The organism is Lysinibacillus sp. TE18511 (assembly GCF_054062295.1).
The window spans coordinates 1-51,096 of sequence record NZ_JBSSFD010000034.1 but is presented as its reverse complement, the minus strand read 5'-3'; the positions used below and the strand labels follow the sequence as shown (position 1 = coordinate 51,096).

48 protein-coding genes and 2 pseudogenes are annotated in these 51,096 nt (G+C 35.6%); 46 read left to right on the top strand and 4 right to left on the bottom strand.

The annotated features are described in order from the left end of the window. Window positions 1-98: 98 nt before the first annotated feature. Window positions 99-467: a hypothetical protein gene (locus ACVWXS_RS19730; RefSeq protein ID WP_456959807.1), complete on the bottom strand. Its 369-nt coding sequence runs from the start codon at window positions 465-467 to the stop codon at window positions 99-101. A 27-nt stretch (window positions 468-494) separates the two neighbouring features. Here ACVWXS_RS19730 and ACVWXS_RS19725 point away from each other — a divergent pair, with 27 nt between their 5' ends. The 28 genes from ACVWXS_RS19725 to pseC all read left to right on the top strand — a co-directional run bounded on the left by ACVWXS_RS19725 (window position 495) and on the right by pseC (window position 24,553). Continuing rightward, window positions 495-1,862 (top strand): DEAD/DEAH box helicase, encoded by a 1,368-nt coding sequence (locus tag ACVWXS_RS19725; RefSeq protein WP_456959805.1) that lies wholly within the window; start codon window positions 495-497, stop codon window positions 1,860-1,862. Next, window positions 1,859-2,449 (top strand): ComF family protein, encoded by a 591-nt coding sequence (locus ACVWXS_RS19720; RefSeq protein WP_456959803.1) that lies wholly within the window; start codon window positions 1,859-1,861, stop codon window positions 2,447-2,449. Before ACVWXS_RS19725 ends, ACVWXS_RS19720 begins: the two co-directional genes overlap by 4 nt. Before the next feature lie 81 nt (window positions 2,450-2,530). Further along, window positions 2,531-2,944: a TIGR03826 family flagellar region protein gene (locus ACVWXS_RS19715; protein WP_456959802.1), complete on the top strand. Its 414-nt coding sequence runs from the start codon at window positions 2,531-2,533 to the stop codon at window positions 2,942-2,944. A gap of 120 nt (window positions 2,945-3,064) precedes the next feature. Further along, window positions 3,065-3,325, top strand: a complete 261-nt coding sequence (gene flgM, locus ACVWXS_RS19710) for a flagellar biosynthesis anti-sigma factor FlgM (protein WP_368636263.1) — start codon at window positions 3,065-3,067, stop codon at window positions 3,323-3,325. A gap of 27 nt (window positions 3,326-3,352) precedes the next feature. After that, complete coding sequence (locus tag ACVWXS_RS19705) at window positions 3,353-3,853, top strand: flagellar protein FlgN (RefSeq protein ID WP_456959800.1); 501 nt, start codon at window positions 3,353-3,355, stop codon at window positions 3,851-3,853. A gap of 64 nt (window positions 3,854-3,917) precedes the next feature. Beyond that, a complete protein-coding gene (gene flgK, locus ACVWXS_RS19700) occupies window positions 3,918-5,465 on the top strand; it encodes a flagellar hook-associated protein FlgK (protein WP_456959799.1) in 1,548 nt (515 codons plus the stop codon). A gap of 28 nt (window positions 5,466-5,493) precedes the next feature. Beyond that, complete coding sequence (gene flgL, locus ACVWXS_RS19695) at window positions 5,494-6,408, top strand: flagellar hook-associated protein FlgL (RefSeq protein ID WP_456959797.1); 915 nt, start codon at window positions 5,494-5,496, stop codon at window positions 6,406-6,408. A 191-nt stretch (window positions 6,409-6,599) separates the two neighbouring features. Further along, window positions 6,600-7,163, top strand: a complete 564-nt coding sequence (locus ACVWXS_RS19690) for a DUF6470 family protein (RefSeq protein ID WP_456959795.1) — start codon at window positions 6,600-6,602, stop codon at window positions 7,161-7,163. A 17-nt stretch (window positions 7,164-7,180) separates the two neighbouring features. Further along, window positions 7,181-7,624 (top strand): flagellar assembly protein FliW, encoded by a 444-nt coding sequence (gene fliW / locus ACVWXS_RS19685; protein WP_456959793.1) that lies wholly within the window; start codon window positions 7,181-7,183, stop codon window positions 7,622-7,624. Continuing rightward, window positions 7,624-7,842 carry a carbon storage regulator CsrA gene (gene csrA / locus ACVWXS_RS19680; protein ID WP_223552949.1) on the top strand — a complete coding sequence of 73 codons (219 nt, stop codon included), beginning with the start codon at window positions 7,624-7,626 and terminating at the stop codon, window positions 7,840-7,842. Before fliW ends, csrA begins: the two co-directional genes overlap by 1 nt. 207 nt (window positions 7,843-8,049) lie before the next feature. After that, window positions 8,050-8,883 carry a flagellin Hag gene (gene hag, locus ACVWXS_RS19675; protein WP_456959791.1) on the top strand — a complete coding sequence of 278 codons (834 nt, stop codon included), beginning with the start codon at window positions 8,050-8,052 and terminating at the stop codon, window positions 8,881-8,883. Window positions 8,884-8,994: 111 nt separating this feature from the next. After that, window positions 8,995-10,671, top strand: coding sequence for a motility associated factor glycosyltransferase family protein (locus ACVWXS_RS19670; protein ID WP_456959789.1), 1,677 nt, complete (start codon window positions 8,995-8,997; stop codon window positions 10,669-10,671). A gap of 2 nt (window positions 10,672-10,673) precedes the next feature. After that, window positions 10,674-11,021 carry a hypothetical protein gene (locus ACVWXS_RS19665; protein WP_456959787.1) on the top strand — a complete coding sequence of 116 codons (348 nt, stop codon included), beginning with the start codon at window positions 10,674-10,676 and terminating at the stop codon, window positions 11,019-11,021. Between the two features lie 29 nt (window positions 11,022-11,050). Next, on the top strand, window positions 11,051-12,019 hold the full coding sequence (gene pseB / locus ACVWXS_RS19660; protein WP_456959785.1) for a UDP-N-acetylglucosamine 4,6-dehydratase (inverting): 969 nt from the start codon (window positions 11,051-11,053) through the stop codon (window positions 12,017-12,019). A gap of 10 nt (window positions 12,020-12,029) precedes the next feature. Continuing rightward, window positions 12,030-12,905 (top strand): LicD family protein, encoded by an 876-nt coding sequence (locus ACVWXS_RS19655; protein WP_456959783.1) that lies wholly within the window; start codon window positions 12,030-12,032, stop codon window positions 12,903-12,905. A 74-nt stretch (window positions 12,906-12,979) separates the two neighbouring features. Beyond that, window positions 12,980-13,723 (top strand): methyltransferase domain-containing protein, encoded by a 744-nt coding sequence (locus tag ACVWXS_RS19650; RefSeq protein WP_456959781.1) that lies wholly within the window; start codon window positions 12,980-12,982, stop codon window positions 13,721-13,723. Further along, a complete protein-coding gene (locus tag ACVWXS_RS19645) occupies window positions 13,720-14,334 on the top strand; it encodes an HAD-IB family phosphatase (RefSeq protein WP_456959779.1) in 615 nt (204 codons plus the stop codon). Before ACVWXS_RS19650 ends, ACVWXS_RS19645 begins: the two co-directional genes overlap by 4 nt. After that, window positions 14,310-14,963 carry a phosphocholine cytidylyltransferase family protein gene (locus tag ACVWXS_RS19640; RefSeq protein ID WP_456959778.1) on the top strand — a complete coding sequence of 218 codons (654 nt, stop codon included), beginning with the start codon at window positions 14,310-14,312 and terminating at the stop codon, window positions 14,961-14,963. The genes ACVWXS_RS19645 and ACVWXS_RS19640 overlap by 25 nt, the downstream gene beginning before the upstream one ends. Before the next feature lie 149 nt (window positions 14,964-15,112). After that, a complete protein-coding gene (locus ACVWXS_RS19635; RefSeq protein WP_456959777.1) occupies window positions 15,113-15,853 on the top strand; it encodes an SDR family NAD(P)-dependent oxidoreductase in 741 nt (246 codons plus the stop codon). Between the two features lie 421 nt (window positions 15,854-16,274). Continuing rightward, on the top strand, window positions 16,275-16,514 hold the full coding sequence (locus ACVWXS_RS19630) for an acyl carrier protein (RefSeq protein WP_456959776.1): 240 nt from the start codon (window positions 16,275-16,277) through the stop codon (window positions 16,512-16,514). A gap of 57 nt (window positions 16,515-16,571) precedes the next feature. After that, a complete protein-coding gene (locus ACVWXS_RS19625; RefSeq protein WP_456959775.1) occupies window positions 16,572-17,903 on the top strand; it encodes an AMP-binding protein in 1,332 nt (443 codons plus the stop codon). After that, window positions 17,900-18,958, top strand: coding sequence for a LuxE/PaaK family acyltransferase (locus ACVWXS_RS19620; protein WP_456959774.1), 1,059 nt, complete (start codon window positions 17,900-17,902; stop codon window positions 18,956-18,958). The genes ACVWXS_RS19625 and ACVWXS_RS19620 overlap by 4 nt, the downstream gene beginning before the upstream one ends. Next, window positions 18,955-20,151, top strand: coding sequence for an acyl-CoA reductase (locus ACVWXS_RS19615; RefSeq protein ID WP_456959772.1), 1,197 nt, complete (start codon window positions 18,955-18,957; stop codon window positions 20,149-20,151). Before ACVWXS_RS19620 ends, ACVWXS_RS19615 begins: the two co-directional genes overlap by 4 nt. Then, window positions 20,148-20,684: a UDP-4-amino-4,6-dideoxy-N-acetyl-beta-L-altrosamine N-acetyltransferase gene (gene pseH / locus ACVWXS_RS19610; protein ID WP_456959771.1), complete on the top strand. Its 537-nt coding sequence runs from the start codon at window positions 20,148-20,150 to the stop codon at window positions 20,682-20,684. The genes ACVWXS_RS19615 and pseH overlap by 4 nt, the downstream gene beginning before the upstream one ends. Further along, window positions 20,681-21,403, top strand: a complete 723-nt coding sequence (locus tag ACVWXS_RS19605) for a cytidylyltransferase domain-containing protein (protein ID WP_456959769.1) — start codon at window positions 20,681-20,683, stop codon at window positions 21,401-21,403. The genes pseH and ACVWXS_RS19605 overlap by 4 nt, the downstream gene beginning before the upstream one ends. Beyond that, window positions 21,403-22,371: a UDP-2,4-diacetamido-2,4,6-trideoxy-beta-L-altropyranose hydrolase gene (gene pseG / locus ACVWXS_RS19600; RefSeq protein ID WP_456959768.1), complete on the top strand. Its 969-nt coding sequence runs from the start codon at window positions 21,403-21,405 to the stop codon at window positions 22,369-22,371. Before ACVWXS_RS19605 ends, pseG begins: the two co-directional genes overlap by 1 nt. Further along, window positions 22,368-23,414: a pseudaminic acid synthase gene (gene pseI / locus ACVWXS_RS19595; protein ID WP_456959767.1), complete on the top strand. Its 1,047-nt coding sequence runs from the start codon at window positions 22,368-22,370 to the stop codon at window positions 23,412-23,414. Before pseG ends, pseI begins: the two co-directional genes overlap by 4 nt. After that, the gene (gene pseC, locus ACVWXS_RS19590) at window positions 23,411-24,553 is read left to right on the top strand and encodes a UDP-4-amino-4,6-dideoxy-N-acetyl-beta-L-altrosamine transaminase (protein WP_456959766.1); all 1,143 of its coding nucleotides are present in this window, start codon (window positions 23,411-23,413) and stop codon (window positions 24,551-24,553) included. The genes pseI and pseC overlap by 4 nt, the downstream gene beginning before the upstream one ends. A 307-nt stretch (window positions 24,554-24,860) precedes the next feature. Here the strand turns inward: pseC and ACVWXS_RS19585 are convergent. After that, window positions 24,861-25,916, bottom strand: a pseudogene (locus ACVWXS_RS19585) (IS4 family transposase). 475 nt (window positions 25,917-26,391) lie between these two features. On the opposite strand from ACVWXS_RS19585, the gene ACVWXS_RS19580 reads away from it, so the two are divergent. The 3 genes and pseudogenes from ACVWXS_RS19580 (at window position 26,392) to ACVWXS_RS19570 (ending at window position 27,856) form a co-directional block, all read left to right on the top strand. Then, the gene (locus tag ACVWXS_RS19580) at window positions 26,392-27,057 is read left to right on the top strand and encodes a class I SAM-dependent methyltransferase (RefSeq protein WP_456959765.1); all 666 of its coding nucleotides are present in this window, start codon (window positions 26,392-26,394) and stop codon (window positions 27,055-27,057) included. Window positions 27,058-27,095: 38 nt separating this feature from the next. Next, a pseudogene (locus ACVWXS_RS19575) lies at window positions 27,096-27,301 on the top strand (IS66 family transposase); the annotation flags it as partial. A gap of 99 nt (window positions 27,302-27,400) precedes the next feature. Next, window positions 27,401-27,856, top strand: a complete 456-nt coding sequence (locus tag ACVWXS_RS19570) for a hypothetical protein (protein WP_456959764.1) — start codon at window positions 27,401-27,403, stop codon at window positions 27,854-27,856. Between the two features lie 240 nt (window positions 27,857-28,096). Here ACVWXS_RS19570 and ACVWXS_RS19565 read toward each other — a convergent pair whose 3' ends face one another. After that, entirely contained in the window at window positions 28,097-30,118 is a 2,022-nt protein-coding gene (locus ACVWXS_RS19565; protein ID WP_456959762.1) for a sulfatase-like hydrolase/transferase, read from the bottom strand. A 96-nt stretch (window positions 30,119-30,214) separates the two neighbouring features. Here ACVWXS_RS19565 and ACVWXS_RS19560 point away from each other — a divergent pair, with 96 nt between their 5' ends. From ACVWXS_RS19560 to prfB, 12 genes are all read left to right on the top strand, one after another. After that, window positions 30,215-31,852, top strand: a complete 1,638-nt coding sequence (locus ACVWXS_RS19560) for a phosphotransferase (RefSeq protein WP_456959760.1) — start codon at window positions 30,215-30,217, stop codon at window positions 31,850-31,852. 2 nt (window positions 31,853-31,854) lie between these two features. Continuing rightward, a complete protein-coding gene (locus ACVWXS_RS19555) occupies window positions 31,855-32,814 on the top strand; it encodes a DMT family transporter (protein WP_456959810.1) in 960 nt (319 codons plus the stop codon). Further along, complete coding sequence (locus tag ACVWXS_RS19550) at window positions 32,811-33,503, top strand: NTP transferase domain-containing protein (protein WP_456959758.1); 693 nt, start codon at window positions 32,811-32,813, stop codon at window positions 33,501-33,503. Before ACVWXS_RS19555 ends, ACVWXS_RS19550 begins: the two co-directional genes overlap by 4 nt. Before the next feature lie 495 nt (window positions 33,504-33,998). Then, on the top strand, window positions 33,999-34,277 hold the full coding sequence (locus ACVWXS_RS19545) for a flagellar protein FlaG (RefSeq protein WP_456959809.1): 279 nt from the start codon (window positions 33,999-34,001) through the stop codon (window positions 34,275-34,277). A gap of 20 nt (window positions 34,278-34,297) precedes the next feature. Next, on the top strand, window positions 34,298-36,667 hold the full coding sequence (gene fliD, locus ACVWXS_RS19540; RefSeq protein ID WP_456959757.1) for a flagellar filament capping protein FliD: 2,370 nt from the start codon (window positions 34,298-34,300) through the stop codon (window positions 36,665-36,667). 53 nt (window positions 36,668-36,720) lie between these two features. After that, window positions 36,721-37,125, top strand: a complete 405-nt coding sequence (fliS, locus tag ACVWXS_RS19535; protein ID WP_068986486.1) for a flagellar export chaperone FliS — start codon at window positions 36,721-36,723, stop codon at window positions 37,123-37,125. Next, window positions 37,125-37,481 carry a flagellar protein FliT gene (locus ACVWXS_RS19530; protein ID WP_456959756.1) on the top strand — a complete coding sequence of 119 codons (357 nt, stop codon included), beginning with the start codon at window positions 37,125-37,127 and terminating at the stop codon, window positions 37,479-37,481. The genes fliS and ACVWXS_RS19530 overlap by 1 nt, the downstream gene beginning before the upstream one ends. Before the next feature lie 387 nt (window positions 37,482-37,868). Then, window positions 37,869-38,252 (top strand): PilZ domain-containing protein, encoded by a 384-nt coding sequence (locus ACVWXS_RS19525; RefSeq protein WP_068986484.1) that lies wholly within the window; start codon window positions 37,869-37,871, stop codon window positions 38,250-38,252. A 240-nt stretch (window positions 38,253-38,492) separates the two neighbouring features. After that, on the top strand, window positions 38,493-39,044 hold the full coding sequence (hpf, locus tag ACVWXS_RS19520; RefSeq protein WP_456959755.1) for a ribosome hibernation-promoting factor, HPF/YfiA family: 552 nt from the start codon (window positions 38,493-38,495) through the stop codon (window positions 39,042-39,044). A 138-nt stretch (window positions 39,045-39,182) separates the two neighbouring features. After that, entirely contained in the window at window positions 39,183-41,693 is a 2,511-nt protein-coding gene (gene secA / locus ACVWXS_RS19515; RefSeq protein WP_456959754.1) for a preprotein translocase subunit SecA, read from the top strand. A 472-nt stretch (window positions 41,694-42,165) separates the two neighbouring features. Next, window positions 42,166-42,705 (top strand): competence protein ComK, encoded by a 540-nt coding sequence (locus tag ACVWXS_RS19510; RefSeq protein WP_374963794.1) that lies wholly within the window; start codon window positions 42,166-42,168, stop codon window positions 42,703-42,705. A 263-nt stretch (window positions 42,706-42,968) separates the two neighbouring features. After that, a protein-coding gene (prfB, locus tag ACVWXS_RS19505) for a peptide chain release factor 2 (protein WP_374963793.1) occupies window positions 42,969-44,073 on the top strand; the annotation gives its coding sequence in 2 pieces (ribosomal slippage) (window positions 42,969-43,043 and window positions 43,045-44,073; 1,104 coding nt in all). A gap of 84 nt (window positions 44,074-44,157) precedes the next feature. Here prfB and ACVWXS_RS19500 read toward each other — a convergent pair. Beyond that, window positions 44,158-44,667 (bottom strand): competence protein ComK, encoded by a 510-nt coding sequence (locus tag ACVWXS_RS19500; protein WP_368636297.1) that lies wholly within the window; start codon window positions 44,665-44,667, stop codon window positions 44,158-44,160. Between the two features lie 225 nt (window positions 44,668-44,892). Here ACVWXS_RS19500 and ACVWXS_RS19495 point away from each other — a divergent pair, with 225 nt between their 5' ends. The 3 genes from ACVWXS_RS19495 (at window position 44,893) to uvrA (ending at window position 50,626) form a co-directional block, all read left to right on the top strand. Continuing rightward, a complete protein-coding gene (locus ACVWXS_RS19495) occupies window positions 44,893-45,135 on the top strand; it encodes an IDEAL domain-containing protein (RefSeq protein WP_068986479.1) in 243 nt (80 codons plus the stop codon). Between the two features lie 639 nt (window positions 45,136-45,774). Further along, window positions 45,775-47,754: an excinuclease ABC subunit UvrB gene (uvrB, locus tag ACVWXS_RS19490; RefSeq protein WP_456959753.1), complete on the top strand. Its 1,980-nt coding sequence runs from the start codon at window positions 45,775-45,777 to the stop codon at window positions 47,752-47,754. Between the two features lie 7 nt (window positions 47,755-47,761). Further along, a complete protein-coding gene (gene uvrA / locus ACVWXS_RS19485; protein ID WP_456959752.1) occupies window positions 47,762-50,626 on the top strand; it encodes an excinuclease ABC subunit UvrA in 2,865 nt (954 codons plus the stop codon). Window positions 50,627-51,096 lie beyond the last annotated feature (470 nt).

Below are 51,096 nucleotides of genomic sequence, written 5' to 3'. Positions count from 1 at the left end.
CTTTGCGTTATTCATCTTAATTGAACCGCCGTATACGGAACCGTACGTACGGTGGTGTGAGAGGTCGGGAGTTAATCACTCCCTCCTACTCGATTATTTTAGGAGGTATCCGGTTTCGCCAGAAGAAACGAGAGAATCGCTGATAAACGTGTGGATATCGCTGATAAAAAATCTAGAATCGCTGATAAACGAGTGGATATCGCTGATAAAAGATCTAGAATCGCTGATAAACGTGTGGATATCGCTGATAAAAGATCTAGAATCGCTGATAAATCTGTGAAAATCGCTGATAAAAGATCTAGAATCGCTGATAAACGTGTGGATATCGCTGATGAAAGATCTAGAATCGCTGATAAACGTGTGGATATCGCTGATAAAAGATCTAGAATCGCTGATAAATCTGTGAAAATCGCTGATAAAGTCCGAGAATCGCCGGTAAACCCATGGACATCGCTGAAAGTAAGCACAAAAAATCACCTGAAAGGAGCACAGCAATGAAATATAAAGGTTGGTTGTTGCCACCTGCATTACGAGATTTTCATGAAGGACGTATTTGGTTAAAGGAGTATTCCCCGTTTTCAAAGGAAGATATCGAGAAAGCGATCCATCATAAATACTTCCGTATAATAGAAGGAATTCAAAAAGTGCCACATCTAAAATGCAACCGTTGCCATAATATTGATCCGCGGCACTTTACAACGTTTGATTGTTCGAAGTGCCAGCAGCAATGTATCTATTGTAGACATTGTCTGAATATGGGCAGAGTGAGTAGCTGTACGCAATTGATGATCTGGACGGGCCCAACTGCAATTAGAACAAAAAAGCATCCACTCGAATGGGCAGGACAATTTACCATGCTTCAACAGCAGGCGGCAAATGAATTGCTAGAAAGTGTGAAGGTAAAACGTTCCCACTTGTTACATGCGGTATGTGGGGCGGGTAAAACAGAGCTGCTTTTCCCAACTGTTCATTATGCTTTAGAGCAGGGCTTACGAGTGTGTATTGCTACGCCTCGTACAGATGTAATATTAGAGTTATTTCCACGCTTTCAAAAGGTCTTCCCGCAAACGATCATCCATGCTTTATATGGTGGATCACCGAAGCAGGAGGGCTATGCGCAACTAGTGTTAGCTACAACTCATCAGCTCTATCGCTTTGAACGAGCGTTTGATGTCATGATTGTTGATGAGGCGGATGCATTTCCGTATACATTTGACGAAACGTTACAAAGAGCTGTACAAAAAGCAAAAACGGAAAACGCACCAATATTGTTTGTCACGGCAACACCTTCACAAAAATTACTTACTGCGTATCAAAATAAAAGTTATTCATTCATCCCGAAACGTTACCATAATCGTTCATTACCAGTCCCTCGATTTGATGCCCTATGGAGCTATGAAAAGAGCTTGAAACGAGGGAAAATCCCGCGAAAGCTAAAACAATGGACGGAGGATCGTCTTGCACATAAAGAACCATTTCTATTATTTTTCCCGAAAGTAGAGTTAATGAAAATAGCTACGCCTCTTTTTCAGTTATTAGATGCAAGCATTTTGGCAGTCCATGCCGAAGATCCTAATCGTAAAGAAAAAGTGCTTAAACTACGTCACGAAGAAGTTCCGGGTTTACTCACAACAACCATTTTAGAACGAGGTATTACGATAAAGAATGTGCAGGTTGCAGTTATTGGGGCGGAATCGACTATTTTTACTTCCAGTGCACTTATCCAAATTGCTGGGCGAGTTGGTCGAAATGCTAATTTTGCAGATGGAGACGTTGTATTTTTTCATCATGGCATTACAACTGAAATGGATGATGCGCGTACGAAAATTCTTTATTACAATAAGAAAGGATTTTTGCAATGAATAAAATTGAAACACTGTGCTTATTATGCTCACAGCCTCTGCAACCAGTTATTTCTTGGAAAATACTTTTAACAAACCACTTTCAACCAACTATCTGTGATAAGTGTTCAGCTCGATTTGAACATTCGCCGGCAGCAACAGCACTCTACCAATACAACGACGCTATGAAGGATTACTTGCATCAATATAAATTTCTTCAGGATGTAGCACTCGCAAAAGTATTTCGGCAAGAGCTATATGCACGGTTCAAAAATGAAAAATCTATTATTATACCGATTCCTATGCATCCCCTCAAACAAAGGGAACGTACCTTCTCGCATATGGAGGAGTTATTAAAGGCTGCCAATATTCCTTTTATACAACTTTTAGAAAAGACGACAACAGAAACGCAAAGCTCCAAAAATAGAGTGGAGCGAATACAAGTAGCCCCTCTTTTTCGTCTGATGGTTGGTGCACATGTAGAGCATAAACAATATCTCCTTTTTGACGATATAAAAACTACAGGAACTACGCTGCGGCATGCCAGCGAGATTTTATTACATGCAGGTGCCCGAAATGTTCAAAGCTTCACATTAATTAATGGATGAAAATGCTAATGCGTCATGTATAATAGATACGAATATATATGATTCGTATTTTACTGTTATTATGCGAGAGGAGGAAGAGTAATGGCAGAGGTTCGCAATTGTCCGAAATGTAATGAGTTTTTTAATTATATAGGGGTTAGAGAAGTATGTCATAAATGCGCTCAATCAGAAGAAGAATTATATCAAATCGTTTATCGTTTTTTACGTAAACGTGAAAACCGTGCCGCGACAGTAGAACGTATTGTTGAAGCAACAGGAGCTGAAGAGGAACTATTGTATAAATGGGTTCGTAAGGGTCGTTTACAGACGGCAATGTTTCCTAATCTTGGCTATCCATGTGACAACTGTGGTCATCTAACGACAACAGGCAAACTTTGTACAAAATGCCAAAATGAATTGAAGGCGGATTTACGTACATTTGAAGCGGCGAAGGAGTTCCGTGAAAATGTAGTACAACATGATCGTGCAACATATCACTCAGAACGAAAACGCTAAACGCTTAAAGTGTGTTAATTTTAAACAAAATTAGCACATTTTTTTATGTTTGAAAACTTAACATTATGTGAGACAATCCGAAATAATAGTAAGATAGCGTATTAGATAGGAGGGGAAAAAATGAAAATTACATCTTATGGGGTTAATGCAGTAAACGCCTATAAAAATCAGGTGCGCAATGTAAAATCAGGCACAAATAAGGCATCTTTCGCCGATAAAATCGAAATTTCAAAGGCTGCACAGGAGATGCAAGGAGTTTCAACATATAGCGCCGAGCGTGCAGAACGCGTACAACAATTAAAAGAAGGAATTGCTTCTGGTGAATATAAAGTCAACGCTCGGAAAGTTGCAGAAGATATGCTGAAATATTATCGTTTCTAAGGGATATCAGAAAGGGTGTTTAGCAATATGTCTGTAGAAGCGATTTGTTCCACACTAACAATGCTAGAAAGAATGCATAAAAGCTTACTTGAACTAGCCATGAAAAAAACGGAAATCATTACAGTTGGCAATATTGAAGCACTGGACCAATTGCTCAAGGATGAGCAGGCACATGTAGCGGCCATCGACAAGCTCGAGCAACAGCGTCAGAAACAGGTAACGGAATACCTTGGAGCAAAAGGATTTGCTTCAACTGACAAAACGACTGTCGCTAATGTCATCGAGGCTGCTGAACAACAAACTGATAAAGACACACTATCAGCAGTTCGCAATCGATTATTGCAAATCATTAATGACTTAAAAAAACAAAATGATTTAAACCAAAAACTAGTGTACCAATCACTACAAATTGTCAATTTAACATTAGATAATCTACGACCTCAACCTGAACAAATCAATTACTCAGGCAATGAGGTACGCGGCACAAATTCAATGGCCAAAAAATCATATTTCGATTCGCAAGCATAGTTTCTTGCGTCCATGCAAGAAACTATGCTTGAACTTATAAACGGTACTAAAAGGAGGAAAAACAATGCGCTCAACATTTATGGGCTTAGAAACTAGTAAACGTGGTTTGTTTACACAACAAACAGCTTTATATACTACTGGACATAATATTTCCAATGCAAATACATTAGGTTACTCTCGCCAACGAGTAAATCTGCAAGCGACTCCTGGCTTTCCAACTGCAGGCTTAAATCAACCTATTTATCCAGGTCATCTTGGAACTGGGGTTGAAGCAGGGTCAATTCAACGTATTCGCGATGAATTTATCGATCGTCAATATCGCCAAGAAACGAATAAATTAGGATATTGGGATTCAACAGCAAAATCAATTGCGCAAATGGAAGATATCATGTCAGAGCCTTCTGAGTTTGGTATTAATCAATCATTTACAGATTTTTGGAAGTCGATGGAGGATGTTATTGACAATCCGAAAGACGCAGCTGCGCGTCAAGTATTAATTGCTAAAGGAAAGTCTATTGCGGAGTCCTTTAATACTATGGATAGACAGCAAAAACTTATCCAAGGTAATATCGGGAATGAAATTAAAGTATCGACAGATAAAGTGAATTCGATTCTCAAACAAATTGCAGCCATTAATAAACAAATTCAAGAAGTTGAGCCGAGTGGTTATGTGCCGAACGATTTATATGATGCACGTGATTTGTTAGTAGATGAGTTAAATGAAAATATTCCTGTATCGATTTCAATGCAAAAATCAGGTGGGTTAGCAAAAGATGTAGCAGAAGGTTCTATGACGATTACATATGTACCAGCCGATGGCAGTGCACCTATTAAATTAGTGGACGGTAAAGAATATGCTGCGCTTGCAACGATGGACACAAACAATCAGCGCGTCGACGGTGAGGTAGATGAGCAAGCGACAGGGGGCTATTTTGAATTTAAGGAAATTAAAATCTCTGCTGTTGGCGAGCCACCAGCAGATCCAGTAACAGGGCCTTACAAAGTTGATTACAGTCAAATGGACCCTGGTAAAGGATCAATACGTGCATTAATTGATGCGTATGGACATAGCGGTGGACAAGGTACTTATCCTGAAATGCTTGCAAACTTAGATAATCTCGCAAATGAATTTATTACAAAATTTAATGATATTCATAAAACAGGTGTCGGTCTAGACAATAGTACAGGTATTGACTTTTTCGCAGGAACAACTGCAAGAGATTTTAAAGTGGTGATTACTGATCCGAAGCAGGTAGCTGTATCTGATACGGCGGGTGAGGAAGGTAATAACCAAAACATGCGTAAGTTAGCGGAGCTTCAAAAACAGGCACAAGCAAACTTAAAGCAAGGTACATTCCAAAGCTATTATAAATCATTAGTAGGGGATTTAGCAGTAAAGGGACAGGAAGCAGAGCGTAGTGCTTTCAACTCTAAAACATTGCACTTACAAATTTCTAATAACCGTGATTCAATGAGCTCGGTTTCGTTAGATGAAGAGATGACTAATATGATTACATTCCAGCAAGCATACAATGCCAATGCACGTATGATTACAGTTGTAGATGAAACTTTAGATAAAATCATCAATGGTATGGGAAGAGTAGGGCTATAATAGTCACTTGACTGAGAGGAGATAAATTATGCGCGTCACACAATCAATGCTATCAAGTAATATGCTACGCAATTTAAATACAAGCTACAACAAAATGTCTAAATATCAAAATATGTTGGACTCTGGTAAAAAAATTACGAGACCATCAGAAGATCCAGTTGTAGCGGTCAAGGGAATGGGCTATCGTATAGACCTTGATAAAAACGAACAGTACCAACGTAATATTCGTGAAGCACATACATGGCTAGATACAACAGACGAAGCACTTGATCAGACAGGCTCTGCATTAAAACGTGTAAAAGAACTGATTGTACAAGCAGCAAACGATACAAATACTACTGACGACCGTCAAAAAATAAATGCAGAAATGCAACAACTTAAGGAACAATTGCGTGATGTTGCCAATACAAGAGTTGGTGAAAACTATATCTTTTCAGGTACGCATACAAACCAACCGCTTTATATTGATAAAACAGGACCACAAAACCCAGCAATTACTACTGGAGGACAGAAGGCGATTGAAATCAACGTATTTGATGGCATCCCAATGAATATTAATACTCCAGGTGCTGATTTATTTAAGGATATCGATGATTTTATGGGACAAGTTACAACACTTTTACAAAGCGGTGCTACAGGTAAGGAGATTGGAGATACACTTGGTTTAACAAGTGGTGGTGGCACAATTCCTGGTTTAGATGCTGTTTATGAAAGTACATTGACTGTAAGAGCAGATGTTGGAGCTCGTCAAAATCGTGTAGAGATGATGGAGAATCGACTAAGTCTTCAAGAAATCAATGTAACAAAGCAACTGTCTGTCAATGAAGACACAGACTATGCTAAGACAATTACAGACATGATCACACAAGAATCAATTCACCAAGCCTCACTATCCGTAGGAGCAAAAATCATTCAGCAAACTCTAGTAGATTTTATCCGATAAAATCTACTAGGGTTCTGCCCCGAAAGCGAAGCGGCAGGGGTAAACGCGAAGCGAAAAGTTCTGCCCCGAAAGCGAAGCGGCAGGGGCAAACGCGAAGCGAAAAGTTCTGCCCCGAAAGCGAAGCGGAAGGGGGCAATACCAAAGCGTTTGGACAATATGTTCAGACGCTTTTCTTGAAAGGAGAGATGTAGATGAGACTCCCACAAATTCAAATTCGTACAACAGATGCTCAAATAGACCTTAATATATCAAAGCCACAACAATATATTAAACAACCTAATGCAACACAGCATATTGAGCAGCCAGCCGCAATTTTGGAAATTAATACAACAAGAGGCGTTTTAAAAATCGATTCTTCACAGGCAAGACGTGATTTAGGTTTAATCGGTCCTATTGAATCAAGTGCAAACTACGCAGAAAAAGGTAAACAAGAGGCTCTGAAAGGAATGGCACGAAGAGCCAGAGAGGGACGTCAAATGATGGAGAACGCTGGTAAAGATCAGGGACGTGCGACAATCCAAAACATCGCGAAACAAAACCATGGTCCACACCGTGTACAATTCAACGTGAAATTTGTCCCATCTATAGGATCAGTTAAAATCGACTATACGCCTGGGACAACGGACGTCAATATCGAACGGAGAGATCCAATAATTGACGCAAAAGTGAACAAACCAATCCATGAATACACACCAGGAAAAGTAACTGGTACAATGGTACAAAGACCAGATGTCGACATCGATGTCAATATTTAAAGGAGCGCAAGGAATAGATGAAAATTACAACAAAATTTTTAGGTGAAGTCGAAATTGTTGAAAAAGACATACTTACGTTTGAACAAGGACTACTTGGATTAGAAAGTCATAAAAGATTCGTACTACTTCCTATCTCTGAAGAACATCCATTGGCATTGTTACAATCAGTTGAACAAGTTGAAATAGGCTTTGTAGTTGCTTATCCATTCGCCTTCAAAAAAGACTATAGTTTTGATTTAAGTGAAGAGGATCTAGAACAACTACAAATTGAAAATGCAGAAGATGTTCTAACATACACCGTTGTCACAATGAAGGAAACACTTCAGGACTCTACTATTAATTTACTTGCACCATTAGTAATTAACGTGGATAAAAAATGTGGTAAGCAAATTGTTCTTCAAGATAATAAATCCTATCCATTACGTTACCCAATGGAAGCATTGGAAGGAAGTGCGAAATAATGCTAGTTTTATCACGTAAGAAAGATGAATCTATTATGATTGGCGACCAAATCGAAATTAAAATATTAGCAGTAGAAGGTGAACAAATTAAGTTAGGTATAGTCGCACCTAAAACAGTCAAAGTACATCGTTCGGAAGTTTTTGAAGCTATTCAAGCACAGAATAGAGAAGCGTTATCAGCATCATCAAGCTTTTTAGAACAACTAAAGAAAAAATAAAGACTAAATAATTTGGTCGTTTATTTTATAAGAAATATAAAATCGGAATCTATTACATAAAAAATAAAAAAAGTTTTAAAAAACTATTAAACATTTCCAACTAATTACGATATATAGATTGTAAGGTGCAGGAAGTACATACTACCTAATCCGAAATTCCACACGGATGTGGAATAACAAAAACAAACATTCAAGGAGGAATTCCAAATGAGAATTCAACACAACATTTCAGCTTTAAACACACACCGTAACCTAGCTTTCAACAACACTCAATCTTCTAAAAACCTTGAGAAATTATCTTCAGGTTACAAAATCAATCGTGCTGGTGACGATGCTGCTGGTTTAGCAATCTCTGAAAAAATGCGCGCTCAAATCAAAGGTCTTGACATGGCAACTAAAAACTCTCAAGACTCAATCTCTTTAATCCAAACTGCTGAGGGTGCTCTTAACGAAACTCACGCTATCCTACAACGTATGCGTGAATTATCAGTACAATCTCGTAACGATACAAACGAAAATGTTGACCGTGGTTTCTTACAAGATGAAATTACACAACTTACTGCTGAAATCGATCGTATTGCTAATACTACAGAATTCAACGAAAAAACTCTTTTAAATGGTAATCTTGCTGCATCAGGTACTGCACTAACATTCCAAATTGGTGCTAATGAAGGCCAAACAATGAAACTTGCTATTAAAGATATGCGTACAACTGCGTTAGCATCAGGTGGTGCATTAACGGTAAACATCGCAACAGGTGGTGGTGCTAGTGCTGCTATCGTTGAAATTGACAAAGCGATTAAAACAGTTTCAACACAACGCTCTGCATTAGGTGCTGTTCAAAACCGTTTAGAACACACTATCAACAACTTAGGTGCTGCTTCTGAAAACTTAACAGCTGCTGAATCACGTATCCGTGATACAGATATGGCTGCTGAGATGATGGCGTTTACTAAAAACAACATTCTTACTCAAGCTGCTCAATCTATGTTAGCTCAAGCTAATCAACAACCACAAGGTGTACTTCAATTATTACAATAATTGGAATGATATTTTGGGGACTCGTCTTTCTTATGAAAGGCGAGTTTTTTCTTATAAATGAATATGTACGAATACATAAAATAGCCGATAATATATAGGAGGTGACACCAATTGACAATTTATAATATAGAAGAATTTCAAAGTAAAATCAGTTTACCAATTTTAAAAATAAATAATTATTTTTTACACAGTAAATACGATCCAATTAAGGAAGCACAGCAATTTGCAGATAAGCATTTTAAGCCAGGGCATATTCATTTTGTTTTTGGCTATGGTAAGGGATATTTTATCGAGCAGTTACTTATAAAATGCACGAATAATGAACTGATTGTTGTAGTTGACCCCATTATACGCAACATAAAAATAAAACATCCTCAACTAAAAATTATAGAAGGCAATGAAGAATCTTTTGTAAAAAGTGAAATAGCAAAACTAAATACTGTTATTAGTCATAAAACAGTTATATGTTCACCTAACTATGATAAATTATGTATACAGGATTATAAAATATTTTTAGAAATCATTAATAATAAATTTAAACTAGATATTGTAAATGAATTAACAGTAAGAAGGTTCTCTTTTGAGTGGCAAAGAAATTATCTATTTAATTTAAATAACAGTAGAAATGATGCGCCACTAAGTGAATTATATAATAGCTTTGAATTTCCAATAGTTATCGCGTCAGGAGGTCCATCACTAACAAAGCAACTACCTTTATTAAAAAAAATTCGGAAAAATGTAATATTAATTGCCGCAGGTTCAACAGTAAATACTTTGCGAGCCAATAATATAAAACCAGATTTTGTTGTCTCAATTGATGGTGGAGATCCTAATTATCAGCACTTTAAAGAGGTATATTATCATGATGTATCGCTAATCTATAGTATGCTTCATAACTATAAAATAAATGATAGCTTTCAAAGTTTAAACTATTATTTTCTACCTGAACATTTATCTAAACTTAAAATGCACTTTGATAATATATCTGATTCTGCTATAACAACATGCTTTTTAGGAATGTCAGTTGCAAATACTGCATTTGAAATTGCATTAAATTTAACAAGCGGACCAATAGCTCTTATTGGACAAGATTTAGCATTTACAGATGGTAAGACGCATGCTGAAGGAAACAGAAATTTTAAAACTATTACTGAAGATTTTAAAATTAAACAGGGTTTATTTCCTGTTAAAGGATATTATAATGATGTTGTACTAACAAATAACTCATTTTTCAGTATGAAAGATTCTTTTGAGCAAATTAAAATGAAATATAGTGCAGATAGAACTATATACAATTGTACTGAGGGTGGTATCAATATTGATGGATTCACTAATATACCCTTTTTATCTTTTATAGAACGATGTGTTAAAGAAGACGTAGCTTTTAAAATTTTCTCAAAACAAAAGAATAATAGTGAAAATACTAGTTTAATGGATGACTTACAAAATGAAATTAAGATTTATGCAAAAGCTAAGCGTCTTATTCTCGAGAATATATCATTATTAATTACAAATAAATCCAAAATATCTTTTTCAAGTTCTATTTTAAAAAAAATGGAGAGAAATGATGATGAAGTTGAGAAACTTCTAAACAAAACATCTTTTTCCACGATTGCTGATCCAATACGTTTAGATGTTTTGAAAAATTATCAACCCAGAATAAATGAAAATGCTGAAGTAGCTTATTCTCGAGTATTTAATCAAAACAAAGAATTATATAATAGAATGTTACAAGCAATAGAAATAACTAATGATTTTACTTTACAAGTAATTAAGGAAGAGGATTGAACATGGAAAAATTAATATTTGAAACAATGGATAGTTATAATCAGTATTTACAAAATTTAATTATTGCCAGCGAACGAATTGCAGAAAATTTAAGAAATGAGAATATGCAAAATGCATTGCATTTGATTTTACAATTTAGTGAAGGGATGAATTGGTTGATTGATGTAAATATGAGGCTTACTGAATTAGGATATCCACAAGTATTATTAGTGGAACAAATTCATGAATACCTTCATGAGATTAATGATGGTTTAGAAATACAAGATTATATTTTAGTTGCAGATATGTTTGAGTATGAAATTAAGTCATTCTTTGAAAATGTCAAACCATATGAAGTGACTACAAATTGAATATTTATTGCATAGAAAGGTGATTTTGTATGGAAAGTATATTAAATGGTAAAAGTGTTTTAATAACAGGTGGAACAGGTTCTTTTGGTAAAAAGTTTATACATAAAGCTTTGACATTAGGTGTGAAAAAAATTATTGTTTTCAGCCGTGACGAGTTGAAGCAATATGAAATGAAGCAGGAATTTAGAGAAGATGAAAGACTGCGTTTCTTTATTGGAGATGTAAGGGAAAAGGATCGCTTGTATCGAGCTTTTGATGGTGTAGATATTGTAATTCATGCAGCAGCAATGAAGCATGTTGATGCGTGTGAATATAATCCTTTTGAGGCAGTGAAAACAAATATTCATGGTGCACAAAATATTATTGAAGCTGCGATTGATCGTGGTGTGGAAAAGGTGATTGCACTTTCAACTGATAAGGCATGTAGCCCAGTAAATTTATATGGTGCAACAAAACTTGCATCGGATAAGCTATTCGTCGCAGCAAATGCTTATGTAGGGGAAAAGAAAACAAGATTTTCAGTTGTTCGTTATGGCAATGTAGTAGGTAGTCGTGGCAGTGTAGTACCGTTCTTTAAAAAGATTAAGGATACAGGCAAGTTACCTATTACAGACGAACGTATGACACGTTTTTGGATTACACTTGATCAAGGAGTACAATTTGTTCTTGATAATTTAGACCGTATGCATGGGGGCGAAATTTTTGTACCAAAAATCCCTAGTATGAACATTATGGATTTAGCTAAAGCAATAGCACCAAATTGTAAATATGAAATAATAGGTATTCGTCCAGGTGAGAAATTACATGAAGCCATGATTATGGAAGATGATGCTCGTCACACACGAGAATTCAATACTTACTATGTTATTCAACCTCAATTTTCATGGTGGTCGCGTGATTATGTAACGGAAGGGAAATCGCTACCAGATGGGTTTTCTTATACAAGTGATAATAACACCGATTGGTTGACTATCGAGGATTTAAAGGGATTAATATAGGGGAGGAATTATGAAAAAGAATATTATTATATTTGGAGCTAGTAATGGTGGTTTGAATTATATTAAAAATCAAAAGGATTATAATATACTAGCTATTGTAGACAATAATAAGCTAAGATGGGGTCAGAAATTGTTAGATTATTACATAATTCCACCTAGTGAGATTAATTGTTATCCTTATGATTTTATAGTTATTACGAGTATGTATTATAAACAAATAACACAACAACTTATAGAAGATTATAAAATCGATGAGCGATTTATAATTTGCGCACCGAAAACTTTGATGAAATCAACGGCCAATCCTTTTATGGATGATCGCACCTTAAATTTTGCTTATACTTTTTTGAAAACTTTTCATGTTGAAATGTCTCTTTTAAATATCCCTTACTTTATAGACTTTGGTACTCTTTTAGGATTTAAGCGTGAAGGAGATTTTATAGCTTGGGATGATGATATTGATATAACTGTCCCGTCAGAATTTAGCGAAAAATTATTTAGATGGGTTAAAGAATTTTTTGAAAAGGAAATATTTGATAGTGTAAAATGGCATATTTCAACTAGTTATAATGAAGAAATGAAACTTGTAGGAGTAGATATTAGTTTCACTTCTGAAATTTATAAAGAATTCGATATTAATATAGGAATTTTTTATGTAAAAGATGGCATTGCGTATCAAATTATGAATCATGCACCTGCTGAGCATTTTGTTAAACAAGATTTTTTACAAGTAAGAGGCTTTAAGTTTGCAATCCCTAATAAAGCAGAAGAGTACTTAACTTATACATATGGGAATTGGAAAATCCCTAAGAAAGTCACAACATTTCAAACTAATACATTGACTTTTAAGGAACCAGTGGGGATACAAACCAAAACTTTAAAATAATACTATCTGTAAATATTTTAATCTATTTTTTTATATATTCGGAATACTTAACTGATGAGATGAGGAAAAAATTAATGAAAGAAAGAATTTATGGAAAGAGAATTAACTTAGATCAAGAAAATATAGAAGAGTTTTTTAAAAATCGCTCACAAAGATATAGCGAAAGGAGTCCTTTGGCAGCTGTCTTATACCAGGATAACAATCCAGAGTTAGCTATTAAACGTGATAAGTATGAGAAGAGCTTAGTTATTCCAAAATTACAATTACAAAAAAATGATAGAGTACTAGATATTGGGTGTGGAATTGGGAGATGGGCGGAACCGTTAATAGGGAAAGTGGCAGAATATAATGGCATTGATTTAGATGAAGGATTAGTCAAAATTGCTAAGGATAATTTTTCTGAATATCCATACTTTTCATTCGAGTGTAAAAAGGTTCAATCGTATCTAGATGAGAAAATTAATTCTAATCAGAAATACGACAAAATTATAGTTGCAGGTGTATTGCAATACTTAAATGATAATGATGTTGATAACGTAATTAATTATTTAATAAATTTATGTACTAACAGTTCAATAATATATATACGAAGCTCAGTTTCTCTAAAAGAGCGTCTTACATTAAATAAAGTATGGTCTGAAGAATTACAGCAAAATTATAGTTCGATTTATCGTACAGATGAGGAGCATATTTCATTATTAAATCCTCTTATAAAAAATGGTTTTTCTCTAAAAGTACACCAAGCATTGTATCCTGAAAACCTTAATAACAGGACTGAAACAACACAATATATGTACATATTAGAGAAAAAGGGATGAGTATAATTAATAAGACGGCATATTGTTTTGATTTAGATGGGACAATTACAAAAGAGGAGATACTTCCTCTTATATCAAAGGAAATTGGCTTGTATGAAGAAATAAGCGCATTAACCGAAGCTACAATTAAAGGTATTATTCCTTTTGAAAAGTCATTTTTGTTAAGATGTCGCCTTTTGATGGATATCCCAGTTTCCAAAGTAAGGCAAATAGTTTCTGGAGTATTTTTGCATAACGAGATTGTTGATTTTATTCAAAAAAATAAAGAGAATTGTTTTGTTATTACAGGTAATCTTGATATTTGGATTTCACAGTTAGTTGAGGAGAGACTTGGATGTTCTGTTTACTCTTCAAGAGCAGAAGAGCATGATGATACTTTAAGAAAAGTGGTTAGAATAATACATAAAGAACAAGCAATTTCTCAAATTAAAGAAAAGTATAATAGAATAGTTGCTATTGGTGATGGTATGGGAGATGTTGCAATGTTTCAAGCGGCGGATATAGGCATTGCATTTGGTGGAGTTCATGCCCCTATTGAAAGTTTATTAGAAGTTTCAAATTATGTAGTATACGAGGAGAAGGCATTATGTCGATTATTAAACACGCTATAATAAGTGCGGCAGGTATGGGTACACGTTTAGGAATGAATATGCCTAAGTGCTTGGTGGAAGTTAACGGAAGAAAAATTATTGATTATTTACTTGAATTATTAAAAAATATAGAAGATATTCGTATTGTTGTCGGTTTTATGGAAGAAGAGGTTATTAATTATGTTAAGTCAATACGTTCTGATGTAATTTTTGTTCGTAATCCTAATTTTAAAATAACTACGAATTCTTACAGTGTACATTTAGCAAGTAAGGATCTAGATGAACCTTTTTTAATAATAGATGGTGATCTAATAATTAATAAGAAAAGCTTTGAGAATTTTCTTTCAAACTGCGAGAAGAAACCAGAGCATTCTTTAGTTGGTATTACAAAAAGCAAGACGGAAGAAGCGGTTTTTACAGCCATTAAGAAAGAAGATAATGAAAACTATATAAAGTCATTTACTCGAGAAGAACAATTAGATTATGAATGGTCAGGATTAGCTTATTTGAATGGCATAAAAATTGAGAAGAATGGTGGATATATATTCCACGAATTAGAAAAACATTTACCAATTCGTTGCGAAATAATTGAATGCTGGGAAATTGATACACCAGAAGATTTAGAAAATGCATGTTTATCTTGCTATTAATAAGGAAAAAGAGGTTATTTATAATTGGAAAAATTTAATCTCTACTATATGGAAAATACAGATTAATGAATTAATATTTTTCACTTCCAAAATGTAATAAACTTGAGGAAACACTATTCAGTAATTTTTTTAAGGATTAGGTGATAAAAATGTCTATTAGAAAAGTTATTTTTATAACGGGTGCCTCTCGCGGAATCGGCTATGCTACTGCTATAGAAGCCGCAAAACAACATTGGACCTTAATTTTAAATGGTCGAGATGAGGATCGATTAAAACAAATTAAGGAAGAACTGGAGTCCTTTTATAACGCAGATGTACATATTTTGAGTTATGATGTTAGCGATATAGACGCTATAAAAAAAGCATTTATGTGGATTAAGAAAAATGTTGGACAACTTGATGCGGTTGTTAATAATGCAGGAATTTTAGATGATGCACTACTTGGTATGATAAATGAAAAACAAATGTCACAAACCTTAGCTGTTAATACTGAAGCGGTTATTTACCATATGCAATTTGCATCACGCCTTATGATGAAACAAAAATCAGGTTCCATTGTTAATATAAGCTCGATAATTGGGAGATTTGGTAATGCTGGTCAAACGGTATATAGTGCAAGTAAAGCTGCTATTATTGGTGCGACATATTCTGCTGCCAAAGAATTAGCTCCTTATAATATTCGCGTGAATACAGTAGCACCTGGTTTTATTGAGACAGATTTGTCGAAGCAGATATCACAAGAAAAATATAATGAACGTTTATCCATGATAAAAATGGGTCGTATTGGTTCAGCAGAAGAAGTTGCTAACGTGATTTTGTTTTTTGCTTCAGATTATTCCTCTTATGTAACAGGGCAGGTTATAGGTGTGGATGGAGGCATGGTGATATAGTTCTGCCATAAATAGCAATTTAGATTGATGCTATAGGATTTTATGACGACATATAAATAAGAATGTGACCCACTATATCTATAATGGAATTTTCCATTCATATAAATATTAGAAGAGAGTAGGGAAATGATAAGTAATATTAAATTATCATTATCTAAATAATAGAAACTTGAACAATTTATAAAGTCTAATAAATAAAAAAATGTACATTTGGGTGTTCATATTAGTGATGTAATTTATTTTTGATTGCAATGTACCAAGCCAAGAGTCATTTATATATAGTAAATTCATAATGTATTATTCTTTAATTCTCATTTTCTCACTTGAAAGATAAGTGCAATAAACTTAAAGTAAAGATGTATTATAATAAAGTAAAAATAGAACAAATAATATTTACAATAGAAGTAGGTAGGGATCATTTATGACGAATGAAGAGAAACTACGTGGAATTTTTGCAGAAGCACTAGGGATTGATATTACACAAGTTACAGAGGATCTAACTTATAATACAATTCCAGAATGGGATTCAATTGCTCATATGGCATTAATTGCAGAAATTGATGATCAATTTGATACAATGTTGGATACAGATGATGTATTAGATATGAGTACTTTTGCAAAAGCGAAGGAAATATTAGTTAAATATAATGTAGAATTTTAATTGAGCAGGGTGTGGTAGAGAGACTATCACGCCTTTTTCAATGGAAGGAGAGATTGAATGAACTTTTTAAAACTTAAAAATGATAAAGTGGCAGTCATTACACATGAACGTACATATACTTACAATGAGATTTCTAGAGTTGAATTTAAAAGTACACAAAAAGAGTTAGTGTTAATTTTATGTGAGAATACTATTGATATACTATCAACATATGTTTCAGCGATGAATAGTCAGCATGCTGTGATGTTACTTTCGGCAGATATTAATTGTGAACTTTTGGAAGATATTGTAAAACAGTATGAACCAAAATGGATTGTAGGTTTAGAGAGTTATGATGGATATGGGATAGGTAGTGAGTGTTTAGTAAGAATCAGAAATATTAACACAAATATACATCCTGACCTCGCGATTTTATTGAGTACTTCTGGAACAACTGGTAGTCAAAAGTTTGTTCGTTTATCGTATGAAAATATTCGCTCAAATGCAGAATCTATTATTAAATATCTTGATATTGATGAAAATGAACGTGCCATTATGAATTTACCACTTTCTTATTCTTATGGTATGTCCATTGTAAATAGTCATCTCTTTGCTGGTGCTTCTTTATTACTGACAGATGAAAGTGTTATGGAAAAGTCATTTTGGAGTTTTGTAAACGATCAACAGGCGACATCTATAGCAGGTGTGCCTTTTACTTATCAAATGTTGCAACGTATAGGTTTTACCAAAATGGAATTACCAACATTAAAAACATTGACACAGGCTGGTGGACGACTCAATGAAAAGCTTGTGAAGTTTTTTGCTGAGTATGCAAAGGAAAAAGATAAACGCTTTTACGTGATGTATGGGCAGACGGAAGCAGCACCACGTATCAGCTATATTCCTTTTGAAAAAGTGTTAGAAAAAGCCAGTACAATTGGCGTGCCGATTCCTGATGGCCATTTGGAAATTGACAAAGCAACGGGAGAGCTTATTTATAAAGGTGCAAATGTCATGATGGGCTATGCTGAATGTCTTGAAGATTTAGCAAATGGAGATGAACTTAGAGGCGTACTCCATACTGGTGACACTGCAACTGTTGATGCAGATGGATATTTTACGATAACTGGGCGAATGAAGCGCTTTATTAAGCTTTTTGGTTTGCGAATAAACTTGGATGAGGTAGAGAAAAAACTCGAGTCCTCCTTCCATGCATCTTTAGCTTGTACTGGTTCTGACGATAAATTAATTATAGCTATTGAACAAGAAGTATTTGTTGAACCTATAAAAAATGCAGTAGAGGATTTGTACAAACTGCATAAAACAGCTTATAAGATAAAAGTGATGGATATACCACGCTTTGCAAATGGCAAAACAGATTATTTGAAATTAAAGGAGAGCTGTTTATGATTGCCCCTTATCATTTGAAACGAGAGCAAAAATCAGCGCAGCTATTAGATAAACTTAATGATTTAACAAAATGGCATGTTGAAAACTGTCCAGATTATAAAGTGATGCTTGAAAAAAGTGGTGCTGTAAATCAAGCAAGATCATTAGAGGAAGTACCCTACCTACCTGTACAATTATTCAAGCTATTAGATTTAAAATCGATTCCACCAGAAGATGTAGTAAAAGTACTTACCTCAAGTGGTACGACAGGGCAGCAGGTGTCGAAAATCTATTTAGATAAGGAAACATCTGTTTCACAAACAAAAACGTTGGTGGAAGTGATGAAACCACTACTTGGCAGTAAACGCTTACCGATGATTATTTTAGATACAAAATCTGTATTAAAGGACAGAAAATCCTTTAGTGCGCGTGGTGCTGGGATTTTAGGTTTTTCCAATTTTGGTCGTAAACATTTTTATGCTTTAAATGATGATATGAGTTTGGATGTCGAGGGTCTACAGGCATTTCTAAAGGAATTTGCAGGACAGAAAATCTTACTGTTCGGTTTTACTTTTATGATTTGGCAGTATGTCTATAAGGAAGCAGTAGCTCGAGGCTTGGATATTGATTTTGGGGACAGTGTTTTAATTCACGGTGGTGGCTGGAAGAAGCTCAAGGATGAAGCAGTTGATTCATTAAGCTTTAATCGCTTGCTACATGAGCAGTTGGGAATTCGTGAGGTACATAATTATTACGGTATGGTCGAGCAGATCGGTTCAATTTTTGTTGAGTGTAGAATGGGACATCTTCATACACCTAGCTACGCTGATGTCATTATTCGCAATCCGATTACATTTGAGCCAGTTCCTTACGGAGAACAGGGGCTTATTCAGGTGTTGAGTGAGCTACCCAAAAGCTACCCAGGGCATTCATTACTGACTGAGGATTTAGGTACAATTCATGGGGAAGATGATTGTCCATGTGGTTGGAAAGGGAAATACTTCTCTGTAGCAGGTAGAATTCCAAAGGCCGAGCTAAGAGGGTGTAGTGATACGTTTCAAGGAGGTACAAGATGATGCAGTTATTTTGGCCGAAAAGTATAGAGTTTAAAGTTGTAATTGAGCAACTATCTTCGAATAAACCGAATCAACCATTTGATCAAGAAGTTGTGGCATTCACACAAGCACTTTCCAAGCGCTTTCTTCGAATGAGAGAATTACCGGAAGTGGTAGCATTAGGTTATTGGCTGCGAAAGGCAAATATAAAAGAAATGCAAACAGCTTTTGAACATGATACAGTTCAAAAAATTATAAGAGCGCGCGGGACAGTCTTTCATATTGCACCATCAAATGTTGATACGATTTTTGTTTACTCCTGGATGTTATCGTTACTAGCAGGCAATCGAAATGTAATCCGAATTTCAAGTAAGGAGCAAAACGGATTAAACGCACTTCTACAAATTATTATAGAAGAATTAGCGCGTAACGAATTTCAAAAAATAGCTAACCAGACGATAATATGTACGTATGGTCATGAAGAAAATACAACAGCTTTATTAAGCGCTACTTGTCAAACACGTGTAATTTGGGGTGGAGATGAAACAATTTCTGCTATCAGAGAAATACCATTAGCTCCTATAGCCAATGAGCTTGCTTTTTCAGACCGTTTCTCGTTGGCAGTTTTAAATAGCGAAGTAATCTCTAAATTAGATGAAGTACAGCTAGACAGTCTATTAGAGCAGTTTTATAACGACGTATTTTGGTTCGATCAAATGGCGTGCTCTTCTCCAAGATTAATAACTTGGTGTGGAGAAAATCAACAGGCCATCAATCGTTTTTGGTCAGCCTTTGAACAAAAGATTCAGCAAAAACAGTATGAATTAATGGCTGCGACACAAGTTTTAAAATATACAACAAGCTTAATTCTTGCAACAGACAGTAAAGTAGAGAATTTGAAAAATGGAACTTATTTTTCACGTGTGAAACTATCTGATGTGCCGGTAGACGTTCGTGAACGTCACTGTGGTGGTGGTTTGTTTTATGAATACAAAGTCGATAAACTTGAAGATTTAGCAGATGTATTAATAGATAAAGATCAAACAATTGCTTATTATGGCTTTGAACGCAATGAGCTTGAGAGTTTAGTAGATGCTATTTCAAGCCGAGGCATAGATCGGATTGTCCCTATTGGAAAGGCACTTGATTTTAATGGAGTATGGGACGGACAGAGCTTTTTAACATCGTTTACGAGGGAAGTAATAATTATATGAAGTGGATACCAATTGAAGAACAACATCTTCAGCAAATTTTAGATTGGCGTACGAGTGAAGAAATAACTCGATTTATGTATACAGATATTGAATATAGCTTAGAGAATCAAAAAAAATGGCTAAATACAATTCGAGCTGACCAAAATGGCCGCTATTGGTTAATGGAAAATAGAGGTGACATAATTGGTTATATATCAATTACAGAGATTGATCGGAAGCATAAACGCGGCGCTTGGAATTTCTATATTGGAAATATGAAATATGTAATGCTTGCGGGTTTTCTAGGTGCTTATATGTATAATTATGCTTTTACAGAGCTTGGTCTAGAAAAGCTTATTGGTGAAGTTATGGATATTAATGAAGGTGTACAAAAGCTTCATCTAAAACAAGGTGCACGTGTAGTTGGGGTTTATGAACGTCATATTTGTAAAAATGGTGTATGGCATGATGTACATGTATTTGAAATGACGAAAGCCCGTTGGCAAGAGGTTGGTAATAAGTTTAAAAAATATATTCCAGAGGTGCAGGCATGAAAACAATTGTAATCATCCAAGCAAGAATGGGATCATCCCGTCTACCTGGAAAAATTTTAAAACAGCTTGGCGATGTGGATGTACTTACATATGATATAGAACGTTGCCGAGCAATTCAAGGAGTTAGTAAAGTAATTGTTGCGACAAGTAATTTACCACAGGACGATGCAATTGCAAAATGGTGTGAAATGCATCAGGTAGCTTATTTCCGTGGTTCTGAAGATGACGTACTTAATCGCTATGTACAATGCGCTAAAATGTATAAGCCCGATTATGTTATACGTGTTACATCAGATTGTCCATTTGTTGATTATGAAATGGCAAGTGAGATTGTTTCATTAATGAAAACAGAGCAGAAGGACATTGTATTAATGAATGGAGAGCTTCCACGTGGTTTAGCAGTTGAACTTATTTCCTATGAGTCCCTTTTACGTATACACGAAATCGGGACTGAACCACGTCATCGTGAGCATGTCACTTATTATGCATATGAATTCCCTCAAGAATTTAATGCAGTTACATATAATGTGCCTACAAATCGTATGGCTCCTGAGCTGCGTATTACGTTAGATACTACGGAAGATTATGAACTAATTTCGGCAGTAGCCAAGCATTTTAATGACCCACTAGTGTCTAGTTCAGAAGTTATTCGTTATTTAAGAGAAACACCTGAGGTTGCTAAATTAAATGCACACATTGAACAGAAGCCGGTGATTTAATGAAAAATATAATTATCCGTACTGATGCTTCAGTAGAAATTGGAAGCGGACATGTTATGCGCTGTTTAACAATTGCTCATAATTTAAAGCGGGAAGGTTGCAATGTTCGATTTTGGATGGAACCGCATACTGGCAATTTGATAGATTATGTTGCACAACAAGGCTATGAAACTATTTCAAAGGCTGAACAGGCTGATCTTTATATTATTGATCATTATGGGATTGATCTGGAATGGGAACAAAATATTCGTCCATATACAAGAAATCTAATAGTGATTGATGATTTGGCAAGAGCTCATGATTGTGATGTATTACTTGATCAAAATGTTGTGCCAAACTTTGAGGTTCGTTATGATGAGCTTGTGCCAAAGCGTTGTATCAAATTATTAGGTCCCAAGTACTTAATTATGCGTGAAGAGTTTATTGAAGCTCGTCAGCAAATTCGACAGCGCAATCAAAATATTCAGCGACTTCTTGTATTTATGGGGGGAGCTGATCCAACCAATGAAACAGCGAAAATATTGACTGCACTAGAAAAATTGAGTTTTACCCATGTGGATGTTGTTGTAGGTAATGGAAATGTACATAAAGAAAAAATTGAGCAAATATGTCGTGAACGAAATTACCATTATCATTGTCAAATTTCTTATATGGCACAGCTTATGCGGCAAGCGGATTTTTCCATTGGTGCAGGTGGAAGCTCAATGTGGGAGCGATGTTATGTTGGACTCCCGTCTTCAAGTACTATAGTTGCTGACAATCAGCTCATTACAACTAACTATGCAGATCAGCTTGAAGCAGTCATTAATTTAGGATGGCATGAAGATGTCACTGTAGAAACGTATCAACATTTACTAAATAGATTAGGCGATATAGATGTGGAGAGGCTTGGAAAAATCGGTTTACAATTAACGGCCACACCACAACCAAATGCCTGGTTATCACAAATAATGGAGTTGTTAGCATGATTAAAATTGGACATAAAGAAATTGGCAAACATGCAAAGCCTTTTATTATTGCAGAAATGTCTGGCAATCATAATCAATCATTAGAAAGAGCTTTACATTTAGTAGATTTAGCAGCTGAAGCTGGTGTGGATGCGTTAAAGCTACAAACATATACACCTGATACAATTACATTAGATGTGCACACGGGTGAGTTTTTTATTCAAGACGATGCTAACCTTTGGAAAGGAAATTCTTTATATAATTTGTATAAAGAGGCCTATACTCCTTGGGAATGGCATGAGGCCATTTTCAATCGTGCAAAAGAACATGGCTTACTTGCTTTTAGTTCACCTTTTGATGAAACAGCTGTCGATTTTTTAGAAACTTTGAATGTACCTGCTTACAAAATTGCATCTTTTGAAAATGTTGATATCCCATTAATTCGAAAAGTAGCTCGTACAGGTAAGCCTATTATTATTTCGACAGGAATGGCCACAGCTGCAGAGCTAGACGAAGCAGTTCGAGCTGCAAGAGCTGAAGGAAATCATCAAATTATTTTATTAAAATGTACAAGTACATATCCAGCAACGCCAGCAAACTCTAATTTAGCCACTATACCTCATATGCGAGAGTTGTTTGGTACTGAAATTGGTTTATCAGATCATACGATGGGTGTTGGCGTATCGGTTGCTGCCGTAACTCTTGGCGCAACTGTTATTGAAAAACATTTCACTACCTCTCGTGCTGATGGGGGAGTTGATTCTGCATTTTCAATGGAGCCACATGAGTTAAAAATGCTTGTAGAGGAAACTGAAAGAGCGTGGCAAAGCTTAGGACAAATTCAATATGGTCCAACAGAAGCTGAAAAGGATTCAGCAAAATTCCGACGTTCTTTATATATTGGGGAAGACTTAAAAGCAGGCGACGTTTTAACGGAAGAAAATCTTCGAAATGTTCGACCAGGTTTGGGGCTGCCAACAAAATACTATGATTTAGTACTTAGAAAGACCGTTAAGCAAGATGTGAAGAAGGGAACACCTTTAAGTTGGGAGTTATTACTATGAAAAAACTCAATCAATTTCTTTCCTACGGTCGCCAATCTATTGATGAGGACGACATACAGGTGGTTATAGAAACATTGCGCTCACCTTTTTTAACACAAGGTCCAAAAATTCAACAGTTTGAACAGGCAATTGCCAATTATGTTGGCACTCAATATGCAGTTGCTTTTTGCAATGGAACTGCAGCACTTCACGCAGCCTGTTATGCGGCAGGGATTGGTGTTGGAGATGAAGTTATTACATCACCAATTACTTTCGCAGCCAGTGCTAACTGTGTGCGTTATATGGGAGGAACAGTTGTTTTTGCGGATATTGACGCAAATACTTACAACATTAATCCTGAAGAGATAAGAAAAAAGATTACACCAAATACAAAGGCAATCATCCCAGTTGATTTTACAGGTCAGCCAGTAGACATGGATGCTATTATGGAAGTCGCACGTGAACATAACTTAGTTGTCATCGAAGATGGTGCTCATTCTCTTGGTGCTGAATATAAAGGGAAAAAAGTTGGTACACAGGCAGATATGACAATGTTTAGCTTCCATCCTGTAAAGCCAATTACGACAGCTGAAGGCGGTATTATTGTAACGAATAATGAGGAATATTATCGTAAATTACAATTATTCCGTAGTCATGGTATTGAGCAAACTGAGTATTCAGCTGAACAAGGTGGTTGGTATTATGAAATGACTGACCTCGGCTATAATTATCGAATGACTGATTTACAAGCAGCACTTGGTTTATCACAATTGAAAAAAATTGATACGTTTATCCAACGACGTCGTGAAATTGCAGCATTTTATACGGTGGCATTTCAAGATATAGAAGGAATTATCGTTCCACAGCAGCTAGAGGGAACTAATTCCGGTTGGCATTTGTATATGCTTCAGCTTAAAGGTATATCTCGTAAGTTTGTGTTTGAACAAATGAGATCTTTGAATATAGGTGTTCATGTGCATTATATCCCTGTTTATTGGCATCCATATTATCAAAAACTAGGTTATGAACGTGGAATATGCCCAATTGCAGAAAAGTGGTATGAAAGAGCATTGACCTTACCGATTCATCCGAATATGACAATAGAGGATTTAGCGATTATTGTGCCGAATTTTAAAGAACTACTAAAACAGTTTAAATAAGTAGTTCTACACAGCTTACTCTAAAAAAGTAAGCTAAATTAACAGAAGTTAACGATGTGATAAATTTCTAGTCATTAGCTGGTTTTCAAAAATAAAAACTCTCAATATTCTAAGGTAAGGTATTGTTATTTATTGTCAAAAATGTAATTTGTGGTTTAAATCTATATATATTTTCATTAGTGTTGCATAAATTAGTTCAGTGTTTCATTTTTCTTTTTAGAAGAAAAATGAAAACAATGAAGCAGCGGTAGTGAACATCTATTTTTTTACTAAAACCTTTGGCGAGTGCGATAGAGATAAGAAATCTTTATGATGAGGAATTTCCTTCGATTTTACGTAAACAGATGCGGGCTTGTTTCCATAAGACGGCCTTCAAGTACCGGCTGATTTGTAAATACGTTTGGTCACTATACATGTGCAATTGCGCCAGCACATTGAGGCATTATACAATCATCACAATGAACAATTGATTGTGCACCGTCTGCTCGCTGTGACCATAAAATTTTTTAATATTCAAGTGTTGCTTCATCCATTTGAAGAACAGCTCGATTGCCCAGCGTGATTTATACAGTTCAGCGATTTCATGGGCATCTAAATCAAAGTGATTTGTCAGAAAATGTAACTTATTTCCCTTTGTATCGAGTACTTTAATAAAACAAAAACATTCTCAGATCGATTCTGTATTGCCCCAATCACAACCATTTCATTAGAGAATACCGATGTGTTTTTAGACAACGGAAGTGGTTCTAACACACGAAAAACGGCATTTTTCCGTAGTTGTGTGACAAAGAAATAGCCATCATCCGTCATGCAGTCAAAACGCTTATAATCTAAGTAGCCACGGTCAAAAACGTACATGCATTCCTTATCATCAATGAATACTTCTAATTGGCCGCGGTCGTGTTCTATCGCATTGGTGAGCACGGCTTGATCTGGATAAGAGCAGCCTTCTTCCATGAAAACGAGGCGTAAATGTAGTTTGACCTCAGATTTTGTTTTGCGAAATTTAGCCCATCTGTGAATGCATTTCGGTTTCGTCATGAATTTTTGCCACCAAATCAAGAAAAATCGATTGAAAGAACTCGGTCGGTACTTGATGGAGTCGTCGGCTTAATTGGGAGAAGCTAATCGAATCTAATTCCGTTGCCTTTTGTAAATCCTCTGAGAAAATGGCATCACTCAATGCGCGCAAGCTCTCTGTTTCATGGAGTTGCACATACAAGAGTAATTTCAAGAATAAAGCCATGTGTCGCTTCTTCGTATAATAATTTAGTTGATGTGTTTTCACCTGTTCATTCAATAATTCCATAGAAATGGGTGAAAACCATTGTTCAAATGATGTTTTTCCTGTAAAATTATCCATAGGTTTGTCCTTTATTTTGGATTTAGATCGGTTTACTACCACTAACCATTATAAAGGATTTTTTTTTTGATGAATTAAGTTGCGGAAAATTCGGACTTTATTTTTGTGTTGGATTATTTTAATGCGACACTAGTAACTTTTAATATCATTATTATAAAGTAAAAGGCTGTTGAAAGTTCAATCAAATCGAACTTTCAACTGCTTTTTCAGTGCCCTCCAAATGAATGGGGTGTTTTCTTACCTAATTTTTATTTGGGAACGTTTTTGTTTTTCTTTGAAAAAGTTATTTAATAGATTTTTAAAGTGTGCTTAAAGTCCTTGTTTCAAAAGGTATATTTTAGAATTCAACTTACTCCTATAATAGATAATATTTTTATTTTTATATCATATAATTATAAATAATTCCTATCTTTATTGAACTTAGGTTAGATTACTATATAATCATAATAAAGATATTCATAGGAGGGTTATAATTATGTTTAGAAAATATCCTGATGATCAGTGTGTTAGAGGGGTAATTCGTTCTTTTCCAAATGAAAAAGAAAATGAAAATAGAATGGGCCTAGATATAGGTTGTGGAGCTGGTAGACACTCGAAACTTATGTTAGATATGGGGTTTACAGTAAAAGCGATTGATATTATTCAACAAAATGTTACTGATACATCAATAGGTTTGAAAAATTATCCTACAGAGAAACTACAAGTGGAATGTATAGACTTTTTAGAAATGCCCGACAAAGAAATGTATGATTTAATAATTGCATGGCATTGTTTATATGCATATAATAATGATCCTGCCGACTGTCCTAATAAAATATGCATAATAAGAGATATGTTAAAAACAAATGGAAAAATAATTATGAGTTTAAAAAGTGATGATGATTCATTGCTTAGTTCAGGTTCCATAAGAGAAAATGGATTGATAGATAATAAAATATACAATACGCCAGGTTATATATTTTATTCTCAGTCTGAAATGATTGATATGATTACAAAATGTGGGTTTAAAATTGATTATATTGAAAAATTTTCAAGAGTACATAAAATAGATAGAAAAAACATTATCACAAATGAAATGTGGAAAAATACCGAATTAGATGTCAATGAAAATTGGTATGCTGTATGTGCCACAAAAATATAATTTTATTATATGCAATCACTACCGTAGCAAAAAACTTTGGTCGCCTTGAAATCGATAATGATTGTAGTGAACACGCCATCAAGTCCATTCGTAATTGGCAGAAAAAATTGGCTTTTCGCTAAGTCAATGCGAGGAGCGAAAGCGAGTGCGATTATTTACTAGTATTGTCGAGATAGCTGAAGAAAACAGATTGAACCCACTGAAATATTTAACCTATGTTTGGGCTCTTTGCTATAATTTGTAATTTATTTTCTATTAATTCAATAATTTCACATGTTACTGTAGAAAAAAGCGAAAACTTACGAATCGTAATTGTTCTTCAGACAAACCAGGAGTTTTCGCTTTGCACTCCAAGTTTATCAAAATGCTATTACTGTTATTACAATCTTTTTCCGAAGTTTCTTTACCATCTGATGAAGAACCAAATGTATTTCCTGTTACAGTAGATGCTTATTCAGTGCCATGTTCAATTTGCCGAGGGAAAGCGATTCGCCATGCACAAACGATACGTCGTTTTCGTCATGGCTATGCTTGGCACCTAGGATTGATTTGGATTGAGATGGCGATTCCACGTCATCGTTGTGTTGCTTGCGACCTCACATTTACTTATGACTTCGGTTTAGGGTTATACAAGCGTCTTCGGCTTTGTTTTGTAGAGAACTTGTTCAACGTTGCTACGGTCGTTTCATTGCTGATTCCTTCGTTTACGTTTAGAAACAGGTCGCTGATTTTGTCACCCACGACTTTTGGTGATGAGCCACATTTTGGAATAATTACCACAAATTTAGGTAACCAATGAAGCAGAACTCGATCAGATTTTACCTTGCTCGAAGACAATTCCGACTGACTGCCACGTTCCAAAGAAAAGTAATTAAAATATACAACAAAGCGCCCAGGGAAAAACACGTGGGCGCTATTTGACGCTTACCTATATTGAATATCCAAATTGAAGCCATTAACCAAGAAACCTATTTATATATAATCAGCACCATTATAAAGGAACTTAATGTAAGCTTCCTTATAGGTATACATCTTTTTTCTAGTTCTGAAGAATTACTCTTTTTTCTAAAATCCAATTTGTATAGTAGTCTACTAGTTCCTTTAGATTAGTATCTGTTAATTCATCATTTAATTTAATTAAATCTGTTTTAAAATGTTCTAAATCGATTCTTCCGAAATTATCCACAACTTCTTCTGTCTCAAAATAAAATTCAAAATCCCTAGTATAAATTACAGCTTTATATGTTTGATTAGGGTGATACGATTCCGTCATCACTTCTTTACGTTGTTCACCACCAAAATCCTCTAATATTTTACCATGCAACTTTTCTTTATCATATTCGATATTCAATAAATTCAATATTGTAGGGTAGATATCAAGATTGCTCATTAATTTATCACTAGTTCCTTGCATTCCCCCCCCTAACAACATAAATGGTACTTTGGTTCTCCCATTGTTTAGGAAATACTTTGGATCTTGCTCAAAATATCCTTGCCCATGATCAGAGTGAATAATAAGAAGAACGTCATCTTCATCATAGTTATGTTTGATATAATTGAAAAGAACTGATAAATGTAAGTCAATTCTTTTTAACTCTTCTCCATAACGGATAATTTTATTTTGATCATAATTAGTAAGTACAGAAGTATCTCCTTTCTTAGAATATAGTCGGCTTAATACGTTAGTATTTACTTGACTATTAATCGACAAAAAGATTTCATCAGCAACATCGTGTAAATCAGGCAAAACTAACCAAATATAGTTGTTTTTTTCTTTGAATGTTTCTAAATGATCTATAACCTCTTCCATGATTTCCCCTGCACCAAAACCACCCATAGAGTTTTTAAATACAATTCGATCAAAACTCTTTCCGTAGCCATGGGGAGGAGTGCCACGCCAATCACCAGTAAAGGAAGCAGTAAAATAACCTGATTTACGAATCTTTTCAATTAGTGATTCTTGCTTCTCTGAAAAGTCATGTCCAAATGTTGAGTGGTATTGACCATGTGCAATAGTATCCATTGCGGTAACTAGCCCAGCGTTACTTGGAAAAGTCCAATCAGCAGAAGCATAGCAATTTGTATTGACATATTTACTATTAAATGTATTTAAAATGTTTGGAATTAATAATTCTTTATCATTTTCTTCTAAGTATTTACCAGATAAACCATCGATAAAAACATGAGCTACTAATCTATATTTTTTTTGCTCATCATTCAATGTTATCGGATTACCAATAAATATAGGTTTATTAGCGATTATTTCAATTTCTCCTGGATCGAATGTCAAGTAGTTATATTGATTATACTTTAAAAGAGAATTAGTAAAATCATATGTAGTATTATTTATTTTAATTGTTAACTCAGTATCTTTTTCTAAAAAAGAAAAAGGTAAAGTTGTTTTCTTAATAAAAGCAAATTGATAATGTTTTGCTTCATGCCCTTGAAAATATTCTGTCTTTGTGAAATATCTAAATGTATCGTCAACATTTTCTATAAACAAAGATTTGTATAAATTTGTCATATTTTCATTTTCAGTGCCACTGTTTTGAACTTGACGAATTAAACTTTCTCCAAATTTATTTAAAGGATATATTCGTTCATCAACTTCTTTAGAAAGTTGATCTATTTCTTTAAGGTACTTTTGGATTTGTTCTAATGAAAAAATTTGCTGTTGTTTCAATATATATACCATTTCATTGAGGTTATTTTGTACAGCTTCGATCTCTTCTGTATTCTCTGATAATCTTAAACATCTTCCGAAATGATAAAAGCTCTTATCAAATTTTTGTAAATTAAAACAAATTAAAGCGGCATTAAAATGCAAAGAATAAGAATAAGAAAATTGCTGTAATCCTTTATTGACCTCCAAAGCAGCTTCTTCTAAATTCCCAGATTCAAATAGTAATGTTGTACTAACAATATAATAAGTTTCTGTTTTAGCAATTTTTGATAACTCATCTAAAGCTATTTTTACTTCTTCTCTCGCTGTTTTGTTCATACCATCCTCAATACGACAATGTAAATCTTTTACAATATTGATTATATTTTTACTTGACAAAACTTTTTCCTCCTACAATGAACTCATGTAATTAAATTTCTTATATAGTATAATCTTTATAGTACTTAAACACATTTTACCAAGTTTTAATATTGAATGGAAGGTTTCAAAGAAATGAAAAATACTATAGATACTGCTGTTATTTTGGCTTCTGGATATTCAAATGCTTTCGACATACCACATTGCTTATTAAAAGTTAATCATCAAACTTTAATAAAAAGAACAGTTGCTATTTTAAAAAGCAGAAATATTCATGAGATTTTTATTGTTGTAGGGTATAAAAAAAATTTAATTCTAGAAGAATTGGAAAATGAAAATGTGAATTTTACATTTAATTTCCAATATAGATATACTGGCACGATGAAGTCACTTAGTCTATTGAAAAAATATCTAATTAAGGATTTCATTTTAATAGACGGTAATTTACTTTTCGATGAAAATATTCTTGTTACTATTCTAGATTCGTCTAATCCAAACTGTATCGCATGTGCTACTCTAAGTGAGTCTGGTGAGGAAACTTTTAGTGAATGTACTGAAGGTAATCGTTTAATTTTCAACTTTAGGGACAATCAACAAATGAACTTTTTATTGATTGATAAGATTGGTATTTCTAAAATATCTATTCCATTGTTCCAAGAAATGTTAAAATTATACGAATCTAATGAGAATAATTCATTGAACTATGAAAATTTTATGTTGAAATGTAATAATATTTGGACTTTCTACTGTGTTAATAAAAATAATTTACCATGGATTAGTATAGATTCCAATGAACAATATAATAAAGCAGTTGAAGGTATTTATTCTACAATTTATCAAAAAATCAGCGAGCAAACAATGGAGTTTATTTCAAATTATTTACATCAATCTATTGGAACACAACCTGAAGAGATTAAGAAAATTGAATTCTCTGGAGGGATGACTAATAAAAATTATAAAATTACTTTAATAGATGGAAATGAGTTGCAAATTAGAATACCTGGAGCCGGAACAAATAGTCTAGTAAATCGAAATAATGAAATTATCAACACTAAAGCGATAGAATCTCTAGAAATTAATGTACCTACTTTTTACTTTAATCCTCATGATGGTGTCAAAATTGCGAAATATGTAAAAAACGCAGAAACTCTGTCGAAACAATCAGCAGGTATCACAAGTAATATGGAAAAAATATCTTTTATTTTGTCTAAATTGCACGCTTCTAACGTAAAAATGAATAATGATTTTTCATTTATCAATATCATCCAAGATTATGAATCATTTATTATCAACAAAACAAATCATTACTACATAGATAATAAATATCCTAATTTCTCCAAACAAAAAGAAAGAATAGTCTATTTAAATGAGAAAATTCAGCAACTAGAATCCTTTTTCTTATGTCCTTGTCACAACGATCTAGTTCCAGAAAATTTCATCAAATCGAGAGATGGTAAAATTTTTTTAATTGACTGGGAGTATTCGGGATATAATAATCCTTTTTGGGATTTAGCTGCCTTTATTTTAGAAAGTGAATTGACGAACATGGAAGAACAGCTTTTTTTAGAATTGTATTTTCAACGTGCTCTTTTAGAAGAGGAATATTTCCAGTTAGATTTTTATAAAGCTGTGCAGGATATCCTTTGGAGCCTTTGGACAATCGTAAAAGAATTACATGGTGAATCTTTTGGAGATTATGGTCACAACAGATATGAAAGAGGATACAAATTATTAAAGGGGTTGGAATACTGTTGAAAATGACAGAGTATGAGAAAAAGGGATTATGGATTGGTCTTTTTGGTGGAATTCTCTGGGGTGTCAATACGGTAACCATTGGAATCATACTATCTCGCTCGATTTTTGCAGATTATATTTTTATAGCTCCTTTAATCTCAACTTTTTTACATGATACCTTTTCAAGTATATGGATGATGCTTCATACTTTGCTTTTAAAACGAACACATCAGCTCAAGCAATCTTTGAAAAGTAGGAGTGGGAAAGTAGTTATGGTTGCCGCACTTTTAGGGGGACCTATAGGTATGTCAGGATTTATGTTGTCAATTAATTTTATTGGTCCTTCCTATACGGCCATTATATCTTCAATGTATCCGGCAGTAGGATCTTTTTTAAGTTTTTTATTTTTAAAAGAAAAAGTGACTACGAAAAACATTATAGGGCTTTCTCTTGCCATAATAGCAACTATTTTTTTAGGGTTAACTTCACAAGAAGAACCGGAAAATTTAATTTTCGGATTATCTTGCGCTTTATTATGCGTTTTAGGATGGGGGTCTGAATCTGTGATCTCCGCATATGGTATGAAAAATGACGTATTGCCTTCTCTTGCTTTACAAATAAGACAAACAGTTTCTGCAATAGTATACGGCTTGTTAATAGTCCCGATTATTGGGGGTATTCCCTTAGTAAAATTAATATTACAAGACTTTACAATTATTTTATTTGCATTAACTGCATTAGCGGGCACTGCTTCCTATTTATTTTACTATACATCGATTAATCGAGTTGGTCCTATTAAAGCTATGGGATTAAATATTAGCTACTCTGCATGGGCAGTTTTATTCGGTCTATTAGTAGGATTCGAAGCAGGCATAAAAGAACTTTTATTAGCCTTCCTTATTATTACAGGATCTATATTGACAACAAATAATCCAAAAGAATTTTTTTCAATCATAACTTTCAAAAGAGGTGTAAAACTATGAATGCTATTATTCTTGCTGCGGGACTAGGATCTCGTTTTAAAGAATGGACAAAAACAAAACATAAAGCACTTTTGCCAATTAATAAAGAACCTAACTTAGAAAGGACTATTTCATTTTTAATTGAAGCAAAAATCTATGAAATATACATAGTCACTGGTCATTTATCTAATCAATTTGAATATCTAAAAGAAAAATTTCCAGGAGTAAAATTAATCTACAATGAAATGTACAAAGAATATAATAGTATTTACAGTTTCAAATTAGCCATTCCTCATTTTGGAGATTCTTTTATCATTGATGCAGATACGGTCTTTCTTGAAAATATTTTTTTAAACCTTAAACCTAAACAAAGTACCTACTTTACAATTATTAGAAACGGACAAGAAAAAGAATGGTGTCCAATACTAGACATCAATCAAAAAGTAATAGATATTAAAATCACTGACGAACAACTTCCATCTTTGTCTGGAGTTTCCTATTGGGAAATGAAAGACTGTAAAATAATAAAACAGCACTTTTCAAATTACTTACAATATCAAAATTTAAAAAAAGCCTCCTTATACTGGGATAATATACCTTTGGACTTAATTGATTCTTTAAATATTACTGTTTCTCAATTAAAACAAAATATTTTATATGAAATGGATAATCAAAATGATTATCTAAAAATTATCAAATCGATTTCATAATAATGTTGAAACAGAACTAAAACGAAAACAAATGGTCCGTTTTTAGGGACAGACGTCGAGTAAATTAAAAAATTCTTAACGTATTATCTAAGAGCCAAGTATTGTTCACCTGTGATAAAGGGGGCTTTATTTGTGTTTATTCTTCTGGGAAGCGTTGTTAATATTGACAGAGCCAATAAAATGCTATATATCAAACGGAAGCGGAATAATTCAACTAAAGCTGTTAAGTTGTTGAAAATGAATTACGAGTATACCAAATATGTTAAGACAGATAGGGTGTGAATCTTACATTATATCTGTCTTTTCTCTTTGTTTTTTATAAAATCACTTTAGTTTAAAGTGAAAGATTGTCAAATGCTTCCGATAATAAATAAAAGAAACTTATTGTTTAGGGGAGGTAGTATTATGCGGGTTGTAACGAAAGGACAAACAATTGATACAGGGGCTTCATTAAAAGTTATACAAGATACCTCACAATCAATCCAAACAATTTCAATGGAACAACAAAATACAGATAGACAAGCAATTCAGGAAGAAGAACAAGTAATCTCAAGTGAAAAATTACAACAAGCAGTAGATACAGTGAACGAGTTTTTACAAGTAAATCACAGTGCCTCAAAATTTGTGCTCCACGAAGGATTAGAACGCTATTTTGTTCAAGTTGTAGATGCAGAAACAGAAGAAGTCGTAAAAGAAATACCACCTAGAAAGTTACTAGATGCATTTTATGAAATGCAAAAGCTTTTAGGTATGATAGTAGACGAAAAAATATAAATTTTTTAGGAGGCTTTATTATGGTAAACCGAATTGGTGGATTAGCATCAGGGATGGATATAGATGCATTAGTAGAAAAATTAATGGCAGCGGAGAAAACGCCACTTATCAAATTACAACAGAAGAAACAAACAACAGAGTGGACGCGAGATGCTTATCGTAGTGTAAACACAAAGTTAAAAACATTTGATAAGTATATTGCGGACGATCTTTTACTTAAAGGCTTTAACACGAAAACAGCTACCTCATCAAATACTAAATATGTAACGGCAACTGCAACATCAAGTGCATCAGGGAATTTAACAATTGAGGGTGTTTCACAGCTTGCTACTGCAGGGAAAACAGTTGGTAGTAAACAAGTCAATTCAAATGGTGGGGTTGCTACTGGAAGTACAAAAATCAGTGATTTAGAAGGATCAACATTCACAGGCACGGGTGAATATTCAATTTTATTAAAGGCTATTAAGTCTGATGGTACATTGGCTAGCGAAGCAACAGAGATTAAATTTAAAGCAACAGATACCATTGATGATGTAATGAAAAAAATTAATAGCAGTAATGCAGGTGTAACGGCTTTCTTCGAAAATGGTAAATTATCTGTTGCCGCAAAAAATACAGGTGCATTAGCAGGGAATGCTGCTGAAGTGCAATTAGTAACTGAACAAACAAAAAATGGTGTTACTGTTGATGCAACAGAGGGGAATAAGTTGTTCTCGTTATTAGGAGTAGGTAGTTCGGGATCAAATGATTTAGTAAATGGTGGATCGAATGCTATTTTCCGCGTAAATGGTATTGATACAGAGCGTTCTACCAATACATTCTCAATGGGCGGCTATAATATAACATTAAATGAAACATTTAATTCAAAAGCAACAATTGAAAGTCGAATTAAAACATTGGGAGAATTACTTGACGCTACCAATACAGCTATTCCTCGTTTAGAAGATGAGATAAGAGATCTGACACCTATAGTTGATGGAGCAAAGGCAGACTATGATGATGCATTAATAATGTTTAATGGTGCGAATACAAATACGGCTTTAACTGCCGCTGGAAAAAAAGCACTCGCAACTATGAACACAGCACAGCTTACTACACTTGAGAATCTTGATTTGAAGGATGATGCAGCTATAGATGCTTCGGATTTAACCGATGCACAAAAAACTGCGTTAAAGGCCTTGAAAACAGAAGAAAAAGAGGCGTTAAATAACTTTACACCAGCTGAATTGAAGGATTTACAAAAATTTAGTGCGTATGAAAACTTAAATTCTACTAGTAAAAATATTTTATCGAAAATGACTGCAACAGATATTCAAGAATTAGCTAGCATTACTGATTTAACATCCGATACTGAAATCGATGCCAGTGCGTTAACAGATGAGCAAAAAAAAGCATTAAAAAGCCTTTCACCAGAACAACGTACAATACTCGGCAATACTTCTGATGCCGATTTAACTGGCATGTCAAAGGTCATTAATACGAAAAATGCGTATGATACTGTAAATACAGATTTAACAACCAAAATACAACAATTGGAAACAAACAAGAATAATAAAATAAAGTACGAAAAAGATTTACAAGAAGCCGAGGAGGAACTAAAAAATTTAAATAAACTACCAGATTCTGGTGTATCTGTGCCGAATGTGACATTATCGTCTACAACAGATGTAGACGATATGATGAAAAAAATCAATGAGTTCGTCACAACCTATAATGGACTTATAAAGGATTTAAACGACCAAACGAAAGACAAAAAATACCGTGACTATCCACCATTAACAGACGAGCAAAGAAAAGAGATGTCTGAAAATGAAATTAAGCTATGGGAAGAAAAAGCTAAAAGCGGTCTATTGCGTAGTGACTCGATTTTAAGAAGTGGTCTTTCAGATATGCGTGGGTTGATTTATCAATCTAATCCTGCTGTATCCAATCCTAAATACAATACGTTATTTAATATCGGGATTACAACTTCCAAATCTTATAATGACGGTGGTACTTTAGAAATCGATCAAGTAAAATTGCGTAAGGCACTAGAGGATGACCCTGATGCAGTAACTGCTTTGTTTACAAATAAAGGTTCAGAGAAAGAGACAATTACGGTTGATGGTGTAGAAAAAACTGTTGATACTCGAGGTTTCTTACAAAAAATACGTGGTACTATGGATAAATTTTCACAGAACATCGAGAAAAAAGCTGGACGTGCTTCAAGTACGGATAATTCATACACGATTGGAAAAAGTTTGGTTGATATGGATAAACGTATTGATACATGGAAAGACAAGCTTGAAAAAATTGAGGCCCGCTATTGGAAGCAATTCAGTGCAATGGAGAAAGCTATTAACAAAGCAAACTCACAGGCAGGTATGTTTGCGCAATCTGGTGGACAGTGATAAAAGTTTTAGTATAATTTAGTTAAAAGGTAATATAAAGGAGTTGTCTTTGATTGACAGCACAAACATCGGCTCATAATGCATATAAACAAAATAGTGTTACAACTGCCTCTCCAGGAGATTTAACGCTAATGCTGTATAATGGATGCTTAAAATTTCTGCATAAGGCAAAGTTGGCGATTCAAGATAAAAAGATCCAAGAAAAAAATACTAACCTTCAAAAAGCACAGGCAATCATAAGTGAGCTAATGGCGACACTAAATATGGATATCGAAGTTTCCAAAAATATGATGGCACTCTATGAATATATGAATACTCGATTAGTAGAAGCAAATATTCGAAATGACATTTCTATAATTGAAGAGGTTGAAGGACTTGTTACGGAATTCCGTGATACATGGAAGGAAGTTATTCGTATTAATCGCCAACAACAATACGGGAATGGAGACAGAATATGATGGGGCCAGTTGAACGTTTGCTCTCTATTTCAGCTAGACTTTACGAGCATATGTCGACCATTCCTCACGGAGACGATCGAGAAGAATTTATCGAAAAAATAAATGACTTGCTTGACGAGCGCGGTGCAATAATCGAGGAATTGAAGCAATCAGGAAAATCTTTAGATGGGCATCAATTAATTAAACATTTACAGGAACTTGATCGAGGCATACAGGAACGATTACAAAAGGTAATGGCTGCAATTAAAACAGATTTGAAAACCGTTCAACAATCTAAAAAAACTGAGAAGCAATATTTAAATCCGTATAGCTCTGTCCGTGTAATGGATGGTATGTATTACGACGGGAAAAAATAAGTTAAAAGTACTTTTAAGGATTTTATTCATCAAAACCAGGGCTCATGTATAAATGAGTTCCTGGTTTTGTGTGTTTGTTTCCAATATAAATGGATATTAAGTTCCGTATAACACATGAGAATTTAAAATGAGCGCTATAAATTGAATTACAAATATAGCTATACTTTGCGAATTATCGACAATTATTATTAGAAAAATTTCTAACCTCTCTTTTCTTTGTGAGAAAGACGAGACACGATATATATATCATACAAAAGGGAATCATTTAAATAGTCATAAAATAGCCCTTTTTACGGTAAAATATGTTACTAATTCCCTCTGGATGTAAATCGTGCATCATGTCATAATCAACTAAATAAATGTTTAGAATAATATTGGAGTGGGTAGATGATATTTAAGCGACAAGAAGGTTTTCGATTTAAATTCGATGAACCAATTAAAATGACTTTTGCGATTTATGAAAATGGAAAAGTGAATCAAGCACAAACGGCAATGGCTGACCTGCTCGATATTAGTCCAAGAGGTATGAAGATGTTTACTGAGGTGGATTTAGGTGTCAATCCTCCTCCTTTGGATTTACGCTTTGTTCTTGATACAATAGAGGTACGAGCTTATGGTGAAATCATTTGGAGTCGTCCTTTTGGTAATGGCAAGCAGTATGGCGTGAATTTCAATAACCAAGGATCGGTAGAAGATTTGATTGTTGATGAATTGAAGTCGCGCCGAAGAAAAGAAGCGGATGAGGCAAAACTCAATAACGTTAATTCTTAAAGTGAAACTTTAATCAGTGGGGTTTCTTTCTCCCCACTGATTATTAGTCTTCACCAATCGGGCTTTTACGGGCAGTTAGACTCCGACCTAAACTTCTTTGCTTCTGCTGAATTTTAGGTGGGAGTATTACAGCCCGTTAATGCGGGATAAAAAAATTTGTGAAAAAAAGAATTATTTTAGAGGAATTTCTCACACTTGTGTAGAAATATAAAGTATAGCAGTTATAAAGGAGGAGTTTACATGTTAAACTTTAACATTCGTGGTGAAAATATTGAGGTAACGCCAGCTATTCGAGAGTATGTTGAGAACAAAATCGAGAAAGTTGAGCGCTATTTTAACGAAGATGTTAACGCCAATGCTAACGTAAATTTAAAGGTTTATAATGACAAGCAAACTAAAGTGGAAGTTACAATTCCAATGAAAAACTTAACTCTTCGTGCAGAAGAGCGTCATAATGATATGTATGCTGCAGTTGACCTAATCGTTGATAAATTAGAACGTCAAATTCGTAAGCATAAAACAAAGGTAAACCGTAAATTCCGTGAGCGCGAAGGTGCAGGCCTTTATTTTGCTACTACGCAAGCAGTAGCTGATGTATCGACAGAGGATGAAGAATACTCTATTGTTCGTACAAAGCAATTTGATCTAAAACCAATGGATCAAGAAGAAGCTGTATTACAAATGAATATGCTTGGGCATGATTTCTATATCTTTACAGACGCAGAATCGAACGGCACAAATATTGTCTACAAACGCAGAGACGGTAAATATGGCTTAATCGAAACAACTTAACCTTCATATGTAAAAAGGCTCTCGCTATAGCGGGAGCCTTTTTTATGACTTTATCGTCATGCTAGTGACACTGTTTGCATGAAACTGTTACACAATGGTAAAATGAAATTTGAGACTATATAGGAAGTGAAAAAATTCATGGTAAACCTATTAAATAAATTATTTGATTTCAATAAGCGTGAGTTAAAAAAATTAGAAAAAATCGCTGACCAGGTTGAGGGATTCGCTTCTCAAATGGAACAGCTTTCAGATGATCAATTACAAGCGAAAACAGAAGAATTTAAAAAACGTTTTGCCGACGGAGAGAAATTAGAGTCGATTCGTGCGGAAGCTTTTGCTGTTTGTCGGGAAGGGTCAAAGCGTGTGTTAGAGATGTACCCATTCCGTGTACAAATTATGGGTGCTGCTGCACTAGATGAAGGTAATATTTCGGAGATGAAAACCGGGGAAGGTAAAACGTTAACGGCTACAATGGCTGTTTACTTGAATGCCATTACTGGTAAAGGTGTACATGTTGTAACAGTCAACGAGTATTTAGCGAGTCGTGATGCTGAAGAAATGGGGCATCTGTATAATTTCTTAGGCTTATCAGTTGGTTTAAACTTGAACAGCCTGTCAAAGGAAGAAAAACGTGCAGCCTATGAAGCTGATATTACGTATAGCACAAATAATGAGCTAGGCTTTGACTATTTACGTGATAATATGGTGCTTTATAAAGAAGAACGTGTACAACGTCCGTTGCATTATGCCGTAATCGATGAGGTTGACTCGATTTTAATTGATGAAGCGCGTACGCCATTAATTATTTCGGGTCAGGCTGGGAAATCAGCGCAGCTTTATAAACAGTCTAATGCGTTTTGTCGTATGTTAAGTGCGGAAACGGATTACACATATGAAGAGTCAACAAAAGGTGTTACGTTAACAGATGCTGGTGTTGAAAAAGCGGAGAAAGCGTTTGGTATTGATAACCTATTTGATTTAACGCATGTACGTTTAAACCATGCTATTAACCAATCGTTAAAGGCACACGTAAGTATGCATAATGATGTTGATTATGTTGTGCAAGATGGAGAAATTGTTATTGTTGATGGCTTTACGGGTCGTTTAATGAAAGGTCGTCGCTACTCAGATGGACTACATCAGGCGATTGAGGCGAAAGAGGGCGTAGAGATTCAAAATGAATCGATGACGATGGCGACAATTACATTCCAAAACTATTTCCGTATGTATCAAAAGCTTTCAGGTATGACAGGTACAGCGAAAACAGAGGAAGAGGAATTCCGTAATATTTATAATATGAGTGTTGTGGCGATTCCAACGAATAAGCCGATTGCTCGTGATGACCGTCCAGACTTAATTTTTGCTTCAATGGAAGGAAAATATAAAGCGGTGGCGGCAGATATTGCAGAGCGCCATAAAGCAGGACAACCTGTTCTTGTTGGTACGGTTGCAATTGAAACGTCTGAAATCATTTCGAACCTATTGGATAAACATAAAATTCCACATAATGTCCTGAACGCGAAAAACCATGAGCGTGAAGCCGAAATTATTGCTAATGCTGGTACGAAGGGTGCCGTAACAATCGCTACGAACATGGCTGGTCGTGGTACGGACATTAAGCCTGGCGAAGGTGTAATGGAGATTGGTGGTTTAGCGGTAATTGGTACGGAGCGTCATGAATCTCGTCGTATCGATAATCAGCTGCGTGGTCGTTCTGGTCGTCAAGGGAATCCAGGGGTTACGCAATTCTATCTGTCACTAGAAGATGAATTAATGCGTCGTTTTGGCTCTGATAATATGAAGTCTATGATGATGCGTTTAGGGATGGATGATTCGCAGCCGCTACAATCAAAAGTTGTTTCAAGAGCCGTAGAATCAGCTCAAAAACGTGTTGAAGGAAATAACTTCGATGCACGTAAACGTTTATTACAATATGATGATGTGTTACGTCAGCAACGTGAAATTATTTATAAAGAGCGTTATGACGTATTAGAAACAGATAATATGCGTGTCCTTGTTGAGTCTATGATTCAAGAAACAATCGACAATGTTGTTGCATTGTATACGCAAGGTGAGCAAAAGGATTGGAACTTAAAAGCCATTGATGACTTTGTCGGTGCAAATCTTCTAGGTGAAGATGATCAGACGGTGGAAGATTTCCAAGGCAAATCTGCTGAAGAAATTAACCGAATGATTTCTGACGCTGTTCATGCGCGTTATGATGAAAAAGAGGCAGAGCTTACACCAGAGCGTATGCGTGAATTTGAAAAGGTTATTTTATTGCGTTCAATTGATACGAAGTGGACTGATCATATTGATGCCATGGATCAGCTACGTCAAGGTATCCATCTTCGTGCATATGGTCAAAATGACCCACTTCGTGAGTACCAACAAGAAGGCTTTGCTATGTTTGAGGATATGGTCGATTCCATTCGTGAAGATGTAGCGAAATATGCGATGAAAGCAGAAATTCGTAGTAACTTAGAGCGTGAGGAAGTTGCAAAAGGTCAAGCTGTTAATCCGAAAGAGGATGGTTCTCCAGCACCGAAAAAGCAACCTGTTCGTAAGGCTGAAAATGTTGGACGTAATGATTTATGTCCATGTGGAAGTGGGAAGAAATTTAAAAACTGTCATGGTGCAGGTCAATAAGTTTACGATTACGAAGAAGATCATTTTAACTATACGTTAAAATGGTCTTTTTTTTGAGTACCCGAAACTTGGTGGTGAAAGGTCACTACAGGTTTGGCAGTCAGCTGGCCGAAAGGGAGGGGAGATTTTGCGTAAGCTTCACATTGCGCTTTGCAAGTCCCCTTTATGTTTTGGCAAAGAGCCTTTTTCTATTTTTTTATTAATAGATAATTCTGAAAAAAAGATACATAATACTACAACAATAGGTAAATAGTTCAATGAAAAGGGTAACGTTTATAACTTTTTTCTGTTTTATTATAAAAGTATGAATAGTATGAAAGTTTGATTGTGTGAGATCGGTATGAACTTACTTTCTTAGAATAGAGGGGGTGATTCATGTTTGGATATAAAAATTCTAGAGCATTGGAGTATACCAATATCTCTTTTAATATACTCCTCTTTACTGGAAAATATAAATTTTAGGAGGATTAAAATGCATAGTGATGACATTATGAGTGGTGAAACGATGTTGTATATGCCGGAGTATGATGCCTTTGGGAACTTGTGTACACGTGTGATAGAAAGGGATTATCAATATATTTCAAAATTAGCACCGACAAAATTAATGGATTATAATCTACGCTATTTTGGTTCAAGCTTAAGAGGGGCTTTCGATGGCTCGAAAATGATACTTGGAAAACTGAATAAAAATCCAATAGTTGTTCATGAACGAAGTAATATTGTATGGTTTCCAAGTAAATCTCCTCTACATCCTGAATGTATATGGTTTGCGGTCCAGCATATTGAGGACTTTCAAGTAGTGGATAAAAAGAGTACAAAAGTATATTTTATGAACGGCAAGGACATTATTGTGGATTTAAGTTTCAGAGCATTTGAAAACAGAATTCAAAGAGCATTTTTACTTAAGTATAAATTAGAGAAACGAACAAATCACTTACTAGGGCAACATGATCGAGTTAAAGTATATCAACGCATGGCAACCCGAAGTGCTGTATTTGAGGATAAAGCTTAAGGCGAATGATTGTCGTCCATTTAGTTATGTAAATTATGCTGTCATGTTAAAAAATTATGTTTTCCGACGTAAAAACGTTATAATAAAAAAATACGGGGCTTACAAAAATTAGAGATATGAGCATTTTGAATGCATCTCGAGAACGATGAGAACTTAGCCATTGCGATTAAAGCACATACCGATCCTTGCGTTAACTCATCATGATTTTAGTAAAAAAAAGATTTACAAGATTGCCCCATTAAAAATGTTCGGAGGATTTAACAATGATTGAATTAGCAGATGTACGTAACGCGTTAGACACTTCAGCCAAAAAATTGGCGGATTTCAGGAGGTCTCTTTGACTTAGAAAACAAAGAGGCACGCATTCAGGAATTAGATGAAATGATGCTTGAGCCAGGTTTCTGGGATGATCAACAAGGCGCACAAGTAATCATTAATGAGAGTAATGGCTTAAAGGCAATTGCTAATGAGTATAAAGATTTAGTGGAAACACATGAGAACTTAGATATGACGCTAGAGCTATTGAGAGAAGAGCCTGATGAAGAATTGCAGGAGGAGCTGGGCACAGAATTAGTAGAATTCCAGCAGAAGATGGGCGATTTTGAGCTGCAATTACTATTAAGTGGTCCATATGATCAAAACAATGCGATTTTAGAGTTGCACCCAGGAGCTGGTGGTACGGAATCTCAGGATTGGGGATCGATGTTACTTCGTATGTACACGCGCTGGGCAGAAAAACGTGGCTTTAAAGTTGAAACAGTTGATTATCTTCCTGGCGATGAAGCAGGTATTAAATCTGTAACATTGTCTATTAAGGGTCATAATGCTTACGGCTATTTACAAGCTGAGAAAGGTGTTCATCGTTTAGTACGTATTTCACCGTTTGACTCTTCGGGCCGTCGTCATACATCATTCGTTTCTTGTGATGTTATGCCTGAATTCGATGACAATATTGAAATTGATGTTCGCACGGAGGATTTAAAAATTGATACGTATCGTGCAACAGGAGCAGGTGGTCAGCATATTAATACAACAGATTCAGCTGTTCGTATTACGCACATTCCAACTGGTACTGTCGTACAATGTCAGGCAGAACGTTCACAAATTAAAAACCGTGAAAAAGCCATGACGATGTTAAAAGGGAAGCTCTATCAATTAGAGATTGAAAAGCAGCAGGCACAGCTAGATGAAATCCGTGGTGAACAGAAGGAAATCGGCTGGGGCTCACAAATTCGTTCATATGTATTCCACCCATATTCAATGGTGAAGGATCATCGTACAAATGAGGAAACAGGTAATGTAGGAGCGGTGATGGATGGAGATTTAGATCCATTCATTAATGCATACTTACGTTCAAAAATCGGGTAATGAAGGCCCCTCAGAGGCACAGTAAAATTGTGCTCCTGAGGGGGTTTTTTGGTTCTGCTAGATTAGCTACGGTTGGTCGTCCTATCAAAAAGGTGGATAATACGGAGTGTCTTGACTAATTTGCTTACGTTCATTCATGTAATGCTTATAAAGCATCGATGCATTGACAAATTGTTTGCTAATAGAAGCATATTGAACGGGCAGTTCAATTTGTCGATCGTTTTTCAGTGTGACGATACAGCCCATTTTACTCGGGACAATATTCGAAATGGCATGGAGCCCAATCCAAATATTGTGGATGGAGTTTGGTGAATAAGTCGGCAAAAAAATACACGGGTAACCATAATCAAAAGTAACAACGATGGGAAGTTTATGTTGATTGCCGAAGAAGCGTTTGGCGGAATGTTTTGCTGCCTCATAGGTTGTTCCTAGTGAAATACAAGATTTTCGTAATATATGCAATGGCTTCCGTGTAACGATCAGTTCATTATGCTTGTCGATTACTCGAGTGAAAATTTTAGAGTTGTACTGAATTGGTTCTAGTAAATAGGTGTTAAAAGACATTAAATATCCATTGACATAATTTGCTGGCATATATGTAGTGCCTCCTTTTCTATTTATTATTGAAGTGTAAAACACAAAATTAAATTCAGAAAATATAGATAAAAGGTAAAAACAATTGGTAGAACAAGCAATTGCTTAGAGAATTTGCATGAAATGGCATGAGATTAATAGTAAATCGAAGTGAATTTCAGTTCTTAAGCATTGCTTTTTAATTTCAATTTTCATATAATTTAGAAAAGGATCGAGGTGAGGTCGTTGGATAAATATTATCCGTATACAGATTTTCTAAAAGCCGTTGGTCAGTCAAAGAAAGTAAGTGAGGCAGAGAAATTATTAAACGAGATTTATTTAGATTTATTTATAAATCATATCCAGCGTATGTATCGTGAAGAGCAGCTCATGGTTCTGATAGATAGAGCACTCGATGAAAAAGATGAAAAGGCATTTCATCTATACGCAACCGAACTAAAAGCGTTACACCAAGTAACAAGTGAATAATATGACGAGCCCGCTCTCCGTTTAATGGAGGGCGGGATTTTTTTGCTACTTTCTTTGAAAGATTGGTGATTTGGGGTGGCTTGAACTCGTCGAAACCTCATATGGCTTGAGTGGATCTAGCGTTAAGCCGAGTGGAATCTTTAAGGGGCCGAGCGATTCTTCGGCGAACCCGAGCCGATGTTGCGTCAACCCGATCAGAAGTACGGCGAAGTGGAGCATATCTTCCGACAACCTGATCATATCTCCAGTCAACCCGAGCTTTCGCCTACTTATCTGATAGAATCTCCCAGGGCTTGAGGAATCTATCATCAAACGATTGAAATCTCCTCTAGGCTAATACATTTCCATGCGCCCATCTCGATTAGTTAACATTTGGAAAGGGTAATCTATTAACAGGAACGCCAAGTTTACAGATAGCACTTTAGTAGCTATAAGGAATTTCACTTTTTATTTCTTGGAATGGTCGAATGTATGGATAGGTTGTCATTATGCACTTCGGTACATATGTTCTATAGGTATCCATCTCATTGTAGCAAATGAAAAAATATTTACAAACATTCGTTCGTTAAATGTTCGAAATTTTAATAGTGCTATGCTAAAATATATGTATCAAATTGGTAGGAAAGGACGGGGACATGTGTGCAAACATTTGATTTACAAGCGCCATATACACCTGGTGGAGATCAGCCACAGGCAATTGCGGAATTAGTGGAGGGTGTACGTGCCGGTAAACGTCATCAAACATTGCTCGGTGCAACAGGCACAGGAAAAACGTTTACGATTTCTAATGTCATTAAACAGGTAAAAAAACCGACACTTATTATGGCACACAATAAAACTTTAGCGGGTCAATTATATAGTGAGTTTAAAGAGTTCTTCCCTAATAATGCCGTTGAATACTTTGTTAGCTACTATGATTACTTTCAGCCAGAGGCATATGTACCGCAGACGGATACTTATATCGAGAAAGATTCAAGCATTAATGATGAAATTGATAAGTTGCGTCACTCTGCAACATCTTCATTATTCGAGCGTGATGATGTCATTATTATTGCATCCGTGTCCTGTATATATGGTCTAGGTTCTCCAGAAGAATATCGTGAAATGGTCGTATCAGTGCGTACTGGAATGGAAATTGAACGTAATCAGTTGCTTCGAAAACTGGTCGATGTACAGTATGAGCGTAATGATGTGAGTTTTACACGAGGGACGTTTCGGGTACGTGGCGATGTAGTGGAAATATTCCCTGCATCTCGTGATGAGCATTGTATCCGCGTGGAGTTTTTTGGGGACGAGATCGATCGAATTCGCGAGGTGGATGCGTTAACTGGTGAAATACTAGCGGATCGTGATCATGTAGCTATTTTCCCAGCATCTCACTTCGTTACACGAGAAGAAAAAATGCTAAAGGCCATTGAAAATATTGAAAAAGAGTTGGAGGAGCGTTTAACTCTATTACGTGCAGAGGATAGATTATTGGAGGCACAGCGATTAGAGCAACGTACTCGCTATGATTTAGAAATGATGCGTGAAATGGGCTTTTGCTCAGGTATCGAAAACTACTCGCGTCATTTAACATTGCGTGAAGCGGGGGCAACTCCATATACGTTACTTGACTATTTCCCTGAGGATTTTTTACTTGTTGTCGATGAAAGTCACGTTACTTTACCACAAGTTCGAGGGATGTATAACGGTGACCAAGCACGTAAAGGTGTGCTAGTTGAGCATGGATTCCGTTTGCCATCAGCACTAGATAACCGCCCTTTACGTTTTGAAGAATTTGAGAAACATATACATCAAGCTATTTATGTATCAGCAACACCAGGCCCGTATGAGCTTGAGCATACTCCGGAAATGGCGCAGCAAATTATTCGTCCAACAGGGCTGCTTGATCCACAAATTGACGTACGTCCTATTGAAGGGCAAATTGATGATTTAATCGATGAAATTCAAGGTCGTATTGCCCGTAATGAACGAGTCCTAGTTACAACATTGACGAAAAAAATGTCAGAGGATTTATCGGCTTATTTGAAAGAAATGGGCTTAAAGGTGGAGTACTTGCATTCAGAAATTAAGACGCTAGAGCGAATTGAAATTATTCGCGAGCTGCGGAAAGGTACTTACGATGTTCTAATCGGCATTAACTTATTGCGAGAAGGGCTAGATATTCCTGAGGTTTCTCTTGTGGCGATTTTAGATGCTGACAAGGAAGGATTTTTACGTTCAGAGCGTTCATTAATACAAACGATTGGACGTGCTGCTCGTAATGCTAATGGTCATGTCATTATGTACGCAAATAATATGACGGATTCGATGAAAAAGGCGATTGAAGAAACAAAGCGCCGTCGAACACTGCAAATGGCGTATAACGAAGAGCATGGCATTACACCGAAAACGATTGTTAAGAAAATTCCTGATGTTATTCGTGCGACACAGGTTGCAGAGGAAGAAGAATCCTATGTAGCGAAGGCAACAAAAGGTAAGAAGCTGACGAAGGCGGAAAGAGATCAGTTACTTGCTACTCTAGAAGTTGAAATGAAGGAAGCAGCAAAAGCGCTAGATTTTGAACGTGCTGCTGAGCTGCGCGATACAATATTTGAATTGAAGGCAGAAGGGTGAATGGCTTGTGAAAAATACTGAAATAGTCGTGCAGGGCGCGCGAGCACATAATTTAAAAAATATCAATGTCACAATTCCACGTGATCAACTAGTAGTGTTAACCGGTTTATCTGGCTCAGGGAAATCATCATTAGCGTTTGATACGATTTATGCCGAAGGACAACGTCGTTATGTAGAATCTCTTTCAGCTTATGCTCGTCAATTCCTCGGACAAATGGACAAACCAGACGTCGATGCGATTGAGGGACTATCTCCTGCTATATCGATCGATCAAAAAACGACGAGCCGTAATCCCCGTTCTACAGTTGGTACAGTAACGGAAATCTATGATTATTTACGTTTGCTCTATGCACGTATCGGTAAGCCTATTTGTCCAAATCATGGCATTGAAATTACTTCCCAAACGATTGAGCAAATGGTCGATCGTTTATTAACCTACCCAGAAAGAACGAAAATGCAGCTGCTTGCCCCAATGGTATCAGGACGCAAAGGGACGCATGTGAAGTTACTGGAGGATTTAAAAAAGCAAGGCTTTGTTCGAGTGCGTATCGATGGCGAGCTACGTGATTTGGATGATGCGATTGATCTCGATAAAAACAAAAAGCATTCGATTGAAGTAGTCGTGGATCGTGTTGTGATGAAGGAAGGTATTGCTGCACGTCTTAGCGATTCTTTAGAGACAGCATTGCGTTTAGCAGATGGGCGCGTACTTGTCGATGTGATGGAACATGAGGAATTATTGTTCAGTGAGCATCATGCCTGTCCTTTATGTGGATTTTCTATCGGTGAGCTAGAGCCTCGCATGTTTTCATTTAACAGTCCATTTGGAGCTTGTCCAAGCTGTGATGGCTTAGGGTCAACACAAGAGGTAGATCTTGATTTGGTAGTACCAGATTGGGACCGTTCTTTATTAGAGCATGCTCTAGCACCGTGGGAACCAACAAGTTCACAATATTATCCACAGTTATTAAAGGCGGTATGTGATCATTATGATATTCCAATGGATGTACCTGTAAAGGATCTTCCGAAAGAAAAGATGGATAAAATTTTATATGGTTCTGGTAAAGATAAAATCCACTTCCATTATGAAAATGAGTTTGGCAATGTGCGAGATCAAATGATTGAATTTGAAGGTGTTGTGCGTAATGTGGAGCGTCGTTTTAAGGAGACCACTTCTGATTATGTGCGCGAACAAATGGAAAAATATATGGCACAGCAAGCATGTCCATCTTGTAAAGGTTATCGTTTAAAGCAGGAAACCTTAGCTGTGAAAATTGCAGAAAAGCATATTGGCGAAGTTACACAGTATTCGATTCAGGAAGCAGATACATTTTTCAAGGATCTGGATTTATCAGAAAAGGATATGAAAATTGCTCGACTTGTCTTACGCGAAATTGAAGAACGATTAGGCTTCCTCGTAAACGTAGGATTAGATTATTTAACATTAAGTCGAGCAGCAGGGACACTTTCAGGGGGAGAAGCTCAAAGAATTCGTCTTGCGACACAAATTGGCTCACGCTTAACAGGTGTCCTCTACATTTTAGATGAACCATCTATCGGCTTACATCAACGTGATAATGATCGCCTCATTAGTACATTGCAAAATATGCGTGATATTGGTAATACACTTATTGTTGTCGAGCACGATGAAGATACAATGCTAGCGGCGGATTATCTCATTGATGTTGGTCCTGGTGCAGGTGTACATGGTGGTCAAATTGTAGCGGCAGGGACACCACAGGAAGTAATGGAAAATGAAAAGTCTTTAACGGGGCAATATTTAAGTGGTAAGAAGTTTATTCCATTACCAATTGAGCGTCGTAAGCCAAATGGTCGTAAATTATCGATTAAAGGTGCCAAGGAAAATAATCTTCAAAATGTGAAGATTGATATACCTCTTGGCTTATTCGTTGCCGTCACAGGGGTTTCAGGGTCAGGTAAATCAACACTTATTAATGAAATTTTATATAAATCATTGGCTCAAAAGCTTAATCGTTCAAAGGTGAAGCCAGGTGAACATAAAGAAGTAACGGGAATTGATGAGCTTGAAAAGGTTATTGATATTGATCAATCACCAATCGGTCGTACACCTCGCTCTAATCCTGCTACTTATACAGGTGTATTTGATGATGTTCGAGATGTTTTCGCAGCCACAAATGAGTCGAAGGTACGAGGCTATAAAAAAGGTCGCTTTAGCTTCAATGTTAAGGGAGGTCGCTGCGAAGCTTGTCGTGGTGACGGTATTATAAAAATTGAAATGCATTTCCTACCAGACGTTTATGTGCCGTGTGAAGTCTGCCATGGGAAACGCTATAACCGTGAAACACTTGAAGTGAAATATAAAGATAAGAGTATTGCAGATATTTTAGATATGACGATTGAAAATGCAGTAGTATTCTTTGAAAATATTCCGAAAATCCAACGTAAGCTACAAACCATCGTGGATGTTGGATTAGGCTATATGAAATTAGGACAACCTGCTACAACCTTATCTGGCGGTGAGGCACAGCGTGTGAAATTAGCCTCTGAATTGCACCGTCGCTCAACAGGGAAATCATTCTATATTTTAGATGAGCCGACAACGGGCTTACATGCAGATGATATTGCACGTCTACTCGTTGTTTTACAGCGTCTTGTAGAAAATGGCGATTCGGTGTTAGTGATCGAGCATAATTTAGATGTCATCAAAACAGCAGACTACATTATCGATTTAGGGCCTGAAGGTGGCGACAAAGGTGGTACAATTGTTGCGACAGGTACACCAGAAGAAGTCGCTGAAGTAAGTGGCTCTTATACAGGGAAGTATTTAAAGCCAATATTGACACGAGATCGTATGCGTATGGAAGCTGTTTTAGAAAAGGCTTCTCAATAACTCTAAAAAGTTCGCAAGTTCCCTAAGAAGGGGATTTGCGAACTTTTTTACGTGCACCCGGCATGCGGATGTCGAAAAAAATTGAAAGTTGGTCGATAAAATTCAAAAGTTGGTCGATAAAAATTGAAAGTTGGTCGATAAAATTCAAAAGTTGGGTGATAAAACTCAAAAGTGTTCTGATAAAACTCAAACGTTGGATGACATTATGTTAAAACGAATGTGATGTGGATAAGTAGATTGTATTGGAGGCTGGATGCCCCTAGGAATGCATCCAGCCAGAACGGAATTCAACCCCATGCTATGGGAATAAGCCTAAAAAAGGCTCATCACAAAAAGTTGTGGATGACATTTTTTTTAATATATGCCCTGAATATTAGTTGATTGGAGTGGAGACTGGGCGACTCCTTGGGGATCAGCGATAGAGGAACGAAGGCTAAGAGCATCACATCCTGTGATAACGCCTTCGTGAC

Excerpts from the sequence above, each read along its gene's own strand:
- ACVWXS_RS19705 (WP_456959800.1), top strand. The coding sequence starts at position 3,353 with ATGTCTGTAGAAGCGATTTGTTCCACACTAACAATGCTAGAAAGAATG.
- hpf (WP_456959755.1), top strand. The coding sequence starts at position 38,493 with ATGTTAAACTTTAACATTCGTGGTGAAAATATTGAGGTAACGCCAGCT.
- ACVWXS_RS19635 (WP_456959777.1), top strand. The coding sequence starts at position 15,113 with ATGTCTATTAGAAAAGTTATTTTTATAACGGGTGCCTCTCGCGGAATC.
- ACVWXS_RS19655 (WP_456959783.1), top strand. The coding sequence starts at position 12,030 with ATGAAAAAGAATATTATTATATTTGGAGCTAGTAATGGTGGTTTGAAT.
- ACVWXS_RS19510 (WP_374963794.1), top strand. The coding sequence starts at position 42,166 with ATGCATAGTGATGACATTATGAGTGGTGAAACGATGTTGTATATGCCG.
- ACVWXS_RS19500 (WP_368636297.1), bottom strand. The coding sequence starts at position 44,667 with ATGCCAGCAAATTATGTCAATGGATATTTAATGTCTTTTAACACCTAT.
- fliD (WP_456959757.1), top strand. The coding sequence starts at position 34,298 with ATGGTAAACCGAATTGGTGGATTAGCATCAGGGATGGATATAGATGCA.
- ACVWXS_RS19690 (WP_456959795.1), top strand. The coding sequence starts at position 6,600 with ATGAGACTCCCACAAATTCAAATTCGTACAACAGATGCTCAAATAGAC.
- ACVWXS_RS19640 (WP_456959778.1), top strand. The coding sequence starts at position 14,310 with ATGTCGATTATTAAACACGCTATAATAAGTGCGGCAGGTATGGGTACA.
- ACVWXS_RS19645 (WP_456959779.1), top strand. The coding sequence starts at position 13,720 with ATGAGTATAATTAATAAGACGGCATATTGTTTTGATTTAGATGGGACA.
- flgL (WP_456959797.1), top strand. The coding sequence starts at position 5,494 with ATGCGCGTCACACAATCAATGCTATCAAGTAATATGCTACGCAATTTA.
- ACVWXS_RS19665 (WP_456959787.1), top strand. The coding sequence starts at position 10,674 with ATGGAAAAATTAATATTTGAAACAATGGATAGTTATAATCAGTATTTA.
- ACVWXS_RS19715 (WP_456959802.1), top strand. The coding sequence starts at position 2,531 with ATGGCAGAGGTTCGCAATTGTCCGAAATGTAATGAGTTTTTTAATTAT.
- ACVWXS_RS19555 (WP_456959810.1), top strand. The coding sequence starts at position 31,855 with ATGACAGAGTATGAGAAAAAGGGATTATGGATTGGTCTTTTTGGTGGA.
- csrA (WP_223552949.1), top strand. The coding sequence starts at position 7,624 with ATGCTAGTTTTATCACGTAAGAAAGATGAATCTATTATGATTGGCGAC.
- ACVWXS_RS19615 (WP_456959772.1), top strand. The coding sequence starts at position 18,955 with ATGATGCAGTTATTTTGGCCGAAAAGTATAGAGTTTAAAGTTGTAATT.
- pseB (WP_456959785.1), top strand. The coding sequence starts at position 11,051 with ATGGAAAGTATATTAAATGGTAAAAGTGTTTTAATAACAGGTGGAACA.
- pseG (WP_456959768.1), top strand. The coding sequence starts at position 21,403 with ATGAAAAATATAATTATCCGTACTGATGCTTCAGTAGAAATTGGAAGC.
- pseI (WP_456959767.1), top strand. The coding sequence starts at position 22,368 with ATGATTAAAATTGGACATAAAGAAATTGGCAAACATGCAAAGCCTTTT.
- pseC (WP_456959766.1), top strand. The coding sequence starts at position 23,411 with ATGAAAAAACTCAATCAATTTCTTTCCTACGGTCGCCAATCTATTGAT.
- secA (WP_456959754.1), top strand. The coding sequence starts at position 39,183 with ATGGTAAACCTATTAAATAAATTATTTGATTTCAATAAGCGTGAGTTA.
- ACVWXS_RS19560 (WP_456959760.1), top strand. The coding sequence starts at position 30,215 with ATGGAAGGTTTCAAAGAAATGAAAAATACTATAGATACTGCTGTTATT.
- hag (WP_456959791.1), top strand. The coding sequence starts at position 8,050 with ATGAGAATTCAACACAACATTTCAGCTTTAAACACACACCGTAACCTA.
- ACVWXS_RS19545 (WP_456959809.1), top strand. The coding sequence starts at position 33,999 with ATGGAACAACAAAATACAGATAGACAAGCAATTCAGGAAGAAGAACAA.
- ACVWXS_RS19630 (WP_456959776.1), top strand. The coding sequence starts at position 16,275 with ATGACGAATGAAGAGAAACTACGTGGAATTTTTGCAGAAGCACTAGGG.
- ACVWXS_RS19720 (WP_456959803.1), top strand. The coding sequence starts at position 1,859 with ATGAATAAAATTGAAACACTGTGCTTATTATGCTCACAGCCTCTGCAA.
- ACVWXS_RS19525 (WP_068986484.1), top strand. The coding sequence starts at position 37,869 with ATGATATTTAAGCGACAAGAAGGTTTTCGATTTAAATTCGATGAACCA.
- ACVWXS_RS19550 (WP_456959758.1), top strand. The coding sequence starts at position 32,811 with ATGAATGCTATTATTCTTGCTGCGGGACTAGGATCTCGTTTTAAAGAA.
- ACVWXS_RS19625 (WP_456959775.1), top strand. The coding sequence starts at position 16,572 with ATGAACTTTTTAAAACTTAAAAATGATAAAGTGGCAGTCATTACACAT.
- ACVWXS_RS19530 (WP_456959756.1), top strand. The coding sequence starts at position 37,125 with ATGGGGCCAGTTGAACGTTTGCTCTCTATTTCAGCTAGACTTTACGAG.
- fliW (WP_456959793.1), top strand. The coding sequence starts at position 7,181 with ATGAAAATTACAACAAAATTTTTAGGTGAAGTCGAAATTGTTGAAAAA.
- ACVWXS_RS19725 (WP_456959805.1), top strand. The coding sequence starts at position 495 with ATGAAATATAAAGGTTGGTTGTTGCCACCTGCATTACGAGATTTTCAT.
- flgM (WP_368636263.1), top strand. The coding sequence starts at position 3,065 with ATGAAAATTACATCTTATGGGGTTAATGCAGTAAACGCCTATAAAAAT.
- ACVWXS_RS19620 (WP_456959774.1), top strand. The coding sequence starts at position 17,900 with ATGATTGCCCCTTATCATTTGAAACGAGAGCAAAAATCAGCGCAGCTA.
- ACVWXS_RS19605 (WP_456959769.1), top strand. The coding sequence starts at position 20,681 with ATGAAAACAATTGTAATCATCCAAGCAAGAATGGGATCATCCCGTCTA.
- ACVWXS_RS19580 (WP_456959765.1), top strand. The coding sequence starts at position 26,392 with ATGTTTAGAAAATATCCTGATGATCAGTGTGTTAGAGGGGTAATTCGT.
- pseH (WP_456959771.1), top strand. The coding sequence starts at position 20,148 with ATGAAGTGGATACCAATTGAAGAACAACATCTTCAGCAAATTTTAGAT.
- flgK (WP_456959799.1), top strand. The coding sequence starts at position 3,918 with ATGCGCTCAACATTTATGGGCTTAGAAACTAGTAAACGTGGTTTGTTT.
- ACVWXS_RS19650 (WP_456959781.1), top strand. The coding sequence starts at position 12,980 with ATGAAAGAAAGAATTTATGGAAAGAGAATTAACTTAGATCAAGAAAAT.